Raw genomic sequence first — 57,671 nt, 5'->3', positions numbered from 1 at the left:
CGGAATAAGATCAGCAACAGCACAAATGAAGGCAACGGCAGCGAACGACAAACGAATGCGGCCTCTTTGCGGTCAAGAAAAAATCGTTGGCGACTGAATGAGTTTGTCGCGTGCCGCCGAAGGTCTCTTGTGGGCTTTCCTTTTGCGTGGCGCGCAGTGCTCCACTGGTGTTAACGAGCCAAGGGGCTCGGAGGACGTTAGTCGTCAGTGGGCGTGGAAGGTGATTCAAGGCTCTGTCAAGCTGAGTGCCACTGATGTTCTACGAAGTGGCCACACGAGTCAGTGCTTCGGGCCAGAAAAGCTGCTTCTTTGGTTACTTTCTTTGCATGGGACCAGAGTAAGGCGCTAAAGCGCCAACTCTGGTCGACAGCCAAGAAAGTGACCCCCGCCCCGGGGAGGGGCGCACTAATAGACCGACACGAATGCAAGCAAAGCGATGCTAGGGGCAATAGAGCAAAAGCATCGCCAAAACGTCGAGCGAGTCGCCCCGCCCGGCGCGGAGGGCGAGCAAACAAACCACCGCGGATAGAAGCCGAACAAAAACGAACCCCTACCGCAAGCAAAACACTCATGCAGCCTGCTTAGCAGAAGGCAACCGCGAGACCAACCGCAAAGAAACCGTCAACCCTTCCAACTGATAATGCGGCCGCAAGAAGAATTGCGAAGTGTAGTACCCGGGCGCCCCGGGCACTTCCTGCACCTTGACTTCCGCCGCAGCGAGCGGCTTCTGCGCCTTGGTGTGCTCCGACGAGTTCGCCGGATCGCCGTCCACGTACTGCGTGATCCACTTGTTGAGCCAGCTCTCCATGTCGGAGCGTTCCTTGAACGTCCCGATCTTGTCCCGCACGATGCACTTCAGGTAATGCGCAAAGCGATTGCACGCAAAAAGATACGGCAGCCGCGCGGCCAAAGCAGCATTCGCCGTAGCATCAGGATCTTCGTATTCGAACGGCTTCTGCAATGACTGCGCCCCAATGAAAGCCGCAAAGTCCGAGTTCTTGCGATGTATCAACGGCATGAAACCGTTCTTCGCGAGCTCGGCCTCGCGCCGATCGGAAATGGCGATCTCAGTGGGGCACTTCATGTCGACGCCGCCATCGTCGGTAGGAAAGCTATGCACGGGCAGACCTTCGACCGCACCGCCCGACTCCACGCCGCGAATGCGCGAGCACCAGCTATACAGCTTGAACGAGCGGTTGATATTCACGGCCATCGCGTATGCCGAATTCGCCCACGTATAGCGCGTATGATCGGCCGAACCGGTGTCCTCCTCGAAGTCGAATTCATCGACGGGCTCGGTCCGCGCCCCGTACGGCACGCGCGCCAGAAAGCGCGGCATCGCAAGGCCGATGTATCGCGAATCTTCCGACGCGCGCAGCGAACGCCAGCTCGCATATTCCGGTGTGCCAAAAATCTTCGTCAGATCGCGTGGATTGGCAAGTTCCTGCCACGAATCCATTTGTAAAAGACTCGGATCGGCAGCGGCGATGAACGGTGCATGCGCCGACGCCGCAATCTTCGATATCTCGCCGAGCAATTCAACATCGGGCGGCGTCTGGTTGAAATAGTAATCGCCGATCATCACGCCAAACGGCTCGCCGCCGAGCTGGCCGTACTCGTGCTCGTAAATCTGCTTGAAGAGCGGGCTCTGGTCCCACGCAATACCCTTGAAACGTTTGAGCGTCTTGCCGAGATCCTTCTTCGAGATGTTCATCACGCGAATCTTGAGCATCTCGTCGGTTTCGGTGTTGTTGATCAGATAATGCAGCCCGCGCCAGGAACCTTCGAGTTTCTGAAAGTCCGGGTGATGAATCACTTCGTTTACCTGATCGGTCAGTTTCGCGTCGATCTCGGCGATCATCGCCTGAATGGAGCGGATGGCGTCGCCGGAAATGATCTGCGTCTGCGCGAGCGCCTGCTGCGCAAGCGTCTGCACGGCCGTCTGCACGGCGGTTTTCGCCTCGTCGCTCTTCGGACGAAACTCGCGGTTCAGGAGCGCGGCGAGGTCGTCGCCTTCGAGCGTCGCGCCCTGCAATGCGGACGGCGCTTCCCCTGACGACGCAGCGGTTTGCGGAATATCGGACATGGTCGTTTCCTTTCAGGGCTCATTCAGCGGCTGCGGCGGCCGGCGGCGTGACGGCTGCATCGACGGGCGGCGTGGCCTTGGCGAGGGTGCTGAGCAATGCGGGATCGTCGAGCACGCGTGCGATCAATTCTTCCGCGCCATTCTTGCCATCCATGAAGATGACGAGATTGGCGAGCTGCGTGCGCGCTTCGAGCAGTTTGGCGAGCGCATCGACCTTGCGGGCGACAGCGGCGGGCGAGAAGTCGTCCATGTTTTCGAACGTGATGTCGACGCTCAGATTGCCCTCGCCCGTCAGCCTGTTCGGCACCTGGAACGAGACGCGCGGATGCATCGCCTTCATGCGGCTGTCGAAATTGTCTACGTCGATTTCCTGAAACTTGCGCTGTTCGACGGGCGGAAGGGCCTCGGCCGGCTTGCCCGACAAATCGGCCAGCACGCCCATGACGAACGGAAGCTGGATTTTCTTCTCGCTGCCGTAGGTCTCGACGTCGTATTCGATCTGCACGCGCGGTGCGCGATTGCGGCCGATGAACTTCTGACTGCTGGTTGCCATGACGACTCCTTCGCGTGAGCATGAGATCACGCTTTCAAGACGATCCAGCGGTGCGCAGATTTAAAGCATCGCGAGACTGCGTTGCTGGCGCCACGCGGGCGCGGCGCAGTTGAAGAGCGCCGTGCCCGGATCGAGCAGACAGAGATGGCGCGCGGCGGCCATGCGCTGACGTTGATAGCCGTCCTTCAGCACGCCGATGCAATGCGCCTTCGATGGCGGCGCGCCGCACAGATAGCGCCGGCCGCTCGCGAAGCGCGCTGCGTTCGTGCGCCACCATTGCGCGACCTTGTCCGCGTCGGGCCACGGGGCGCCGTCGTCTTCGTCCATCGAGACATCGGTGTCGTTCGGGTCGTCGGTCTGCCCCGGCGGAAGATGCGCGGGCGGCTTGCGATCGAGATCGAGCCACGCGAGATCCGCGCCGGTAATGAAGCTGAAGCTCTCGCCGGCGATGCGGGCGTACGAGTCGTCCGCCATCAGTTCGATCAGCCACGGAATGAAGCGCGGGTCGCCCGCGTGCGCGATCGTGCGGAGCAAGAGGCGTTTGCTGTTTCGCTGCGCCGCAATGCGTTGCAGCAGCGTGTGGACGTCGCCGGGGGACAGCGTGCTTGCGGCGAGCGCGGCGGCGTCTGCATGGGCGAGCGCGAGTTCCGCCAGCACGGCGAGCGGCGCGTTGCGGTCGCCGAGCAGCAGCGCGGATTGCGCGGCGTGCAGGCGGCATGGCGCGTCTTCGTCGTCGAGATGCGCGATGCAGCACGGGAGCAAATCCATGCGCCCCGTTTCTCCGGCGCATTGCAATGCACGGGCGCGCACGGCGGCGTCCGGCGAGGCGATGGCCGCATCCAGCGCGCGCTTCGCGTCCACGCGATGTTGCGCGCAGGCCGCGACGCCCGCGAGCTGCGCAGCGGGGTCACCGCTTTCGAGCAACACACCGACGATCTCCTGCAGACGGCTTGCAGAGACCCAGCCGAAGGCCGAATGCAGGCCGGATCGCGAAGCGGGCACGGCCTCGCTCAACGCAATGAGCTGCAGCAGCGTTTTGCCGGCGTGCGCCTCGATGCAACCAACCGCAGCGGTGAAAAGCTCCCCCTTCCCCGGACGATCGAGCGCCTGCATGCTCAGTTGCGCACCGGCGCGGTCCGCGACGGCGATGCCATCGAGGTGCGCGGCGATGCGCTCGTCGAGACGGGCAAGGTGCTTCAGCTTGACATTCGGCGCGCGCACGACAACCGAGCGCGTGTTGCGCAGACAGGCGGCGTCTTCGACGTGTTGCTGCACGATCGGCAAAATGATGGAGCGATCGAAGCGCATGATGACTCGCGTCAGTAATCCACTTCGTAATACGGCGCGGAAAAGCCCGGCTGACCCGTGAAGGTATCGGCCAGGACGAGCGGCGCTTGCTCATCGGCGAGGCGCACCGGCTCGCCGGGCGCGGGCAGACGGAACGTCCCCTTGACGACGACGACGAGCGATTCGCGTCCGCTCGGCTCCGTGCCCATCGTGTAGCCCGCGGCCATGCGGGTAGCGTTGATCAATTCCATCTTCATCGGCCGGTCAATTAAGCTGCACCGATCCGCCCTTGATGCGGTTCACGCCCGAGGACCGGCTCGACACATACGTGCCGCGTATCAGCACCTTGCCGGCCTTCGTCAGCGTGATGCTCGCCTGCCCGCATCGCAGCACGATCTCCTCCTTCGCGGTCACGACGAGCCGCTCGCCGTCGGCATCCGCTTCGACCTGTGCGGGCGCTTCATCGAGCGGCCACGCGTGGTCTTCACGCAGGCAGCCGATGATGACCGGCCGCGCCGGATCGCCGCCATCGAACATCAGGAGCACCTCGCCGCCGATATGCGCGCCGCGCACATCGGGAATCGTGCGCGCGGGCGACGCCGCGCCGCCCGGGTGGCCGGGATAGACGACGAGCGGGCGCGCGCCGTCGCCGCTGAAGCCGATCAGCGTCCCGATGCGCACGCCATCGATGACCTGCATCGGCGCAGGCTGGAGGAAATCTCGTCCGCTCATCGCGTTCTCCTTCTCTCTGATCTTGAAAAGACGAACGGCGCGCGTGCCGTTTCAACGCGTCACTGCGGCTTCGTTCCGGCGATGAGATGAATCTGCGGGAGGCCATCGGGCGCAAGGTCCTGCATCACCGCGAGAAAGTCCTTGCCGATGAGCCCGCGTGCGCGGCGAATCAGCAGCGGCGCGGGACTCGTCGGCTCGGTGCGTTCGAGGAACGCGCACACGGCGTCGAGCGCCGCGATGGCCTGCTCGCGCGTGGCGATCTCGCCGGGGCTCGCGACACCGCGATGCATCGCCGGCGCGGGCGAAGACTGCGCAATCGTCACGGCGGGTTCGTCATGGGCATCCACCGGTGCGATCGCGCGAAACTGCGCGGCGATCTGGCGCGCGGCCGTCGTCAGCGCGGTCATCGACGGGGCGCGCTCGGCGCCGAGCTTCTGCGCGATGCAGTCGGCGAGCGCCTGCACGGCCTGGGCTAAATCGAGCGCATCGGCGAGCATCGCGGGATCGTGCGCGATTGCGTCCGCCAGCATGCCTTCGACGCGCGGCAGGCTCGCCGCAACCGCGCCCTCCTGCGGCGCGAGCCTGCCCTGCGCGACGAGCATGTCGCGCACGGTCAGCCGCTCGCCATGCACGCGGCCGACTTCGCATTCGCGCAGATCGTGCAGCAGCGTCTCGGCTTCCGCAAACGGCGTGTAGGCGTCCGCGAGCGGAGCAAGCGCGTTGATGCGCAGCGCGGCGTCGTTGTCATCGTCGGGATCGAGCTGCGGGTACAGGCCGTCCCAGTAGCGTTCCAGCAAGCCGGTCAGCAGGCGCATGCCCGCGAGAAAGCCGCCAAGACCCTGCACATGCGACGCGGCCCGCGTCCACGCCACGGCCACCCGTACGTCCTTGGAACGCGCGAGCAGCGCCTGCGCCTGTTCGAGCACGTCGGTCCACGGCGGCGGCTCGGCGGGCGCGTCGAACTGGCGCGTGGGGCCTTCGCGCGCAAGGGCTTCGAAGGCGAGAAAAGCCGCGTCGTATTCCAGATCGATGCCCGCGGGCGGCATCGATTCGGTCGGCGCGAGCAGCGGTTCGATGTCGATCATCGCGGCCCCGCTCAGAATTCGCCGCAACCGTGCTGCCCGTTCACGGCGAGGCAGTTGTTGAGATTCGGCCGCGAGCGCACGCGTTTCCATTCCGCCGCGAGCGTGTCGGCTTCGCTCTCGGCTTGCTGCATCGCGAGGATCGGCTCGTTGGTGCCGACGCAAATATTGATGCCGCCCAGATTGCTCTCGTAGACGAAGGTCTGCTCCTGCGCCGTGAAAAGCGGCTGCAGGCCGCTGCGATTGAACACGGCGCCCTGAAGCTGCATCGGCGTGACGGTGAGCGTGCCCGGCTGCACGACGACCTCGTAGCCCACTGGCGACGAAAACGCGCCGTCGATCGGATATTTGCCTGCCGGAGAATTGGGCGTCGCGGGCGAGCCGTGCACGCCGCCGGCAAGGCTCGAGCCGCGCGAATCGCCACCGAGCAGACCGGTCACATCGAACGTGAAGGAGCCGTTCGGCGTGCCTTCGACGCGCGCCTGATTGCCGATCGTGACGGTCACTGTTGGCCGATCGGCATACACGAAGTGATTGCCGGTCGCCGGGACGACGTTTTGCGACAACTGGCCGTTCCAGCTGCAGATGCCGCCGTAGACGCAGCCGTAGAAGTTCGGCAGCGCGCCGCCCGGGTCGATGCCGTTGCGGTTCTCGTTATTGCGCGTCGCGGCCCATATGCGCCACGCGTCGCCGGCGGCCAGCGTGCCGCCCGCATCGTTCTGGAATACGCCCTGTTGCATCACGAGGTCGATGTCGCCGCCCGCGCTCAGTTGCGAAGGCGCGCCGGGCGTGCCGAGCGCGATCGCGCCGGTATCGGCGATGGCGGTCAGGTTGCGCGTCACGTTGGGCGGCTGTGCGCCGATCGCGGCGACGCTGCCCGCCGCGCCATCGAAGCCGTTGGCGCTCGCCGTGCCGATCACGAATCCGTGCGAGTTGGAGACCCGGACATCGTGCGCCCCGGCGAGCGCGAGCACGCCGACGTCGTTGCCCGCATCGACGAGCTGAAAGTCGCCGCTGCCGCCGCCGAGCAGCAACGTCTGCGCTTGAATGCCGCCCGGATCGGTGACCGGACCGGAAGACAGGAGCGCGAGCGTCTTCCCGGGCAATGCAATGCCGGACGGAAGGTCGATGCCCTGGCTTCCCGCGCCCGTGTTCTGCAGCGTGAGATTCGTCGCGACGGCGGGACGCGGCACGCAGCCCGTGCCGCCCGCGCACGCGCCTTGTACCGTGATGCGCCCGCTCTGCGTCGACGATCCGAGCACGAGTGTCGAAATTGCGGGCGAGAACGCCTGATAGCTCGTGGCGTCGATCGAGAGGCCCGGTGTCGCGCTCGTGCCGAACAGCGTGATCGGGATGCTGACCTGCGCGATCACGGCGAAGCTCGACGGATCGACCGAGCCCGGCGCGATGGCGAGCGTGCCGCCCGGCGCGGCGATGGACGCCGGTCCGCTGCGCACGGCGAGACTGCTGTCCGTGCCGTTGTTCGCGGGCCGAAGGATCACGGCGCCGCCCGTGCCTGCGTTGATCGCAAACCCCGGCGCGGCGAGTTGCGCGTTCGGCGGCAGGCTCACCCCGCCGATGCCGATGCCCGGCGTGTCCGTACTCGTCGAGCCGGCGACGCGCACGTTCGCCGCCGCGATCGATCCGGACCACAGCAGCGCGCCATAGCCATCGGCGGTGGCGCCGGTCGTTGCGCCGCGCACATCGACGGTCCCGTTCGGCGCTTCGATCGACGCGCCGTCGAGCACCGCGACGCCGTGGTTGCCCGCGCCGCTGCCCGTGCCGTAGAGGCGTATCGCGCCGCCGCTCGCGGAGTCGGCCGCCAGCGAGACGAGCCGCGTCGGGCCGGGCGTCACGCTGGCGGGGTTGCCCGCATTGCGAAGGATCACGCCGCCGCCCGCGTTCGCTGCGGGATTCAGGCTCTGGCCTTGCACCTCGATGCTTCCCGTGCCCGATGAAACCGTCGCGTCGTTCAGGTCGACGCCGTAGGGCGTGCCGAAGGCCGGGAACGATCCGCCGCCGTCGCCGAGCGAAATCTGTTGCGGCGCGACGCCATGCAGCGTGACATTGCCGCCGCCCGCGCCGCCGCGCGTGTCGATGTCCGTGGACCGGACCTGCAGCGTTGCGCCGTCGAAACCGGTGGCGCCGCCGTCGAGCGTGCCCATCGTGACGTTGCCGCCATTGGTCGCGAAGCGGATGCGATACTCCGCGCCCTCGCCCGCATTGCCGAGCGCGATGATCGCGTTGCGCGCATCGGCGACGATGTCGAGCGGCCCGCCCGTCGACGTGATGTCGTTTTGCAGGTTCAGCACATCGCTCGAATGAAAAGCGAGCGTGGAAGCGCCGCTTGCGGTTTCGACGATCGGCACCGGCACGAAGATGTCGCCCGGGCCGCTTTCGCCGCCATCGGTCGTGCGCAGATCGACACTGCCCGCCAGCGTCGCGCCGGCGCCGCCCGGCGGCACGACGCGCGCCGTTACGCCATCGAACGTGTAACCGCCCGGATCGGCGATGCTGATGTCCCCCGCGCTCGTGAGCCTGACATCGCGCGTGCCGGAGAAGCTGACCGAGCCGACGCTGTTGGGCGCGCTCGCCAGTTCGAAGACGCCCGGCCCGACCAGGTTGAGCGTCGATGCCTGGATGCCCGCGCCGTTTTCCGTCACCGTGCCGGCTGAATGCAAGGTCAGCGTATCGCCCGAGAAGCCGACTGGCAGCGCGATCCCCTGACTGCCGTTGCCGCCGTTCGCGAGCGTCAGCGCCTGCGCACCCGTCGTCGGCGCGTTGACGTTGAGCGTGATCGGCCCGGTATGCGTCGACGATCCGACGATCACGTTCGAGACATTCGGCGAAATCTGGCCGAGCACGGGCTGCGTGACCGTGAAGCCGTTGCCCGCGCCGCCGACGCTGATCGGCGTGTCGTTCCGGGCGACGAGGTCGAACGTGTCCGGCGCGAGTCCACCCGGCACGAACACGAGGTTGCCGCCCGGCGCGAATAGCGACGATGCCGCAGCGGTCGACACCGTCGTGATCGTGATGGGCACAGCCGCGCCGCTCGTCGCGCGCAACACGAGCGTGCCGCCGGTATCGGACGTTTCATAGGCGTCCGGGTCGCGTCCCGCCGACACAACCGCGTCGTTGAGCGCGATGGCCGGCGAGACGCTGGGCGTCTGCCCGGTGATCGACAGCAGACGGCCGTTGCCCTGCGCGGTCACGGACGCATTGTTCATCTGCACGCCGGGAAAGAACACGCCGTCGTCGGGCTGATTCGTCGTGTAGCCGCGAATGTCGATATCGCCGTTGGCCGCGCGGATATCGACCTGCCGCACGTTGCCGCCGCCGGGGCCGCCTTGCAACGACACGCCCGGCAGCGCGTTGCCGCCGCCGTAGATGCGTATGTCCGCGTTGGCCGAGGTGATCGTCGTCGATGCACTCGCAACGCCGGTGACCGAAACGCCCGTTCCCGGCACGCCGGCAGACACGCCTGGCGCGGGCTGCACCGTGCCTTGCACGAGCATGCGCCCGCCCGCCGCGAGATTCGCGCTGACCACTTCGACGCCGTCGACGAGACTCGTCCCGGCATTCACGTTCGCCGGATACGCGGGCGCGCGGCCCGTGACCGATACAGCGCCGCTCGCGGTGCTGATCGTCGCGCGTTCGAGACGCACGCCCGCGCCATTGACCGATGTCGATGCCTGCACGTTGGGCGCAGTGCCGTCGATGACGATATTGCCCGACTGCGACACCAGGCTCGGCGCCAGGACGGTGCTGCCCGTCGTCGGAATAAGCGCGACGCCCACAGCCGATACGCCCGTCGACAAGCTCGGCGACGAACCCGGCACGGTCTGCGCGACGCCCCGAATGCTGACATTGCCGCTGCCGGAACTGATGGCGGTGTTACCGATGATCCGCACGCCGCCCAGCGCGAGGGGCGGCGCGTTGCCGCTCTCGCCGTTGATCGCGATCGCGCCGACGGAAGTCGCGAGCGTCGAATCGATCATGTTGACGGCGGCGAGCGGCGTGTTGGTCGGGAATTGCGTCGGCGTCTGGCCCGAGCCGTCAGGCGGAGTCGGGATCGTCAGCGCGCCGCGCCCGTTGATCGTGATGGAGCCGGTCTGCGTTCCCGGCGATGCAGTCTGCACGGTCGTATCGATGATCGCGCCGGACAAGCCGACGGCCGCGCCATCGAAAGCGGTCGCGGCGGCGGGCGTGCTCGCTAGCGCGGCTGGCACGCCGATCGTCACGAAACCGCCGTTGGTGCTGATCGACGCGCCGGACAGCACGACCCGGTTCGCGCCGTCCGCCGCCCTGCTCTGATTCGCGTCGAGTACGACGTTCAGGCGTCCCGCGGGCGACGCCTGCCCCGCATCGCCGCCGATCTGCCCTGACACGATGATCGACCCGGCCGCGCTCAGCGTGAGCGTCGCATCGGGAACGGGCGTCGGTCCCGCCTTCGTGATGACGACGCCACGGTTCATCGTGATATCGCCGTTGCCGGGCGTCGGGTCGGTGGCCGTGGTCGAGACCGTCACCGAGACGCCCTCGCTCAACTGATTGCTGACGGTGTTCGCGAGCACGAAGCTGTTGCCGGCGCCTGGCGTGAAGGTAACGGTGTTCGTCCCGGCATCCACGCTGGACTGCGGCGCACTGAGCGTCGACGGCGCGGTGGTCACGATCTCGATGTTCGCGGGATCGAGCAGCCATTGCCCGCCGTGGCCCATCGGTGCCCCGAGATGAATTTGCGCGCCGGCCGTGTCGAGATACTTTCCGGACGTTTCCACAAGCCCGCCGTTCCCGCCTTGCGCACCGCCTCGCGCCGACAACGTTCCGTAGACGCGCGCCGCCTCGGTCCCGTACATGACGATGTTGCCGCCGTCGCCGGCGACGAGCGCATCGGCCAGCACGTGCGCATTCGGGCTCATCCACAGCGCATCGGCGTTGCGGATATCCGTCTCCTTGCCGGCCGCGCCGCCGCCCACGCGCACGCGCCCGCCGCCCGCCGCGCCGCTCGCGTCGATGCGCGCGCCATCGTTCACCGCGACGTAGTGCCCGGTCACGTCGATACGCCCGCCCGCTCCGCTATCCGGCGCGCTGGCGTCGATAGTGCCGGCGATGCCGGTCACGCCCGACGTCCCGCCATCGAGCACGATGCGTCCGTTGCGCGCCTCGATGCTTCTCGCGCGCACCGTGCCCGTCTGGTTCAGCACGCTCGCGGCGGCTTCGTCGGCGGCGCGCACCGACATCACGATCTGCCCGCCGTCCGTCTCGAGCACGCCCGAGTTTTGAACGAGCGCGTTCGCCACCTTGTCGTTCACCTTCAGCATCGTGAGGCCGTCGCCCGCGAAGTCGAGCGTGATGTCGCTGCCCGCGCCGAGCGCGATCTTGCCGAGCGTCGCGCTGACGCGGCCGCTGTTGTCGACCTGCGCGCCGAGCAGCGCCACCGCGCCGCCCGGCGCTGCGTTGATCGTCGCTTCGTTCGTCACCGTGCCTGCACTCGAGCCTTGCTGCGCGAAGTGGTATTTGCCGGCGAGGAACGCGTCGTTCGAAATGCCGAGCGTCGACGCAACGAGCGATCCCACGTTGATCGACGCGCCGCGTGCGAACACCACGCCCGCAGGATTGACGAGGAACACCTGCCCGTTCGCATTGAGCTGTCCGGCGATGCGGCTCGGGTCGTTGCCGACGACGCGATTGAGCAGCACCGCCTGCGCCGACGGCTGCGAAATATCGACGCGCTCGTTGCCCTGAATCGAGAATCCGTTCCAGTTGACGATGCCTTTTTGCGAGCCTTGCGTGATCGTCATTGCGTGCGGGTTCGGCCGGTTCACCGCGACACTGCCGGCGACGACGTTTTCGCCAACGGGCAGCGCGAACGCGCCGGGCGCGGCGACGAGCACGAGCAGCGGCAGCAGCGCCGACGCCCGCACGTCGAGTCCGGCGCAGCGCGCGGCGCGCTTCGCCAGCCGCCTGACCGCGCGCTCCCATTCCCGGCGATGCCTGCGGGCCCGGAGACAAGTGATGTCGTTCATTGCGCGCTCCTAGGGTCTGTTCACGGATGAAACGGCCATGCGTTGCCGCATGAAGTTCCGCTCGTCGCGACAACGTCCACGTCGAATTCAAAGTTGGCGGACGCGCGAAATCGTCGGCATCTTCGTGTCGCGCGTTGTTTGTTCCGGATAGCTAAACGGCGCGATGCGAGCTTTGCAGTGCCGCCGGTTTCGAAGATTCGCATCGCGGTTTCCATGCGGAGCGGCCTAAAACGACTTGGAAACCTGCACGTACACGCGCGGCAGCTTGTCGTCGCCGGTCGTGTCGGGGCCGGTCGTCCGCCATGCGATGCTGCCGTCCACCGTGATGCCGTACGGCCCGGTCCAGAACGCGCCGATGCCCGCGCCGCTGCGCGTCACCGTGTTCGCGCCCTGCCCCGGAATCGAGCGCGCGTTGTATCGTCCGACGCCGATATCGAAGAATGCGGACAGCGTCAGCGACGGAATCACCGCATAGCGAAGCTGGGCCGTGCCGATCAGGCCTTCGTCGACGACCGCCTCGGACGGCGAATACGCCCGCACCGCGCGTGGCCCGCCGAGCGTGATGCGCGACGAACTGTCGAGGTTCTGGTTGGCCCATTGCCCCGACACGCCGAGAAAAAAGCTCGTCTTCTGGGTGATCGCGTTGAGGCGGTTCGCCTGCATCGTCAGGCGCACGCTATTGCCCTGAGTGTGGCGTCCGAACGGCCCTTGATCGATCTGTTCGGCAAGCGCCGAATCGATGTTCAGGTGCGCGAACGAAAGCTGCACGTCCGCGCTGTTGAAGCCGCCGCCGAGAAAGCTGTCGCGGCTTTCGTACGACAGCCCGACGCTCGCGACATACAGCTTTTGCGGATTCTCAAAGCTCACGCTGCCGATCTTGTCCGTCAGCGATCGATACTCCAGCGCGCCGCGCAGCAACAGGTTCTGGCTGCGCGAGCGGATCAGCGGATGCGAGATCGACGCGGTCACGACATCGGCATCGCCGTGGGCGTCGAGCGCCGAGAAGTTCTTGCCGAGGTAGTAGTAGAGATGCGAATACGCGATGCCCGCACGCGTGCCGAACGCGTTGACGGGCGCGTCGTAGCCGATGCGCCCGTACACGGTATCGGCGCGCTCCGCCGCGAGCAGATTGATGTCGAGGTTGTCGCCGATGCCGAACGGCGACGCGAGCCGCCCGACTGCGCCGAGCCGCCAGCGGCCGGCGGGCGCGGCGCCGTAGTCATCGACGGCGACCGCGAAGTTCCATCGGCGCACGGGCTCGACGGTCACGTTCAGATCGACTGTCCCCGGCGCGCTGCCCGTCTCCAGCGCCGAACTCACGCGGATGCCGGGCAGGTCCGACAGCAGCAGCATCGTGCGTTCGAGTTCCGCCTGCCTGAGCGGCTTGCCGGGCTGGATCGCGGCGAGCCGCGCGCGCACCATCGATTCCCTGATCGGCGCACCCGGCGCGACCGTCAGCCTCACGCGGCCAATCTTGCCTTCGAGCACGGTGAAGGTCAGCTCGCCGCTCGTCACGTCCTGCGGCGGAATCACGACTTGCGCGAGCGGATAGCCGCGCTCGCGATACGCCTGCGCGATACGTGCGGCGATCGCGTTGAGATCGTTCATCGACACTTGCTGACCGATGCTGCCGGCGGCCAGCGTGAGCAGCACGTCGGACGGCACGGCCTCGTTGCCCGCGAAGCGGATGCTTTTCAACGTGAACTTCGTGCCTTCCGGCACGGCGGGCGCCGCCGCGGGCGGCGCAGGCAGCACGTTGGCGCCACCGGGCGGCGGCGCGGCTGTCGACGGACGCGGCTGCTCGTTGAGCAGCGTCCCCGCGCTCGGCGTCTGCTGCGTGCCGGGAAGCGGGACTTGCTGCGCCCGTGCGTCCGGCACGCCGAGCGCACCCAGCGCGCCCGCGCACGCGAGGCTCGCGCCGGCTGCGCGCACGATTCCGCGCGGGCGCTGATTGATACGGATAGCGAATGATTTCATGGCATCGTTCACTGCTGCGTCGTTATCGAAACGAACCGGGCCTTGCGCAACTTCACCGCGCGACCGTCAGCCGCCAGTTGCCCATCAGGTCGAAGGGCGCCCAGTAGAACGGATGGGCGAACTTGCTGTTGGCGAGCACGGCGAGCTGCGCGTCACGCATCGCGTCGATGGCCTCCGCGCCTTTCGTGAGCGAGCCGTAGAACGTTCGCATGGTGAGCGCGGTCGATTCATCGGCGACGGGCCACATCGACACGAGCAGCGCCGATGCGCCCGCATAGAAGAACGCGCGCGTGAAACCCATGATTTCGTCGCCGCGCTCGATGCGCCCGAGCGCCGTCTCGCACGCGGACAAGGTGACGAGCGCCACCGAATCGAACTTCAGGTTGTAGATGTCCTGCGCGAGCATCGGGTCGGGGCCGTCGGCGGGCTGCGTCGCGGGCGCGAGCAGCACGCGCGAATGCAGCGGATCGATGGTGTCGGCTTGCGCGTGTGTCGCCACATGCACGATGCGGCCCGCCGGCGCGTTGTCGCTGAAGGTCTTGCGGGTGACATCGCCCTGCAGGAAGGCTTCGCGCTTGGCGAACAGCGGACTGATCGCGCGGACTTCGGCTTCCGCGCCCGGCAGATCGAACTCCGGCGCGATGCGTGGATTGCCGAACGCGACGAGATCGCTCGCGATGCGCTGCGGCCGCCGCACGAGCTGCACCGCGATGCTCGCCGATGGCGCGAGCGCGAGCGCGTGGCGCTGAATCAGGAATCCGTTCGCATTGCGCAGCGCCTGGAACGGCATGTAGTGCAGCGCCCCGTTCGGCACGATGACGAGCCGCTCGCCGGGACGCAGACTGAGCGGCGCGATCAGAAGTGCATCCAGCTTCGCGCCATACGTCAGCGCCTGCGGACGCCCGCGCACGATCGCGCTGCGAAAGTCGTTGACGGCGAGCGCCATGTCCTTGCGTGCGATCGGCAGCGTGAACCCCTGGATGCCGTCGGCGCGCACGACCCACGCGATCATCCGGTCGGGGAGGCCGTGAAATTCGACGATCGCCTCGCCGGGTTTCAGCGCAGCGCGCACGTCGTCGAGCGAAAGCGCGCGGCCGTTGAGCTGCGTCTCGTCGACGTTCGCGGCGAGCCGGTTGCGCACGACATCGAGCAGCGCGCGGCTGCGGCTTTTTTCCGACAGCGTCCATGCTTGCGCGTAGTCGCCGTCTTCCACGACGAGCGCGATTGTTTCCTCGAAGACCGTCTGCGTATCGGAGAAGAGACCGGTCTTGAACTCGTCGCTGCGAAAACGCGCCCGGATCGATTCCGATTCGTCGAGCGCGGCGAGCCACGCGTCCCGCGCCTTGCGGCGGTCGCCGAGCGCGAGATACGCGCGGCCCATGCCTTCCTGCGCCCAGAGCTTGTCGTAGCTCGCGTCGGAGCCGCCTTTCGCGGCGCTCGCGGCGAAGGCGTCGAGCGCGGCCTGCGGCTTGTTTTCGGCGAGCAGCAGATTGCCTTCGATGCGCTTTCTCAACGGCGCGAGCAGGCTGTCGTCGACGCCCGCCGTCTGCTCGAAGGTCGCGCGCGCGCCAGCGGCGTCGCCGGTTGCGATCTGCGCGTTCGTGATCGACAGCAGCACCATCGGGCGGTAACGCGGCGACGCCGCCGCGAGCGCCGCCTGGTACTCGCCGAGCGCGCCCGCCGGATCGCCACGCCGCGCCGCGATATCGCCGAGGACCTTGTGCGACGGCGCGAGCACTTGCTGCGGATTGCCCGCGCCCGCCGCGATGGCTTCCTTCGCGTAGCGTTCGGCATCGGGAAGATCGCCGGCATAGCTATAGGCGATGGCCAGATCGCGGCGCGAGAGCGCGGCGAGATTGGCGTTGTCCGTCTGTGCCGCGACGACGAGCGCGCGCGAGGCCGCCTCGATGCTCTCGCGAAAATCGCCGCGCTCCGCCGCCGCCACCGACATGCTGCAGTACGCGTAGCCGTCGAGCTTGACCTGATCGCGTGAGAGCAGCAGCCGTCCTTCCTGCGACAGCGTCGCGATGGTCTCGGCGTCGCGCACGCGGGCTTCGGCCTGACGTGCGGCGGGCGTGGGAGCTTCGTCGCGCGCCGCCTGCGCATCGGCGGGCGGTGCGATGCCGAGCGCGCCCAGCAGCGCCATCGCGGCGAGGACTCGCCTTGCCGCGTCGCCGGCGGCCACGCACATACCGTCCCCGGCAAGGGCCGGCGCCATCCGTTGAGTCGGTTTCACGAATGCGCTCCTCGATGACCGTCGCTCCGCACTCACCGCCGGCGCGCTGCCGGCGCGGTGCCACGATTAGACGAAACACTGCAGCCGATTTAAAAAACGCGGCGGCGTGGTTCGTCTGCTGCTGTGTCGCAAGTCACCTACCGGGTCACACATGAACCGCGTGCGTTTCCTCGCCGTGCCGCTGTGCGCGCTGGCGCTCGCCGCGTGCAAGTCCGCGCCGCCTCCGCCACCCGCACCAACCATCGTGCGGATCACCGTGAACGCGCTCTATACCGCGAATCCCGATCGCACCGGGCGGCCATCGCCCGTCGTCGTGCGCGTGTACGAACTCAAGACGACCGCCGCATTCGACAGCGCCGACTTCTTCACGCTCTACGGCAAGGATCAGGCGACGCTCGGCGGCGATCTCAACGCGAAGAACGAATTCCTGCTGCGTCCCGGCGACAGCCGCAGCGTCGAGCAAACCGTGCAGCCGGGCACGAAGTTCGTGGCGGTCGTGGCGGCGTATCGGGATATCGAACGATCGCGCTGGCGCGTGACCGAGCCCGTGCCGCCGAACCAGACGACGGTGATGAACGTGCGCGTCGATGCCGCCGACGTGACCATCGCCGCGCAGCCCGCGCCGCCGCCGCCATCGGGCAAGAAGAAGCCCGCGAAGTGACACGCCGGAGCGCCGGGCGCGCTGGCGGCGGCTTCCAAAATCGTTCCGCTCAATCGTTCTTTGACCGGAGCGTCCGGGGCAGTTAAAGCGCCGGACGCAAGGCAACACGTGAGACTTCGAGCCACCATGACCTGGCACCAACGCATGATCTGGTCCGAGGGCCTGTTCCTCGAACCGCAGCATTTTCAGCAACACGACCGCTTCATCGAGCATCTCGTGCGTTCCCATGCACGGGCGACGGAAGCCTGGTCGTGGGGCTGGGCTGACGTGAAGATCGACGACATCGCGCTCGGGCTCGGCAAGATCGCGCTGTCGTCGGCGTTCGGCGTGCTGCCCGACGGCGCGGCGTTCTCGTTTCCCGACGATGCGCCCGCGCCGCCGCCGCTCGACATTCCGCCCGGCACGCGCGATGAGCTCGTGCTGCTCGCACTGCCCCTCGTGCGCGCCGGAGCCAAGGAGTTCGACTCCGACGGCATCGCCGATGGCCGCGCCGATGCGCTGCGCTATCGCACGAGCGACACGTCCGTCGCCGACATCACGACGAGCACGGATCGCGTCGCGCAGATTCGCGTCGGCGCGCCGAACCTGCGGCTGATGCTCGGGCGCGACGCCACCGACGCCTTCGCGACCATCGGCCTGGCGCGCGTGCTGGAACGGCGCGCGGACAATCGCGTGCTGCTCGACCCAGCCTATGTCCCGCCGATGCTCCACGCACTCGCCGACCCGCGTCTGCTCGGCTATGCGCAAGAGCTTGCCGGGCTCGCGCATCAGCATGCGGACCGGCTCGCGAGCCGGCTGGCGAATCCGGGGCGCGGAGGCGTCGCGGAGATCGCGGATTTCTTGCTGCTGCAAACGCTCAACCGCTTCGAGCCGCAGTACGCGCATCTGCTGCACTCGCCGCTACTGCATCCCGAGCGCCTTTATCAGACGACGCTCGCCTTCGCCGGCGATCTCGCCGCCTTCGACGAACGGCGTCGCGTGCCGGCGTATCCGCCGTATCGGCATGACGATATCGCCACGTCGTTCGAGCCGGTCATGCGCGACGTGCGGCAACTGCTCGCGCAAGTGCGGGAGCCGGATGCGGTCGCGATCGAATTGCAAAGCCGCAAGCCCGGCGTGCGCGTCGCGATGATCAACGACCTCGAACTCGTGCGAACGGCGGGCTTCGTGCTGGCCGCGAACGCGCAGATGCCCGGCGAGGCGCTGCGCACGCGCTTCCCGACTCAGGTGAAAGTCGCGCCTGCCGAGAAGCTGCGCGATCTCGTCAATCTCGCGCTGCCGGGCATCGGGCTGCGCGCGATGCCGGTCGCGCCGCGCCAGATTCCGTTTCACGCGGGCTTTTCGTACTTCGAACTGGATCGCGGCGGCGAGCTGTGGAAGGAGCTGGAGCAGACCGGCAACCTGGCGATGTACATCGCGGGCGAGTTTCCAGCGCTGGAGCTTGAGTTCTGGGCCATCCGACACTGAGCATCGATGACATGACGAACCACGACGATCCGTTCGCCGGATTCGAATCCGACCAGACGATGATCAAGCCGAACCCCGGCGCGCGGCGGCGCGTTCCGGGCGCGAGCGAATCGCGCGCGAGCGGCGGGACCGACGGCCCCTTCGCATCCGACGCCGATCCGCGCGCCTTCGATGCCGCGTTCGTTCGCGGCGGCGCGGTCAATCCGCTGGTCGCCGCGTGTTCGCCGCTGCTGCAACTGGCGCCGCGCATCCGGGCGATGAGCGCGTGCGCCGACCCCGCCGCGCTTCGCGATTCGCTTGCCGCCGGCGTGCGCCGCTTCGAGGCGGAGGCGCGTGCGGCCGGCGTCCCCGCCGAACAGGTGACGGCGGCGCGCTACATGATCTGCACGATGCTCGACGAAGCCGCATCGGGCACGCCGTGGGGCGCGGGCGTGTGGGCGCGGCAAAGCCTGCTGGTGACGTTTCATAACGAAGCGTGGGGCGGCGAGAAAGTCTTCCAGTTGCTCGCGGGCCTCGCCCAAAAGCCCGCGGTGCATCTTCATTTACTGGAGTTGTCGAACATCGTGCTCGCGCTCGGCTTCGAGGGGCGCTATCGCGTGGCGGCGCAAGGCAGGCAAACGCTCGACGCGATCCGCGTGCGCGTGCATCAACTGATCCGCAAGGAGCGCGGCGAGCCGGAGCGCGCGCTGTCGCCGCACTGGGAAGGCGTGCCCGCCGCGCGGCGGCGCGCGACGGACGTGCTGCCCGTGTGGGTCGCCGGCGCGCTCGCGCTGCTGCTGCTCGCCGCCGCCTATCTCGCGATGAGCTTCCAGCTTGGCCGCCTCTCCGATCCGGCGTTCGCCACGCTCGCGTCGATCCGGGCGGGCGCGCAGCGGCCGCTCGTCGTCACGCAGGCCGCGAAGCCGCGTCTCGCCGAATTCCTCGCGCAGGACATCCGCGACGGCCTCGTCAATGTCGATGACCGCGTCGATCGCTCCGTCATCACGCTGCATGGCGACAACGTCTTCAGTCCGGGCAGCGCGCAGGTATCGGCGCAGACGAAGCCGCTGATCCAGCGCATCGCGGCGGCGCTCGGCGCGGTGCCGGGCAACGTGCTCGTCACCGGCCACACCGACGACCGGCCCATTCGCTCGGCGCGCTATCCGTCGAACTGGGAGTTGTCGCAGGAGCGTGCTGCGAACGTGCGCGACCTGCTCGCGGCTAAGGTGCCCGCCGCGCGCCTAAAGGCCGAAGGCCAGGGCGACGCCGATCCCGTCGCGCCCAACGACTCGCCCGCCGGCCGCGCGCGTAACCGGCGTGTCGAGGTGACGCTGTTCGCCAGGCCGGGTTCGTGACCATGAAGAAGATTCTGTCGATCCTGTTCCATCCGGTGCTGCTGACGATCATCGGATTTTTGCTGACTGCCGGCGCCATCTGGATCGCGGGGCCGCTGCTGTCGTTCGCGGGCAACTATCCGCTCGAACCGGAGATGGCGCGCTTCGTCGCCATTGGCTGCGTCGCGCTGTTGCTGCTGTTGCGGCGGCTGTACGTGGCGTGGCGGGCGCGGCGCACGCAGGCCGCGTTGGCGGCGGGCCTCGCGCGTCACGACGCGCCGCCTCCCGCCCGCGCCGCCGCGCCGAGCGCCGGCGAAGCGGAAGTCGCGACGCTCGCGCAACGCTTCGACGAGGCGCTCGCCGTGCTGCGCGAAGCGCGCCTCACCGCGTCGGGCGGCAAGCCCGGCTGGCGCGACTGGATCACGTTCTCAGGACGGCAATACCTGTATCAGTTGCCGTGGTACATGTTCATCGGCGCGCCGGGCGCGGGCAAGACGACGGCGCTGGTCCACTCGGGGCTGCGCTTTCCGCTCGCCGAGCGTTTCGGCACCGACAAGATTCGCGGCGTCGGCGGAACGCGCAACTGCGACTGGTGGTTCACCGACGAAGCGGTGCTGATCGACACGGCGGGCCGCTACACCACGCAGGAAAGCGACCGCGACACCGATCACACCGCGTGGCAGGGCTTCCTGGCGCTGCTCAGAAAGACACGCCCGCGCCAGCCGATCAACGGCGTGCTGCTCACCCTCGCCGTCCCCGACCTGCTCGCCGCGACGCACGCGAGCGCCGGCGACATGGCCTCGACCTTGCGCGCCCGCATGCGCGAGCTGATCCAGGCGTTCGGCACGCGCTTTCCCGTCTATGTGCTCGTCACCAAGGCGGACCTGCTCGCGGGTTTCACCGAGTTCTTCGCGGATATGTCGAAGGAGGAGCGCGCGCAGGTCTTCGGCTTCACGTTTCCGTACGAGCCGGGCCGCCCCACGACCGATACCGAGTTCGCCGCACGCGTCGACGCCGAACTCGATGCGCTCGAAGCGCGGCTCGTCGCGCGCCTGCCCGATCGTCTGCACGCGGAAAGCGGGCTTGCTGAGCGCGCGGCGATCATCGGCTTTCCGCAGCAGTTCGCGGCGCTCAAGCCGCTGCTGGCCGAAGCGCTCAGCGCGACCTTCCTGCAGTCGAAGCACGACGAGTTGCCGTTCTTGCGCGGCGTCTATTTCACTAGCGGCACGCAGGAAGGCACGCCGATCGACCGCGTGATGGGTTCGCTCGCGCGCGCCTTCCGGATGGACCGCATCGAGCGCGGCATGCAGCCGCCGCGTCCGTCGAGCGGGCGCAGCTATTTCATCGAACGGCTGCTGAAGCAGGTCGTGTTCGCCGAGCAAGGGCTCGCCGGATCGAACCTGCAGTGGGCGCGGCGCCGGCATGTGCGGCGCTTGTCGGCGTATGCGGGCATCGCGGCGGTGAGCGCGTGCGTGCTGGCGCTGTGGGGCACGAGCTATCTGCGCAACCGCGCCTATGTCGAGAACGTGGAGCGGACCGCGCGGACGGCGAAGGAAGCGGTGGCGGGGACATCGGCGGCGAATACGAGTCTCGTCGCACTGTTGCCGTTGCTGTCGGCGGTGCAAAAGCTCGGCTCCACGCCGCAAGTCGATGCCGCGCATCCGCCGCTCGCGATGCAATGGGGCCTGTGGCAAGGCGCGAAGCTCGACGCGGCCGCGAACGGCGCTTACGAGCGGCTCCTGACCGATCTGTTCCTGCCGAAGCTGGCCGCGCGCATCGAGGAGCAGGCGCGCAGCGCGAACGCGTCGAATCCGGGCTACGCGTACGAGGCGCTCAAGGCGTATCTGATGCTCAATCAGCCGGAGCATCAGGACCCCGATGCGCTCAAGGTGTGGATCGTCACCGACTGGGACCGCTCGCTGCCGCGCGAAGTCGGCAACGCGGAGCGCGCGGCGCTTAGCCGTCATCTCGATGCGCTGCTGTCGCGTGGCGTCGTGCATCCGAACCTGCCATTCGACGAACGTCTCGTCGCGAGCGTGCGTTCGATGCTCGCCGCCAGCACGCTCGCACAGCGCGTCTACGGGCGCGTGAAGCAGCAAGGCGCGGGCGCGGAGTATCCCGAGTTCACCGTCGCGCGGGCGGGCGGGCCGAATGCGCAGCTCGTCTTCGTGCGGGCGAGCGGCGCGCCGCTCACGCGCGGCGTGCCGGGCCTCTATTCGTTCGACGGCTATCACAAGGCGTTTATCAAAGCCGTCGACGATACCGCCGCGCAACTCGCCGCCGAAGAGCCGTGGGTGCTCGGCATCCGCGATCAGAGCGGCCTGCCGCGCGGCGATCCCGCAGCGATGCAGCGCCTGACGCAGGACGTGCGGCTTCTGTATTTGCAGGACTACGCGCGCACGTGGAGCGAGTTCCTGAACGACATCCGCATCGTGCGGGCGGCTAGCCTGTCGCAATCGGCGCAAATCGCGCGCATTCTCTCCGCGCCCGATTCGCCGCTCGCGATGCTGGTGCGGGCGGCATCGCGGGAAACGACGCTGGCCGCGAAGCCGCAGGACGAGACGAGCGTCGTCGACAAGGCGAACGACAAGATCACCGCGGCGCGCGAGCGGCTGGAGAAGATCATCCGCGGACCGGACCCGACGAAGATCGCGCCGGTCGCGCCCGGCACGCGGCTGGAGAGCATCGTCGATGACCGCTTTGCGGCGCTGCACGCGCTCGCGACGAGCCCCGGCGCGGGGCAGCCCGCGCCGATCGTGCAGACGCTCGCGCTCATCAACGATGTCTACGCGTATTTGAGCGCCACCGACGAAGCCTTGCAGCAGAAGACCGCGCCGCCCGCCTCCGACGCGCCCGCGAAGCTGCGTTCGCAGGCCGCGCGGATGCCCGAACCGATCCGCACGGCGCTGCTCGATCTCGGCAGCCAGGGCGCGGCGGAAACGCTGCAGGCGCGGCGCGTGAATCTGTCGGCGGATCTGAAGGAATCGATCTCGGCGTTCTGCGATCGCGCGGTGGGCGGCCGTTATCCGTTCGTGCCGGCGTCGGGACGCGACGTGCTGCCCGAGGATTTCGGCGCGCTCTTCGCGCCGGGCGGCAAGTTCGACGATTTCTTCCAGAAACACCTCGCGCAGGACGTCGATGTATCCGCGAAGCCGTGGGCCTTCAAGAAGTCGGATTCGGGCGCGACGCAGATCAGCCCCGCCGGGCTCGCGCAGTTCGAGCGCGCGGCGACGATTCGCGGCGTGTTTTTCCGCAGCGGCGGCAAGACGCCCGCGCTCGCGCTGCAGTTCAAGCCGCTCGACATGGACCCGACGATCCTTTCCTTCACGCTCGACATCGACGGGCAGATTCTCACCTACGCGCACGGCCCGCAGGTTCCGGCGGCGATCCAGTGGCCCGGCTCGCGCAACTCGGGCCGCGTGAGCCTGCAACTGACGCCGCCGCCGTCGAACGGGGCGAGTAATCTGGTATTCGAAGGACCGTGGGCGCTGTTTCGCATGTTCGACCGGCTCGACGTGCAGGCGACCGGGCAGCCGGAGCGCTTCATCGTGACCTTCGACGTGGAGGGGCGCAAGGCGCGCTTCGAAGTGACGGCGAACAGCGTCGAGAATCCGTTCCGGCTCGCCGATTTGCGCGCGTTCTCGTGTCCCGAACGCCTTTGAACGCCATGAACGCCGATGAACGCCCTTGAACGCCGATGAGCGACGATCCCGCCCACGCCCTCGCCGATGAAAGCCCGGCCATTCCCGGCTGGTACGGCAAGCTGCCTTCGCTCGGCGACTTCGCGGCGCGGCGCTTGTCGGATGCGTTCGTCGCGCCGTGGGATGCGTGGCTTGCGCAGCGCGTCGCCGAGACGCAACTGGCGCTCGGCGCGGACTGGCTCGCGTCTTATCTGACGTGTCCGGTATGGCGCTTCTTCGCGATGCCCGGTGCGATTGCTCCGGCGCTCACGCAGTGCTGGACGGGCGTCGTGATGGCGTCGGTGGATCGCGTGGGCCGGCATTTTCCGCTGACGATCGCGGCGTCGCTGCCGTGTCCGCCCGCGCGGGACGGCGAGATCGTCGCGCTGTGGGAATGGCTGTCGGCGATCGAAGGCGTGGCGCTCGCCGCGCTGGACTTCGACCACAGTATCGAGCGGCTCGATGCGCAACTCGCCGCGCTTCCCGCGCCGGCGCCCGCGCCACCGTGCGACAACGCGCGGGCAGCGGTGTTCAGCGAGCCGTGGATCGTGCAGTCGGCGGCCACGCTGCCCGATGCGCTCGCGCGCACCTTCGCGCCGATCTGGCAGACGGAGCTTTACGGCATGAGCATGTGGACATCGGCGCAGTCCGCGCCGGACGAAGCGGAGCAAACCGAGGCCGCCGCAGAGCCGCAGGAAGCCGCGCCGCCCGCGACGCCCAGGCCGTTCACGATCTGGCCGGTGTACGGCCTGCCCGATACGGCGCTTTTCACGACGCTGTTGCGGGAGCGTCCATCATGAACGCGACCGGCAGGCGTCCGGGCGAGCCGGCTCCGGACGGCGGCGACGAAGGCAAGACCGAAGTCAACATCGAAGCAAGCGCCGCGGACGACAAGACCGTGATCGTGAGCGGCGCGCGTGCGCCGTCGCTGGGGATGACCGCCACCAATGGCGTATTGCCGCCCGGCACGCGGCTGGGCGAGTTCGAGATTCTCGGGCTGATTGGCGAAGGCGGCTTCGGCATTGTGTATCGCGCGCTCGATACGTCGCTGGATCGCGAGGTCGCGCTGAAGGAATACATGCCGTCGGCGCTGGCGGCGCGCGTCGGTGCGACGCAGGTGCAGGTGAAGTCGTCGCGATACGAGAGCATGTTTCGCGCGGGGCTGAAGAGTTTCATCAACGACGAGGCGCGGCTGCTGGCGCGCTTCGACCATCAGTCGCTCGTCAAGGTGTACCGCTTCTGGGAAGCGAACGGCACCGCGTACATGGTGATGCCGTACTACCGGGGCGTGACGCTGAAGGAAGCGCTGAAGTCGATGCAGCGGCCGCCCGACGAAGCCTGGCTGCGCGCGCTGCTGACGCCGCTCGTCGATGCGCTCGCGGTGCTGCATGCATCGAACTGTTTTCACCGCGATATCGCGCCGGACAACATCATTCTGCTGGAGGACAGTCATCGGCCGGTACTGCTGGATTTTGGCGCGGCGCGTCGCGTGATCGGCGACATGACGCAGGCGTTGACGGTCATTTTGAAGCCGGGCTATGCGCCGATCGAACAGTATGCGGAGGTGTCGTCGCTGAGGCAGGGGCCGTGGACGGATCACTACGCGCTTGCTGCGCTGGTCTATTTTGCGATTACGGGCAGAACGCCGCCGCCGTCGGTGGGACGCATGGTGAGCGACAGTTATCAGCCGGTCGCGAAGCTGGCGGCGGGACGCTATTCGGATCGCTTTCTGAGGGCGATCGATCATGCGCTGGCCGTGGTGCCCGCTGATCGTCCGCAGACGGACCGGCAATTCGCTGACGAACTGGGGATCAAGCTCGACGCGGCATCGGCGGAGCGGGCGGCGGGCGTCGCCGATGTAGCGGATGCGCGGCGCGCCGGTGCGACGGCACGGCGTCGTGTGCGCTGGGTCGTGGGTGCGGGATGCGTGCTGGCGGCGGCGGCCGGGATCGGATGGTTCGTGCCGAAGATGATGTCGCATCAGCCGGCGGCGCTGCATGTTCAGCGCGCGGCGAACGGGCCAGATGTGGCGGGGTCGGCGGGGTCGGCGGCGATTGCGGCATCGGCGGCGGCGACGGCGAGCGGGGCGGCGTCGGTGGCGGCGAGTCCGCCTGCGGTGGTTGTGCCGCCGCCGGCGTTGCCGCCGTTCACGCCTGCAGGAGAGTTTGCGCGTATTGCGTCGTTGGCGGATCCATCGGTTGTGGTGAAGGTGGAGGTGCCGCTTGAGCGTGCGGTGGTGGATCGGGACAGGTTGCGTTTCATTGTGACGAGCAATCGCGCGGGTTACTTGTATGTGTTTGCGGTTGATCCGGCGAACCAGTACTTGCAGCTTTTCCCGAACGAGCTGGATCGTGACAACCGTGTTGTGGCGGGCAAGCGCGTAGTGTTGCCGCGAGCGGCGTGGCCGATGCAGGCGGGCGAGCCGATTGGCGAGAATCATTTCATGGCGATTGTGTCGCTGGCCCCGCGCGATTTTTCGTCGCTGGACATGGCGCATGACTCGGTGTTCGGGAGTCTTTCTTCTGCGGCGCAGGCTGCGGCGGCGGCGCAACGGACGCTGAGTGCATCGCCGTTTGCGGGGGTGCCGTCGTGCGGCAGTGAGGCGCCGTCGTGTCCGGTGGCGTATGGCGCGGCGACGTTCAAAATCGATGTGGTTGGATCGTCAAAGTAAGGAGAAGGCGTAGGCGCACGAAGGGGCGCAGAGCTACGACGAGCGTGGATAAGGCGTTGACGAGCCAAGGGGCCGCGGAGGACGTGGCGTGCAACGGGCGCCGAAGGTGATTGAGAGCTGTTTACAAGCTGAGTGCCACCGATGTTCTACGAAGTGGCTACACGCAAGCTGCTTCGGCCCAAGAAAGCTGCATCCTCTAATGCGTTCTTCGCATGGGACCAGATAAGGCGCTAGAGCGCCGAGTTTCGGCGACAGCCAAGAAAGCGCCCCCGCCGGGGAGGGCGAGTCATGTGGCTGGATGGTCAAAGGAAGGAAAGAAGAGATCGGTGTTAACGAGCCAAGGGGCTCGGAGGACGTGGCGCTCAGCGGGCGTGGAAGGTGATTCAAGGCTGTCTACAAGCTGAGTGCCACTGATGTTCTACGAAGTGGCCACATGAGTCAGTGCTTCGGGCCAAGAAGGCTGCTTTCTTTGGTTACTTTCTTTGCAGCGGCAAAGAAAGTGACCCCCGCCCCGGGAAGGGGCACACTAATAGACCGACACGAAAAATAAGCATCCCAAATTAAAATAGACGCACCGCCAACTCGAGAAAGATCATGTCAGAACGAGCACCGACCGTCCGATCCGCATCGATAGCTGCAGCAGCGGCACTGCTACTAGCGACCGGCTGCACGACCGCGCCCCCGCCGCCGGTACAAACCGCAGCGCAACAAATCCAGACCGATCAAGACCAACCCAAAGAACAAGAACAATCCCAAATGATCCCCGCAACGCCGACAGGCCCGGAACCTGGCATAACGAATCCCTTGCCCGCTAGCCCATCGGCATCGATAACCGGCACCGCGACCCCTTTCGCGACAAAGAACGCGCTCTACACGCCGGTATCGTTCGCAACCCTCCCCGGCTGGACCAGCGACGACGTATCCGAATCCTGGGAAGCATTCAAAAGAAGCTGCTCCGTGCTAGGAGCCAAACCCGCCTGGGCGTCCCCGTGCGCCGCTTCACGCGGCATCCGCGCAACCGACCGCGCTGCCGTCAGGCGCTTCTTCGAGGACAACTTCACCGTCTACCAGATACGCAACGTAGACCGCACGTCGCGCGGCGTGCTGACCGGCTACTACGAACCGGTGATGCGCGGCAGCCGCCGCTACGATCCGCCCTACGTGTACCCGGTCTACGGCGTCCCCCGCGACATTCTCTTCCTCGATTCGCGCAAGCTCCCGGCGGGCGCCCGCTCCGAACCGATGATGGCGCGCATCGAAGGGCGCACGGTGGTGCCGCTGACCGCGCTGTCGATGAGCCGCGCCAAGGGCGTGTACGCGCTCGACCTCGGCAACAGCGTTCCGGACATTCGCGACAAGAAGCTGCGCTTGCGGCTCGTGGGCGGCCGCATCGTGCCGTATCTGTCGCGCGCGCAGATCGAACGCGGCCGCATCGACGCGCCCGTGCTGGCCTATGTCGCGGACCCCGCGATGCTCTACTCGATGCAACTGCAAGGCGCAGGCAAGATCGTCCTGCCCGACGGCGTGAGCGTCATACGGCTCGCGTACGCGGAACAGAACGGCTACGCGTTCAATCCGCCGGTCGCGAGCGCGCAGAGCAAGGGCCGCAAGATTCTCGTGCGCGGTGTCGAAATCGCGCTCGAAGAAGGCGCGGTTACCATCGAGAACAAGCCGGATACGGCCACCTCCGACGACACGCCGCAATCCCCGCTGCTGCGCGGCGCGCAGGACGAAGCCGTTGCCGACGAAGACGCCTCGCCAGACTCCGCGCTGCTGCGCGGCTTCAACCTGGCCAAAGGCGCGACGCCCGCGGTGCGCCCGTCCCGTGTGAGCACGCCATCGCCGGCGGGGAAGACAGGAAACGCAGGCGCCGCCCCGATCGATTCGCCCCGCGCAACGAACCCGCCTGTCGCGCCGCTGGCGACCGCCGCGCCCATCGCCTATACGTTCGCGGCATCCGATCCGAGCTACGTCTTCTTCCGCCCCATCCCGGATTCGGCGGCGGGCCCCATCGGCGCGCTCGGCGTGCCGTTATCGCCGGAGCGCTCCGCCGCGATCGATCCACGCACGACGCCGCTCGGCGCACCCGTATTCGTCGATGCCAGCGAGGGCGGATCGGGCGCGTCCATCACGCGGCTTTTGATGGCGCAGGACGCGGGCGGCGCGATTCGCGGCGCGGTTCGCGCGGACTATTTCTTCGGCACCGGCGCACAGGCGCAGCAGAAGGCGAGCAGAATGAAGCAGCCGGCGCAGATGTGGGTCCTGCTGCCGAAAGGACTGCGCATTTCCGCGAAGGAATCGGGCGTGCGCGTGCGTGGCGGGCCGGCGATGCCGAGCGCCGATTGCGTCGTGAGCGATCCGGACTTGTGCGTCGACGATACACAGTGAATGATGCGGTGACGCGCACGCAATTCACCGCGCGTCACGCCATCCGAGCCGGGAGACAGCATGAGGTTCCTCGTCGCCGACGACCACGAACTGATCCGTCAGGCTGTCAAGTCGCTGCTGCGCGGAATCGATCCCGACGCGCAATTCGACGATGCCGATAGCTGGGACACGCTCGCCGCCGCCGCACGGCCGGAAGCGAATCACGATCTCGCGATCGTCGATCTGCACATGTCGGGCATGGCGGGCGCGTCGTCGCTGACGGCTCTGCTGAAGGCGAATCCCGCGCTGCCACTCGTGGTGCTGTCGGCGGAAGAATCCGTCGACGAGATGCGCGCCGTGCTCGCCGCGGGCGCGCTCGGCTTCGTGCCCAAGCGCGAGCCGGCCAACGTGATGCTCAAGGCGATCGAACTCGTGCTTTCCGGCGGCGCGTACGTGCCGATCGAGGCGCTGAGCCTCATCGGCGGATCGCGTGTTGCGCCACCGCGCACGGCTGCCCCTTCGCCGAACACGTCCTGCAGCGGTCCCGCCGTCACGCTTGCGCCGCATCATCTGCATCTGATGGAAAACCTGTCGCCACGCCAGCGCGAAATCATGCGGCTCGTCCACCAGGGTTGCACGAACAAGATGATCGCCCGCGAACTGCAAGTGGCCGAAGGCACGGTGAAAGTCCATCTGTCGGTCATTTTTCGGGCGCTCGGCGTGCATAACCGCTCCTCCGCGATCGCGGTCATCAACGGCTGGCTGCAGGCCGGGCGCGAACTCTGAGCGCGGCGTGCATCGACGCCACGCGCCGTCACGCCGCCTCGTCCTGGCCGCTTTCCTGCAGCAGCAGATCGAGCGTGCGGCGCAGGCGCGTCGGCGTCACCGGCTTGCGCAGGACGGGCACGCCATCGGCGGCGAGCGCGGACAGCTCGGGCGACGCCATGTCGCCGGTAATCATCACGCACGCAAGCTGATTGTGACCGCGCCGCCGCAGCGTTTCGCGCACCGCGCTGATCGCGTCGACGCCCGTCTGATGGCGGCCGATCTGGTAGTCGCACAAGAACGCGTCCGGCACGAAGCCCTCGGCGATTGCGCGCACCGCCGAGAGTTCGTCGCGGCAGCCGCGCACGATGCAGCCCCAGCGCGTGAGCAGCGTGCTGAGGGCATCGAGATTGGCGGGGTCGTCGTCGACGCACAGGATATGGCGGCCTTCGATCAGCGCGCCCACGGAAGGCGGCGCAGTCAGGCTCGCGGTGATCAGGCTTGCTTCGCCCAGTTTCACGGGAACGCGCACGGTGGTGCCGCGCCCGAGGTCCGAGCGCAGCGCGAGTTCGTCGCCGAGCAGGCGAATCAGGCGGCGCACCGTCGACAGGCCGAGTCCGTGGCCCTGCCGCATCGCATGCTGCGGCAGCGGCACCTGATAGAACTCTTCGAATACCAGCTCGTGTTCGTGCGGCGCGATGCCGATGCCCGAGTCGCGCACTTCGATATGGCAACGCTCGGGATCGGTGCCATGCCGCACGCCGATCCAGATCGCGCCGCGCTCCGTGTAACGCACTGCGTTGGATACGAGATTGATCAGGATGCGTTCGAGCAGGACAGGATCGGTCTTCGCGATACACGCGGTGGGCGCGATGCGGAACGCCAGCCCTTTCGCGGCGGCGGCAGGACGGAACTGCTTGTCGATGCGCGCGAGCAGTTCGGACAAGTGAAAGTGCTGCGGAATGACCTGCGTGACGCCGCTCTCGATGCGCGCCAGATCGAGCACCTGATTGAATAGATGATTCAACGCCTCGACATTTGCGATGATGTTGCGGGCGGTTTCATCGCGCTCCTCGGGCTTCGCGCCGCGCTCGCATAACGCTTGTGCGAGCAGGCCGATTGCATGAAGCGGCTGCCTGAGGTCGTGACTTGCGGCGGCGAAGAAGCGTGTCTTCGCGCGGCTCGCGTCTTCGATCAGGCACTTCTGGCGCGTGATGGTTTCGGCGAGCCTTTGCTGGTCGACGAGCGCCGCAACGATGCACCGGTGACGCCGCCGACACTGCGCCGCCACGAGGCACAGCGCGACGCCGAACACCGCGAGCAGCAGGCCCGTCGTGACAAGGCCATGCGCGGGCTCCACGAGATGCATGGCGATGGCCGGCGTCATCAGCGCCGCGACAGCCGCGCACAGGTTCATCGAGCACAGGAAGTTCGACGCATAGGCAAGCCCGGCCAACGCCACGATGAGGACGATATGAACGGCGACGGCATCGCTGGAATCAATCTGCGATGCCAACCATATCGACAGACCGGCTCCACCATAAAGGACGGCGTTTACGAGCGCATGCAGGCGGACCCAGTCACGCGCATCGAGCGCGAACGGACGACGACGACGCCATGCCCACAGGCACAGCGCCGCGACGTTCGCGATGCCATAGACAGACATGCAGACAAGGGCCATTCGCCCGTCCACATCGCCGGTCAAATAGATGGCGCTCAGAAGGACGAGTGCGCAGCCGTGTGCGACGAAGGCAACGGGATCCGCGGCGTACAGCGTATTCGCGAGATCGGTATCGATCTCATTCTGCTCACGATCGCCATGCATGCTGTCATCCCCTTGTCGCGGCGCAACGCTCGGTAGCGGCGGCAAGCGGCGGAAGTCTCCGTGCTCGACCGGTTTACCCGAGGGTTTAGGCGACGGCTATCACTTAATCCATATTGGACGATCGGTACGAAAAAACCATACTCCTCGCGTAGCCACCGATATGGGGGGACATGATGGATACCTTGACGATGAACGCCGCGGCGGACGCCGGTCCTGTATCGACGTTGGCCGCGCTCTGGCGGCGCAGAACGCATCTGTCGCACGACGAAATGGTTTCCATCTATACGCTCGTGAAAAGCGCGTTGCGCAGCTACCATCCGCCCGAATTGCAGTCGCTGAGAGAAGACAAGGAAGAGCTGATCGCGCAGTTCATCTATTCGAAGGTGTTGAGGCTCGAACCGGGGCACACGGAATCGCATTCGGGCGAACAGAGCGCGCCATCCACCCGCTATGCCGTATGCGCCTATTTCAGGCGCTTCCTGATCGATTGCCTGCGCAGCGCGAGTTATCAGCGCGACGTGTCGATCGAACTGGACGGCATCGGCCAGCAAGTCGACGAGCACGCGCATGCGGTCGCCGATCCGGTCGAATCGGTGCTCGTGCAATACGGGCTGAGCGAGGCGCGCGTGCGGCTGCTTGCGCGCGATTTCGTCGATGGCCTCGACAAGTACGAGCGGCTCGTGCTGGCCGGCACGCTCGGATGGTCGTCGGGCGGCAAGGGCGGACTGTCGGGCGTCGCGGCGCGGCATCATATTCCGTCGTATCACTATCGCGCGGTGAAGCTCGGCGTGACGGTCAAGAAGTCAGCGCAAAGCGACGACTTCGCGGCCACGAAGATCGGCCGATGGATCAGCGCGACGCTGGGCATCGCGATCAGCGCCGACAATCAGCCGGCGATCTTCATCGTGCTGAACCTGCTCGCTGTCGAGTCCGGTCCCGGAATGGAGTAACGGAGAGACGTCGGGAGAAATTACAACGCGCTGTCAAACGCATTTCACATTCATTTCCTACAGTGTTGCGTCATCCGGCAACCGCGAGTCGCACAGGCTCGCGGACACCAACCCGATTCGCCGGGGACAACCCACAACAAGGATTGAATCCGCACATGGCGCAGCCCCACGACCTCTCCCGTCGCAAAGCCCTGAAGATTCTTGCTGGCGCACCGATGCTGCCGCTCGGCCTCGCATCCACGTCGCTGCTCGCCGCGTGTGGCGGCAGCGACGTCACCACGCCGGCGCCGGCAGCAGCAGCCGCGTTCACGATGGCTTCGTTCGGCAGCATGGCCGCGCCGTCGCTTGCGAATCCCAATGCGATGGCGACGACCACGGTCGCATCGACGATGACGGCCAGCTTCGCCGATGGCAGCACGCGCAGCTACAAGCTCGCGTATCAGCCGTTCTTCGTCACGGGCGACGTGGTGCCCAACACCGCGGGCGGCAGCATCGTCGCGGGCGGATATTTCGACATCGGCAATCAGCCGATCATCGACCGTTCGGTGGCGGGCAGCGAGCGCCAGTTCTTCTCGGATTGCCCGGACGGGACGTCGCTCATCCGGCTCGACAACCCGACGGTCAAGGGCGTCAAGGGCAACGCGGTGTTCGCGGTCGTGCAGTTCGAATACACCACGCGCGACCGTGCGAGCGAGGACATGTACGGCAGGCTGCCATCGCCAATCGCCGTGCTGACGCTCGATCAGGACCCGTCGACGGGCAAGCTCTCGCTCGCGAGCTACGCGAACGTCGATACATCGAAGGCCAACGGTCTCTGGATCACGTGCGGGGCGAGCCTGTCGCCCTGGAACACGCACTTGTCGAGCGAAGAGTACGAGCCGGATGCGGCCACGCTCGCGACCAACACGCAGTTCAAGGCCTACAGCCAGAATCTTTACGGCGATGCGGCGAAAGCCCGCGCGTATCACTATGGGCATCTTCCCGAAGTGACGGTGCATCCGGACGGCACGGGCACCATCAAAAAGCACTACTGTCTTGGACGCATCTCGCACGAACTGATTCAGGTGATGCCCGACAAGCGCACCGTGCTGATGGGCGACGACGCCACGAACGGCGGCCTCTTCATGTTCGTCGCGGACAAGCAAGCGGACCTCTCGGCCGGCACGCTGTACGTGGCGAAGTGGACGCAGACTTCATCGGCGGGCGCGGGCTCGGCGACGCTGACGTGGCTCAATCTCGGCCACGCCACGAGCGATGAGATCGAGGCGCTCGCCAACACGCTGACGATCGCGGACATCATGGACATCGTCACCGACGAGAAGAATCCGCCGAGCGACGCGAGCTACACGCGCATCCACTACAGCGGCAAGTACAACTGGATTCGCATCAAGCCGGGCATGGAGAAGGCGGCGGCGTTTCTGGAAACGCATCGGTATGCGGCGCTGCGCGGTGCGAGTCTCGGCTTCACGAAGCTGGAAGGCACGACGGTCAACGCGAAGGACAAGGTGCTGTACACGGCGATGTCGCAGATCGTATCGTCGATGGTCAAGGGCAATGCGCATAACGTGGATATCGCCGTCGACCGCGCGATCAACTCGGGCGCCGTGTATGCGCTGAACATGAAGAGCGGCCAGCGCGATCTGACGGGCGCGGCGATCGACAGCGAATGGGTGCCGGTGGACATGAGCGCGCCGGCTGCGCTCGTCGGCGAGGACATGGCCGCCGATGCGCTCGGCAATACGGCCAATCCGGAGAAGATCGCCAATCCCGACAACATCAAGTTTTCGGAGAAGCTGCGCACGCTGTTTATCGGCGAGGACAGCAGCATGCACGTCAACAACTTCCTGTGGGCGTATAACGTCGATACCAAGACGCTGTCGCGCATTCTTTCGGCGCCGGCGGGCGCGGAATCGACGGGGCTGCATGCCGTCGACGAGATCAATGGCTGGACCTACATCATGAGCAACTTCCAGCACGCGGGCGATTGGGGCAGCGTCCACGCCAAGGTGCAGGCGACGCTCGATCCGCTGGTGCGCGCAAACTATAAGGACCGGTATGGCGCGGCGGTGGGGTATTTGACGGCGGATGCGAGTTCGATTCGGTTGGGGCAGGTTCTGCAGTGTCAGATGGGCTTGGCGGGCGTCCGAAGTCCGGCGCCCGGCCATGTTCATCCTTGCGTTTTTTCAAGCCATGCAGCGCCTTGCCTGCACGTTTCGCCATGCGTGCTTCACGCCGAACTGCGCGTGCGCAAATTGAAGTGTCCAGATAGCTGAAACAGACTCCTTAGCAAACCACAGGCCGCAACAAGACGCCAGCTTGTTCGACGCAGAGTCCAGTTGGCGTCTGCCTCATTGCTGCAAGTGTCCGACAAATGCGTCCATCGACAACGCGTTCATCAGCAGACCATCGTGCTTGCGTAATCTGCGCAACTTCCATCCCACTCCGCTCGACTCACCATTCGCGCTTCCCTCCTCTTACTCCTCATTGAATTTATCCGTTCAGGTTATATTCTCGATACTTCACCGATTCGGTGTGCCACGCAACGGGAGGCGTCATGCGCAATGGGTCGTCTGTTCACGGCTGGCTGGTAAAACCAGCCGCGATCGTTTTCATCATGGGCGTCTCACTGCCAGTCGCCTTCGCCGCCGGGCCGCTGCCGCAAAACGGCCAGTTCGTCGCGGGCTCAGGCAGCATCACCTCCACCGCCAACCAGGTGAACATCACCCAGGGCACGACGCGCGGAGTTATCGACTGGAACAGCTTCTCCATCGGCGCGGGCAACAGCGTCAAGGTCAACAACGGGTCCGGCGCCACGCTCTCGCGCGTCACCGGCCCGACCGCCTCCGCCATCGACGGCGCGCTCAACGCCACCGGCAGCTTTTATCTCATCAATCCGCAAGGCGTCGTGATCGGACGAGGCGGCACCGTCACGACCGGCGGCCGCTTCGTCGCCGCCACGCTCGATACGCCCAACGACGCATTCATGGCGGGCGGACCGCTGACCTTCTCCGGCACGAGCAACGCTTCGGTCGTCAATCTCGGCAAGATCAGTTCGACAGGCGGCGACGTGTTGCTCATCTCGCTCGCTCACACCGAGAACGCAGGTTATATCGGCGCGCCCAACGGGACGGCCGAACTCGTCACCGGCAACCAGATATTGCTCAAGGATTCCGCGAGCGGCACGCAAGTCTTCGTGCAGCCGGGCACGCACGGCGATGTCGTGAACAAAGGCTTTATCCGCGCCGCACAAATTCATCTCGAAGCCGCCGACGGAAACGTCTATGCGCTCGCAGGCCGCCACGCGGGACTGCGCGCAACCGGCACCGCCACCCGCGATGGCCACGTATGGCTCGTCGCGCGTGAGGGCGACGTGCAGCAGCACGAAAGGATCAGCGCAAAGAACAGCGACGGCACGGGCGGCATCGTCGATACCCTCGCGAAAACCACGGAACTCGAAAACACCACGGTGACCGCCGCGAAGTGGAACATCGGCGTGAGCGAGCTGAACGCCGGGCCTCACAACGCGGCGGCGCTGTCGCAAAGCCTGTCGAACGGCACGTCGGTGAGGGTGAATGCCGACAACGACATCAACATGCTGTCGACACTGCGATGGACCGGCAATGCATCGCTCGTGCTCGCCGCCGGGCATTCGATTCTGCTCGGACCGCTCACGACCATCTCCAACAGCGGCGCGGGCAATCTGTACCTGCGCGCCGATGCAAAAAGCGTCGACAACAACGGCAGCGTGACCAACGCGGGAACCATCGACTGGTCGCAAAGCACGGGTGTCGTTGCAGCGTTCTACGATTACAACGGCGCGTTCACGCCCGGCACCTTGCGCAGCAACGCGTCATGGAGCGCCGCGCCCTTCAGTGGCCTGAAGACGCAAGTGACGGCGTATCAGCTCGTCAATTCGGTCGCCGAACTCGAGAACATCTCGCAGAACCTGAGTGGGAACTACGCGCTCGGCAAGGACTTGTCCGCGACCGGCTCGTTCACGCCGATCGCGCTCAACGCCAAGACCGGCTTCACCGGCCAGTTCGACGGCTTCGGACACACCATCGACGGCATCTCGTTCAGCACGACGCCCGACTCGGGCTCGCCTCCGCTCGGCATGTTCGCCACGATCGGGGCATCGGGCATCGTGCGCAATGTCACTCTGACGAATGCGTATGCGTCGCCGTGGGCCACGCTCGCGGGACTGCTCGCGGGCAGCAACGCCGGGTTGATCGCCAACGTGCACGTTTCGGGCGAGATGAGCACCGAGGAGATCGGCGCGGGCGCGATCGGCGGCGTCGTCGGCGAGAACTCGGGAACGATTTCGCGCGCCACGAGCAACGTGTCGATGTATGCGCAAGGCTCGATGGGCGGCATCGCGCTGTCGAACTCAGGGCTGATCGTGCAATCGTGGTCGGCCGGAGACTACGGCGGCGGCACGCACGCGCACGTGGGCGGCATCGCCGCGGGGAACGGCACGACCGGCATCATCAGGCAGTCGTATTCGACCGCGAGCGCGGGCGGCGTCACCGACGGCGGGCTGACTGACTACAACTCGGGCAGGATCGAGGAATCGTTCGCGGCGGTGCCCTCGCCCGGCTTGCCGCCCGGCTACGTCGGCGGCATTACGTCGACCAACGTGGGCAACATCGCCAAGGACGTGTACTGGGATCGCGAAGTGTCGGGCCAAAGCGTCGGCGCGGCCACCGGCACGCCGATCCCCGTCGCGAACGGGCTGACGACTGCGCAAATGGGCATGGCGTCGAGCTTCGCGCCCACGTGGAACTTCGCGCCGGGCGGAACGTGGACGTTCATCGAAGGCGTGTCGCATCCGGTCTTGCAGTGGCAAGTAACCAAGTAGCGGGATGTGACACGCACCGTCACGAGCCGAGCACGATGTACAGCATCCCGACCGGGGCTTTGGAACCGGCGGGCACGGCGGCGTGCAGCGGAAAGCCGAAAGTTCCGCGCACGTTGACGAAGCGGCTGACCTGAAAGCGGAAGCCGCCGCCGATGCCGACGAGCGATCCATTGTTCGGCTCCGTCGGCTGATCGATGCGATTCCACACGCGGCCCGCATCGACGAACACGAAAGGCTGGATCGCGACGCCGCTCGTGCCGATGCTCCACGGCGGCGTGCGTACCTCCGTCTGCACGTTCCAGCCGCGATCGCCCTGCACGACATAGGGCAAGTAACCGCGCACGCTGCTGTCGCCGCCCAGTCCCATCTCTTCGCTCGGCAACAGGGTGTCGGGCGTCCATTGCAGCATCGCCCGTCCCGATGCGATGAATCCGCCGCCCAGCGCAAGATCGCGCTGCGCCGATAGCTGCGCGTACATGTAGCGCGGCGTCGCACCATGCCGCGCGCTTTCGAACGCGGCGTCGCGATTGTCGGCATCGAGCCGGCCGGGACTGAGCACGACCGTCGCGTTGGCGCGCGTCTGACCTGATGTATCGCTGCGGCTCAGTTCGTACGCGAGCAGGAACTGATGAATGTGCGTGTTCGAGTTGAACACCTGAAACCCGCCGAACTCCAGATTGTTGTTCGACCGCTTGTAGTCGTAGCCGAACTGCGCCTGCTGCTGCCAGCCCGAGAACGGCGTGAGCCGCCAGTCATAGCGGATGCTGGCCTGAGCCGAAATGCCGGTCTGTCCGTAGCTGTCGGGCAGGCGCGGCGTGCTCTGGGCATAGACGCCGAACAGTTCGATGCGATCGTGCCACGGCAGCGGCGCCGAATAATTCAACGCGTGCGCGACGAAGCGCGGACGGTTCGGGCGCCCTTCGATATCCGGATTGCCGCTCAATGCATCGTTGCTGGCGGTGACCTGATAGGCGATCTGCTGATCCAGCCCGAAGAGGTTGCCGTAGTCGATGCCCGCGAAGAACCGGTCGCGGCCGAGCTGCGGCACGCCCGCGTTGTCGTAGCCGGCCGAGACGCGCATCGGGAAGCGGTCGGCGGTCTGCAGGATCACGTCGGTGGTGCCGTCGGCATCGCCAGGGGCGTAGATCACATCGACGGCGCGGTAGGGATTCGCGTTGAGCAGCGCAAGCCCGGTGGCGACGTCCGATTCGCGGATCGCATCGCCGGCGGTGAGCGGCATGTCGCCGGTGAGGAGCGTATCCGAGAAGTAGCGATTGCCTCGCGGGATCACGCGGCCCAGCCGATAACTCGCCACCGCGATACGCACGACGCCGTCCGTGACGTCCTGCTCGGGCACGTAGACATCGACGAGCGGCAGCCCGGCTTCGCGATATTGCGCGACCACTGCCCGGCGTATCTCGGCGAGCCGCGCGAACGTGAGCGGTCGATCGAGGTCGGCGGCGAAGCCTTGCAGGAACGCGTCGTCGAGCGGCGCGAGGCCACGCGCGACGATGCGTCCGTCGGCTGCGCGCGCGACGGCGGTCGTCGGCGGCGAAGCCCCTGACGCCGACGCTTCGATCATCAGTCCGCGGAGCGTGGCCACCGCGACTTCCGGCGATCCGCTTTGCGGCTCGGGCGGCGGGGGCGGCGCGGAAGGACGAGGGGCGGCGGGCAGCGGCGTGGGACTGACATCGCGATAAGCCTGCGCGTGAGCCAGTGCACTGGAGAGCAGCAGCGTCGCGAGGCCGAGGCGTGCCAGCAGGCGCGGCGGTGCAGGATGACGAACGCCCGCGAAAATGCGAGCGCGATAAAGCGTGAACGGATTGCGCATCTGGCTCCAATGAGGTCGGGCACGCTCGACGATCGAATCGGCGTGCTTTGGGTCGAAGCAGCGGCGCGGGTGCGCAGTCAGCGATGTTAAGGGGGAAACGGGATGGGCGCTAGAAGCGGGATTGAGCGGGCTGGCCGCACCCCGCCGCCTCATCACGAGGGAAAACCCTCCTTTCCCGGCCGGCCCCCGCCCCGCCTGGCCGCCAGGCCGCAGCGAAAACAATCATTACCCTCCGGATAACGATCGCATACCCAAGGTGATTGAACCGGCATTTCCCGCTCTCTAGACTCGTCTCATGTCCTCAGCGAGAGCATCCATGTCCGACCAAACTCAAACCCCGTCCCGCTGGGCCACGCGCCGGGCGGACAAGCATCGCCGGCTCGCGCGCGTCGCATCGATCGCGGACGGTATGGTGCTGCCCACCGACCGCATCGTCGACGTATTGCAGGCGCTCGTCGCTCCCGGCGATCGCGTCGTCGTCGAAGGCAACAACCAGAAGCAGGCGGATTTCCTCTCGCGCTCGCTCGCGAAAGTCGATTCCGGCATCGTCCACGACCTGCATCTCATCATTCCCAGCGTAAGCCGCGCCGAGCACCTCGATCTCTTCGAGCGCGGCATCGCCCGAAAGCTCGACTTCGCCTACGCCGGCGCGCAAAGCCTGCGCATCTCGCAGTTCCTGCAGGACGGCATTCTCGAAGTCGGCGCGATTCACACCTACATCGAACTGTACGCGCGGCTCTACGTCGATCTGACGCCCAACGTCGTGCTGTGCGCCGGCTACAAGGCCGATCGCCAGGGCAATCTCTACACCGGTCCCAGCACCGAAGACACGCCCTCGCTCGTCGAAGCAGCCGCGTTTCGCGACGGCATCGTGATCGCGCAGGTCAACGAAATCGTCGACGATCCGAAAGACCTGCCGCGCGTCGATATCCCCGGCTCGTGGATCGACTTCGTCGTGCAGTCGGACAAGCCGTTCTTCATCGAGCCGCTCTTCACGCGCGATCCGCGCCTCATCACGCCGATGCAGGTCCTGATGGCGATGATGGCCATTCGCGGCATCTACGAAAAGCATCAGGTGCAGTCGCTCAATCACGGCATCGGCTTCAACACCGCCGCGATCGAACTGATCCTGCCGACCTACGGCGAAAAGCTCGGCCTCAAGGGCAAGATCTGCCGCCACTGGACGCTCAACCCGCATCCGACGCTCATCCCCGCCATCGAGACCGGCTGGGTCGACAGCGTCCACTGCTTCGGCGGCGAACTCGGCATGGAAGCCTATGTCGCCGCGCGGCCCGACATCTTCTTCACCGGCCGCGACGGCTCCATGCGTTCGAACCGCACGATGTGCCAGCTCGCCGGGCAATACGCGGTGGACATGTTCATCGGCTCGACGCTGCAAATGGACGGCGAAGGCAATTCGTCGACGGTCACGCACGGGCGGCTCACCGGCTTCGGCGGCGCGCCGAACATGGGCCACGATCCGCACGGCCGCCGTCATGCGACGCCCGCGTGGCTCGATCTGCTGCAAACGGACAGCCCGCTCGAACGCGGCCGCAAGCTCGTCGTGCAGATGGTCGAAACTTTCCAGGCGGGCGGGCAGCCAACCATCGTCGAATCGATCGATGCCGTCGATGTGGGCCGCGAATCGGGCATGGCGCTCGCGCCCGTGATGATCTACGGCGACGACGTCACGCACGTGCTGACCGAGGAAGGCATCGCGTATCTGTACAAGGCGCGCTCGCTGGAGCATCGCAAGGAGATGATCGCGGCGGTGTCCGGCGTCACACCGATCGGCCTCAGCAGCGACAAGAGCAAGCTTCCGGCGCTGCGCCGCGACGGCTTCGTCGCGCTGCCCGAAGACCTCGGCATCCATCGCAGCGAAGCGAGCCGCTCGCTGCTCGCCGCCAAAAGCATGGCCGATCTCGTCGACTGGTCCGACGGGCTGTACGACCCGCCCGCGCGCTTCCGGAGCTGGTGATGCGCGATGAACTTGCCCTCCGCGCCGCGCGGCCGCTGCGCCCTTCGCCGGAACGCGCCGATCGCCTCGCCGCTTACGTCGTCGAAGCGCTGATCGACGAGGTGACGCTCGCCCCGAAGCCCGGCCTCGTCGATATCCGCAGCCGTGGCGCGCATCACGATCTCGACTGGACGCTCATGTGCGTATCGGCGCTGGCGTTGCAGCCGGCGTTCGTCGAGATGGCGCGCGCAGGCATCGACATCGGATCGATGCTCGCGCTGCGCGAACGCATCGGCGCAATCGGGCGTGACGGCGAAGCGCGCATGCTGGATGCAACCGGCGGCGTCAACACGCATCGCGGCGCGATCTGGGCGCTCGGGCTGCTCGTCACCGCCGCCGCACGCGAGCCGTCGAACTTGGCGCCTGATGCGGTCGCCGCGCTCGCCGGATCCATCGCGCGCATTGAAGATCGTCACGCGCCAATCCGCACGGGCAACAAGGGCGAACAGGCGTGCATCGACTACGACGTCGGCGGCGCACGCGGACAGGCGCAGGCGGGATTTCCGCACGTCGTGCACGTCGCGCTGCCGGAACTCGCGCGGTCGCGTTCGCGCGGCGACAGCGAAACGTCGGCGCGTCTCAACGCACTGCTCGCGATCATGGCGAGCCTCGACGATACCTGCGTGCTCGCACGCGGCAAACGCACGGCGCTCGCCGAGATGCAGGACGGCGCGCAGCGCGTGCTCGACGAAGGCGGCGCCGCCACGCTCGCGGGACGCCGTCACCTTCGTGCGCTCGACCGGCGTCTCGTCGAACTTCACGTATCGCCTGGCGGCGCCGCCGATCTGCTCGCCGCCGCGCTCTTTCTCGACCGGCTTCAAGGCGAAGCAACCGAATCGTCGAACACTTAGGAACCCATATGGAAAACATCGTCCTCGAATTCCCGGCGGGACAGCCCGCGCAAGGCCGCGCGCTGGTGGGCGTGGTCGCCTCGGGAGACCTCGAAGTCCTGCTCGAAGCGAACACCGCGCATCGCACGGTGGTGAAGATCACGACCTCCGTCGATGGCAAGGGCCGCCTGTGGGAAGCCGTGCTCGAACGCATCTTCGGCGACGGCTCGCTTCCCGCCGCCAAGCTCGAAATCAACGATGCGGGCGCGACGCCCGGTGTGGTGCAACTGCGCATCGGGCAGGTGTTCGAACAACTGAAAACCAACGGCGGAGCATGAATCATGGACGCACAGCAATTGCTCGAACGCCAGAGCTTCACCGAACTCGATGCACGCAGCCGCGCGAAAAAGCTGCTCGATGAAGGCACGTTCACCGAACTGCTCGATCCGTTCGAGCGCGTGACGTCGCCGTGGCTCGCGCGGCAGAACATCGTCACGCAGTCGGATGACGGCGCGGTCGTCGCGAAGGGAACCATCGACGGTCAGCCCGCCGTGGTGCTCGGCATCGACGGCGGCTTTCAGGGCGGCAGCATGGGCGAGGTATCGGCGGCGAAGATCGCGGGCAGCCTCGAACTCGCCGCCGAAGACAACCGCAACGGCATCCCGACGCGGGCCGTGATTCTCTTTGAGACGGGCGGCGTGCGCCTGCAGGAAGCCAATCTCGGACTCGCGGGCATCGCGGATATTCACGCGGCCATCGTCGATTTGCGGCGCTATCAGCCGGTGATCGGCATCACGGCGGGACCCATCGGATGCTACGGCGGCATGTCGATCGCGGCGGGGCTGTGCAGCTATCTGATCGGCACGCGGGAAGCGCGGCTCGGGCTCAACGGGCCGGCCGTGATCGAGCAGGAAGCGGGCATCGCCGAATTCGATTCGCGCGACCGTCCGATGATCTGGAGCTTCACCGGTTGCGAGCAGCGTTATCGCACCGGACTGATCGACGTTTTCACCGCCGACGACGCCGATGCGATCCGCGCCGCCGTCATCGACCTGTTGCGCGCCGGACGTCCCGAAGCCTGCCGCAGCGAACGCGTGGCCGGCTTCCTCAAGCGGCTCTCCGAAATCGATACATCGGCGCAAGCCACGCCGCAACAGGCAGCCGCCATCTATGGCAAGGGATTCGAATCATGAGCACACGAGAGCTTTCGAAACGCGGCGCGGTCTGGCTCGACGCGCTGACCTACAGCGCGCCGTTGCAGCCGGGCTTTCCGCCGTCGGTGCGCGTGGCGGATGCACGCATCGGCGATGACCCCGCGCGTTTCATCGCGGTGGTGCCCGACCCGGACAACCCTTTTCCGCGCGCACGCAACGGCGAAGTGGGCCTGATCGAAGGATGGGAACTGGCGCGCGCGGTGCGTGAAGCCATCGATGCGGACGCGAAGCGCGATACCAAGCGCGCGATCGTCGCCGTCATTGATGTCGCGAGCCAGGCGTACGGGCGTCGCGAGGAAGCGTACGGCATTCATCAGGCGCTCGCCGCCGCCGCCGATGCCTACGCAAGCGCCCGCCTCGCCGGGCATCCGGTGATCGGGCTGATCGTCGGCCGCGCGATGTCCGGCGCGTTTCTCGCGCACGGCTATCAGGCGAACCGGCTGATCGCGCTCGCCGACCCGCAAGTGATGGTTCACGCGATGGGCAAGGAATCCGCCGCACGCGTGACGCTGCGCACCGTCGCCGATCTCGAAGCCTTCACCGCGCACGTGCCGCCGATGGCCTATGACATCGACAACTTCGCCTCGCTCGGCTTGCTGTGGAAGCTGCTTTCGCCCGCCAACGCCGATGCCCCCGCCGCCGCGGATCAGTCGATGGTCGAAACCGCGTTGAAAGCCGCCCTCGACGACATTCGCGCCGATTCGTCACGCGGACTGGAAAGCCGGCTCGGCAGCCCGCATCGCGCGGCTTCGGCCACGGTTCGCCGCAAGCTGCGCGAGGCATGGCGCTAACGCTTCGCCCTTGAACATCGGCTCGTCAGAAGCCAACCCGCACATCTCAGGAGACGGTAATGATCATCTATGGAACTGCATTGCTCGCGTTCTGCCATCTGGCGGGACTCTTTCTGGGCGATCTGCTCGGCACCGCAATAGGCGTTAAAACGAACGTGGGCGGCGTCGGCATCGCGATGCTGCTGCTCATCTTCCTGCGGCTCTATCTGCACAAGAAGGGCTGGTTGCCGAAGGAAACCGAAGCGGGCGTCGGCTTCTGGGGCGCGATGTACATCCCGGTCGTCGTCGCGATGGCGGCCAATCAGAACGTCGTCGCCGCGCTCAAGGGCGGGCCGGTCGCGCTGTTGTCGGCACTCGGCGCGGTAATCGCGTGCGCGGGCTGCATCGCCGTACTTTCACGCACGGGCCGCGACAGCACGTCGTTCGCCAATGCCCCGAAGCTCGAAGAAATCTGAACGCGGAGACTGCCATGTTCCAAATGATCGATAAGGTTCTGATTCACAACGGCCTCGTTACCGCGTTCGCGCTGGTCGGGCTCATCATGTGGGTGTCGTCGGTGATCTCGAAGAAGCTGACGTTCGGGCGCGTGCATGGCTCGGCGATCGCCATCGTGATCGGCCTCGTGCTCGCTTACCTGGGCGGCGCTTTCACGGCCGGTCAGAAAGGACTCGCCGATCTGCCGCTGTTCGCGGGCGTCGGCCTGATGGGCGGCGCAATGCTACGGGACTTCGCCATCGTCGCGACTGCTTTCGAAGTGCAGGCGACCGAAGCGCGCAAGGCCGGGATGATCGGCGTCGTGTCGCTGCTGCTCGGGACGGTGCTGCCGTTCATCGTGGGCGCGAGCATTGCGCACGCGTTCGGCTACACCGACGCCGTCAGCATGACGACGATCGGCGCGGGCGCGGTCACGTATATCGTCGGTCCGGTGACGGGCGCGGCGATCGGGGCGAGTTCGGACGTGATCGCGCTCAGCATCGCGACGGGCCTCATCAAGGCGATCATCGTGATGATCGGCACGCCGCTTGCCGCCGGCTTCATGGGCCTGCGCACGCCCCGCTCCGCGATGATCTTCGGCGGGCTGGCTGGCACCGTGAGCGGCGTGAGCGCGGGACTGGCTGCGACGGATCGCCGGCTCGTGCCTTATGGCGCGCTGATCGCGACGTTCCATACGGGCGTGGGCTGCCTGCTCGGGCCGTCGCTGCTGTTCTTCGCGACCAAAGCGCTGATGGGCGCGTGAGGCGCCGGGAGACTCGTTGTGTCGATCGATCGTGAAGCGCCCCGCCCGCACGACCTCGTGTGGATCGAAGACCCGGAGGACATCGTGTCCGTATCGGCGATGCCTGCATGGGCTACGCGCGAGTGGCTGTCGATCGCGCCGGCCGTCGTGCGGCGCGAGACGGTCGAGCGCGGCGTCGTGCCGATCGGTCTGCGCGGGCGCGCGCGCAACGAGCGGTGCGCGGCCTTCGTGAATGTCGAGCGCATCGTGCGATGCGTGACGCCGGAAGCGCTCGCCGAGTCGCGCGGATCGCTTGCTGCCGACGATGCGCTCGCGAACCTGCCCTGCATGCGCGCGCTTGCCTTCATCGCGCCTGAACTCGACGCGTTGCAGTTGACGTGGGGCGTAACGGGCAGCGTCGGCTTCGCGCTGGCGAGCGGCGTAAGCACCTTGAGGCAGGATAGCGACCTCGATCTGCTGCTGCGTGCCGATCGGCCCCTGCCGCGCGACGGTGCGCACGCGCTGCTGCGCTCGCTGCTGTCGCTATTGCAGGCCGCGCCTGCGCGCATCGACATGCAGGTGGACACGGGCCACGGCGGATTCGCGCTGGCGGAGTGGGCCGGGCAATCGGGGCGCGTAATGCTGAAGACGGGGCGCGGTCCGTTGCTCGTCGCGGACCCGTGGGCGGCGCACGCATCATGAGCGTGCTCTTTACGTTCCCCGGTCAGGGCTCCCAACGCGCCGGCATGCTGCACGCGTTGCCGAACCATCGCGAAGCAGCCCGCACGCTCGAAGAAGCAAACGATACGCTCGGCTGCGACGCGCGCACGCTCGACAACGCCACCGCGCTGCGCTCCACCGTGTCCGTGCAGCTTTGCCTGCTGATCGCGGGCGTCGCGCAGGCGCGGGTGATTCAGGCCCAGGGCCACGAACCCGACATGGTGTCCGGACTGTCGATCGGCGCGTATCCCGCCGCGGTGACGGCCGGTGCGCTCGCTTATGCCGACGCGCTCAGGCTCGTCGCGTTGCGCGGCCATCTGATGGAAGACGCGTATCCGCGCGGATTCGGGATGACGGCGATCGTCGGCCTGACCCAGCGCGCGCTCGAACCGCTGATCGCGCAAGTGAACAGCGACGCGGAGCCGGTCTTTCTCGCGAACATCAATACGCCGACGCAGATGGTCGTCGCCGGTAGCGATGCCGCGATGCATCGTCTCGCGGTCATCGCAACCGAACACGGCGCGCAGCGTTGCGAGCGTCTGGATGTCGCGGTGCCGTCGCATTCCGCCCTGCTGGATGCGCCCGCCGCCACGCTCGCCGATGCGTTCGAATCGGTCGATGTGCGCGCGCCGCGCATCGTGTACCTCAGCAGTAGCGCAGCACGGCCGCTGTTCGACGGCGGGCGCATCGCTGCCGATCTGGCCGGCAACATGGCGCGGCAGGTGCGCTGGCACAACACGATGAGACTCGCGTGGGAGCGCGGCGCGCGGCTGGCCGTCGAGATGCCGCCCGCGAACGTGCTGACGCGCCTCGCCAGCGATGTGTTCGCGCAGGGCATCGCGGTGAGTTGCAGCGAGACATCGCTGGAGGATGTGGGCGCGCTCATCGACAGGGAGCGCGCGCAAGACCAGCGTTGAAGCGTCAGTCGACGTTGCGCGTGCGCAAGCGGCAGACGGCCATCAGCGCGAGCAGGTTCGGGTCGCGTTCCCGCGCGCGCAGGAAGCTGACGCCGATGGTCTGCCGCATCAGATATTGCGGCTTGAGCGGGATGAATTGCACCTTGTCGCCGAACACGCCGCGCACGCGTCCGGGCAGCAGCGTGTAGCCGACGCCGCCGCTCACGAGGTTCATCAGCGAGAAGATATCGCCGGTTCGCACGGTGACGTTCGGCTCGAAGCCCGCGACGCGGAACGCCTCGACGAAGCCGTGATAGGTCGCGAAGCCTTCGCCGAGCGAGACGAAGTTCTCTTCGCGGCAGTCGCGCAAATCGACGGCTTCCTGGTTGGCATAGGGCGAATTGGCGGGCGCGGCGAAGAAGATGTCGTCTTCGAAGAGCGGGATGGATTCGACTTCGGGCTCGGCATCGGGCAGGGCCATCAAGGCGGCGTCGATTTCGCTGCGCTTGAGTTTGTCGATCAGTAATTCATTGGACCCGAGCACGAGTTCGACTTGCAGCGTCGGCCTGCGCACCTTGATATCGACGACGATGCCCGGCACCGTGCGGATGGTCAGCGAATAGAGCGAGCCGATTTTCAGCCGGTCGGAGGAATAGCCGGCGGCCTCACGCGTCGCGCGGATTCCGTCGGTCATCAGCGTGATGACTTCCTGCGCGACATCGGCGAGCATTTGGGCGGCTTCGGTGGACTTGAGATTGCGGCCCTCGTGACGAAAGAGCGCGCACCGCACGCCCTGCTCGAGCGAATGCAATGCGCGATGCACGCTGACCGTGCTCACGTTCAGCACCTCGGCCGCCTTCGCGAGATTGCCGGTCTCCATGAACGCGAGGAGGACTTCGAGCTTGCGGAAGGTGATTTCGTCGTCGATTCGGGGCATGGGGGTGGCGGCGGTGCAGGCGGAAACGGTTGATTATCGCGGGATGAGTGGCGCGACGGAATAGCGTTTATCCCGCAGGGTTTGGTCCGTGCGGGGGGGCGCACGGGGCGGTCGTCATTGGGCGAATACAAACCTGGAGCAGCGTGTCGAATTCTCTCTGGCATGTTAATCAGCAATGAATCGCGCTCAACACCGCACAGAAATCACGATCGAATGTAGTCCCAAACGATTCACAACAAAGCAGCAAAGTAATCGCAATCGTTCGGCAGAAAAGAGCGTACTTCTAGCCACCGGCATCGCCAATCTACCGCCGAACGTCACTCCCCCTCCCCAAAATGCGTCACCACGCCCCGCACCCCCGCCACGTTCTCCGCCGCGACCCTCAGCGCATTCCCCTCTTCCGCGCTCTTCACAGCCCCCCATAAATGCACGGTCCCCTGCTCGACGACCACACTCTCGCGCGCGATCGCCCACGGATGCCCTTCCATCGCCAGCAGCACCGCGTCACGCAACGCAGCGTCGTCGCATTCGCCGGCATCGGGCGGACATGGCGTTCTCGTCACCAGCGCGCGAATCAGATTGGCCCGGCTGATCACGCCGACCACGCGGCCATCGCGCATCACCGGCACTCGCTTGATATGCCGCTGCGCAAACAAATCAGCGATGTCCCCGATCGGGCACGATTCCGTGATCGTCGCCACGTCCGTCGACATCACGTCCCTGACCTTTCGCGCGTGCTCCTTCACGTACTGACTCGCCATGTCGCGCGCCGACGGCAGCATCTCCAGCCACCACGCGCGATCCTTCAGCCCCGTTCCAAGCTCCGCGCGATGCATCAAATCGCCCTCGGTGACGATGCCAAGCAGCTTGCCCTCCTCGTCGATGACAGGCATCCCGCTGATGCCCGCGAAGACCATCGTCCCCGCCGCGTCGCGCACCGACATTTCAGGACTCGCAGAAATAATTGACTTCGTCATGATGTCGGATGCTTGCATGTCTGGCTCCATCGAAACCGAAAGGACATCGAACCGGAAGGAAATCGATTCCTACGTTATACGCATTCGATGCGCAAAACACGAATCTTTTGCCTATGATTCGACTCAGGATCGTGAAAGCACTTTGCAGGCATCTTCCAGTACGTCTCACGTCCGCGACTGCGAACCGTCCGCGGCCAAGGAGTCGTTCCCATGAAAGCTCCGCAGCGTTTGACGCGGGTCGCGCTGATGGCGCCGCTCTCCGGCGTCATGGTCCCGATCGAATCCGTGCCCGATCCGGTCTTCGCCCAAAAGATGGTCGGCGACGGCGTCTCCATCGACCCGGTCTCCGACCAACTGCTCGCTCCCCTCGCCGGCAAGATCACCCAGCTGCACCGCGCCGCACACGCCGTCACCGTGACGGGCGACAGCGGCCTCGAAGTGCTGATCCACATCGGCCTCGACACGGTCATGCTGCGCGGCGAAGGCTTCACGGCACTCGTGCGCGAAGGCGACACGGTCGCGACCGGCCAGCCATTGATCCGTTTCGATCCACTCTTCGTCGGCGCCAAAGCGGTGAGCCTGCTCACGCAGATGGTCATCGCCAATGGCGAACTCGTGACGCGCTACGAACCCGCGACAGGCATCGTCACGGCGGGCAAGGACGTCGCGTTGTCGGTGGAGTTCGTCGGCGCGGCGCAGGGCGCATCGGGCGATGACACCAGCCGCGCCGTCGTCTCCGATGAAGTCGCGCTGCCGAATCCGGCCGGGCTGCACGCGCGGCCCGCGGCGGTCGTCGCGAGCGAAGCGAAGAAGTTCAAATGCGACATCCGTCTCGTGCGCGGCGGCGATAGCGCGAACGCGAAATCGGTCGTGTCGATCATGAAGCTCGTCACGCGCATGGGCGACAAAGTGCGTGTCGAAGCCACCGGTCCCGATGCGGGAGCCGCCGCCGCCGCGCTCACTGCCCTGCTCGCCGCCGGCTCGGGCGAGAAAGCCGCCGATGCGCCGGTTCCACGAGCAGCAGACGCAGGCGCGCCGCCCGCGCCCGAAGTGCTGCACGCGACGCGCACGGACGCGAACGAGCTTACGGGCGTTCCGGCGTCGCCGGGGATCGCGGTGGGCGCCATCGTGCAGTTCCGCCAGGAAGTGATCGATGTCGCCGAAACTGGCGAATCGCCGCAGCGCGAGCGCGCCCGGCTCGACGCCGCCCTGCACGACGCGCGCCAGCAGATCGAATCACTCAAGCTCAAGTTGAGCGGCCCGAAGGCGCAGATCATCGACGCGCATCTCGAACTGCTCGACGATCCCGATCTCAACGATCTCGCGATCGCCGGTGTCAGCGGCGGCAAAAGCGCGGCCTTCGCGTGGCGCGAAGCCTTCCAGCAACAAGCCGCCAGCCTCGAAGCGCTCGACGATGCGTTGCTGCGCGAACGGGCAAGCGATATCCGCGATGTCGGACGCCGCGTGCTCGCGCTCATCGCCGGCGTGAAAGAGGCGCGCATCGGCGTGCCGGCCGATTCGATCCTCGTCGCGGAGGAGTTGTCGCCGTCGGATACGGCGTCGCTCGACCGCGAGAAGGTGCGCGGCTTCTGCACGACAACCGGCGGCGCAACGAGCCACGTCGCCATCCTCGCGCGCTCGCTCGGCATTCCGGCCATCTGCGGCATCGACGAAGATGCGCTGCAACTCGCCGACGGCACGCTCGTCGTGCTCGATGGCTCACGCGGCATCTTGCGTCGCAATCCGGACGCCGCGGAACTGAAAGCCGCACGCGACGGCATCGCGCGGCAGGCGGCGCGGCGCGAACAGGAACAGCTCGCCGCGAGCAAGCCCGCCATGACGGCGGACGGTCATCGCGTGGAAGTGGCCGCGAACATCCGCAATGCACAGGAGGCGCGCGATGCCGTCGCGGCGGGCGCGGAAGGCGTGGGCCTGTTGCGCTCGGAGTTTCTTTTCGACAACCGCGACACCGCCCCGAGCGAAGACGAGCAGGCCGCCGCCTACTGCGCCGTGGCGGAAGCGTTGGGCCGCGAACGGACGCTCGTCGTGCGAACGCTCGATGTCGGCGGCGACAAGCCGCTTTCCTATCTGCCGCTGCCGCACGAGGACAACCCGTTTCTCGGCTTGCGCGGCGTGCGCGTGAGCCTCGACCGTCCCGACATGTTCCGCACGCAACTGCGCGCGATTCTGCGAGCGGCGTCAATCGGCAAGCTGCACGTGATGTTTCCGATGATCACGACGATCGAGGAAGTGCGCGCGGCGCGGCAGATGTTGCGCGAAGAAGCGGGCGATCGCGCGAGCGAGGTGAAGGTCGGCGTGATGATCGAAGTGCCGGCCGCCGCGCTGATCGCGGAGCCGCTCGCGCGCGAAGTCGACTTCTTCTCGATCGGCACGAACGATCTGACGCAATACACGCTCGCGATGGATCGCGGTCATCCGAAGCTCGCGCGGCAAGCCGACGCGCTGCATCCGGCCGTGCTGCGGCTGATGCAGATGACCGTCGAGGGCGCGCACCGGCATGGCGCGTGGGTCGGCGTGTGCGGCGGCATCGCATCGGACGCGCTGGCGGTGCCCGTGCTCGTCGGCATCGGCATCGACGAGTTGTCGGTCAGCGTGCCCGCCGTCGGCTCGATCAAGGCGCAGCTCGCGCGCGTCACCCTCGACGAAGCCCGCGCGCTCGCCGCCGATGTCCTCGCGCTCGGCACGGCCGCCGAAGTCCGCGCACGTCTCGCGCCTTACGCGGGCTGAAGCGCGCCCACACGCCATCCTCGTCCGGATCCGGAGCGATCGCCATGTTCAAGAATGCCTTCGGCGTCGTGCAGAAAGTCGGCAAGTCGTTGATGCTGCCCGTTGCCGTGCTGCCCGTCGCGGGTCTGCTGCTCGGCCTCGGCGCCACCGATTTCCACGGCCACGTGCCCGCCATCGTGCTCGCGCTGATGCGCAACGCGGGCGATGTCATCTTCGCGAACCTGCCGCTCATCTTTGCCATCGGCGTCGCGCTCGGCTTCACCGAGAACGACGGCGTGTCGGGCATCGCCGCGACCATCGGCTTTCTCGTGATGACGGCGACGCTCGGCGTGATCGCGAAAGCGCAAGGCGTCGAGACGGACACCATCATGGGCATTGCGTCGATCCAGACCGGCGTGTTCGGCGGCATTCTCGCGGGCGGGCTCGCCGCCTGGATGTTCAACCGCTATTACAGGATTTCGCTGCCGCCCTATCTCGGCTTCTTCGCGGGCAAGCGCTTCGTGCCGATCGTGACGGCCATCGGCGCTATCGTGCTGGGCGCGATCCTTTCCGTCGTATGGCCGCCGATCGGCGGGCTCATCAAGGCGTTCTCGCACTGGGCGGCGGTGTCCGATCCGCGCATGGCGGCGACCATCTACGGTTTCGTCGAGCGGCTGCTGATTCCGTTCGGGCTGCATCACATCTGGAACGTGCCGTTCTTCTTCGAAGCCGGCAGCTTCGTCGATCCGGCGACAGGGAAGATCGTTCACGGCGACATCAACCGCTTCTTCGCCGGAGACCCGACCGCCGGCATCCTGTCGGGCGCTTTCATCTTCAAGATGTTCGGCCTGCCCGCCGCGGCAATCGCCATCTGGCATTGCGCGAAGCCCGAAAAGAAAGTCGCGGTCGGCGGCATGATGGTGTCGGCGGCGCTCACGTCGTTTCTGACCGGCATCACCGAGCCGATCGAGTTCGCGTTCCTGTTCGTCGCGCCGGTGCTCTATCTGGTCCATGCGTGCCTCGCGGCGCTGGCGCAGTTCGTCGCGAACACACTCGACATGCACATGGGCTTCACGTTCTCGCAAGGGGCCATCGACTTCGTCATGTTCAACCTGATCGGCAACAAGTCGACGCACGCCTGGTACGTCTTCTTTCTCGGTCCGATCTATGCAGTGATCTACTACGGCGTGTTCCGCTTCTTCATTTCGCGCTTCGATCTGAAGACGCCCGGGCGCGAAGACGATGTTGCCGACGCCGCGTCACCCGGCGCCGCGCCAGGCCCCGGCGGGCGATCACGCGATCTCGTGCTCGCGTTCGGCGGACGCTCGAACATCGCGAGCCTCGACGCGTGCATCACGCGCTTGCGCATCACCGTCGCTAACCCCGCGCTCGTCGACGATGCCAGGCTGAAGGCGCTCGGCGCGGCGGGCGTGCTGCGCATGGGCAACGGCGTGCAGGCGATCTTCGGCCCGCTCTCGGAGAACATGAAGACGGACATGCAGGAATACATGAAGACGGCGGGCAGCGAGGCGGATCTCGCGCCAGCCGATGCCGCCGCCGCAAGCGCGCCGCCCGCCACGGCAACGGCGACGGCCGCCACGTCCCCGGCGCTCGCGATGGCGGATCTGTCAGCGCGGGCCGAACGGATTCGCGCGGCGCTCGGCGGTGCGGGCAACATCGGCTCTCTCGATGCGCTCGCGCTTACCCGCCTGCGCGTGCGGCTTTCGGACCCCGCGCGGCTCGACGCCGCCGCGCTTCGCTCGGCGGGCGTCCCGGCGACACAGCCGTTGCCAAACGGCGAGATCGATTTGATCGTCGGCCTGGGCGCGGCCGATCTCGCGGGCGCGATGCGCTGACACGCCGACATGCCGACACGCCGGCAGAGCACCGTACGGCCCGCGAACCGCATATCAAGGCCCCGGCGACTCCGCCGCCGTCACCGCCTCCCGATCCCGCCGCACCCAGCGCCAGAAAAGCTGATAGCCGACGGCCAGCATCACGGGCCCGATGAAAAGCCCGATGACGCCACTCGTCACCATGCCGCCGAGCGCTCCGATCAGCACGACGGGCATCGGCACGGAAACGCCGCGCCCGAGCAGCAGCGGCTTCAGCACGTTATCGACGAGTCCCGCGATGAACACGTACACCGAGAACACGATGGTCGCGACGTTCACGCCATGGGTGACGATCACGAACACGATGACCGGTCCGGTGATGAGCGTCGCCGGCAACTGCATGATGCCGATGAGCAGCACCGCGAGCGCCAGCAGCCCCGCGCCGGGCAGCTTCATCATCACGAACGCGACACCGATCAGCACCGTTTGAATGAATGCGATTCCGACGACGCCCTGCGCCACCGCGCGGATCGTCTTCGTGCAAAGCTCGACGATGCGTGGCCCGTTATCCGCGCCGGAGATGCGCGAGGCGATCTGCAGCGCATTGCGATGTCCCTTCTCGCCGTGCGCCATCACGATGCCCGCAACGATGAGCGCCACGAAGAAGATCACGAGCCCCGCGCCGAAGCCCGTGACGGTTCCCAGCACGGTGCGTCCCGCGACCTTCAGCTCTGGTGCGAAGCGATGCAGCACGCCGGCGAGATCGGTCGACGCCTGCGACCAGAAATCGAACACGCGCTGGCCGATGAGCGGCCAGCTCGCCACCGATGCATCCGGCGGCGGAACGTGGATGCTTTCGCTGCGGAGGACGGCAAACGCATGCTCGACCGAATCGGCGAGTGCGAGCGCGAGCATGCACGTCGGCGCGAGCACGACGGCAAACGCGACGAACACGATCAGTGTTGCAGCGAGGCCGTCACGCGCGCCGAAGCGCTGGCGCAACGTCGTCTGCAGCGGATAGAGGGTGACCGCGAGAATCAGCGCCCAGATCATCAGGTTGAGAAACGGCGCGAAGATGCGAAAGCAGAACACCGCGAGCACCGCGATCAAACCGACCCGGATCAACACATCGAGCAGCTCTCTGGACAGCTCACGTTGAAGCGGTCGCGGGTGCAGCATGGTCGTCTCCTGCCGGACGCAGCCGGCTGGCCGGCACTGCGTTCCAGTCTAGGACAGCCGCGCACGACGAGCAACGCACATGCGAGGCACGTTTGCACGCCAAGCAGAATCATTTACTTCGGACAAGAAAGCATTCACGTTGTCAGTCAGCGTTTCATAAATCGATACGAAAGAGGCGCTTGCCGGAAGCTCACGAACCCTATGGCGTTTTCATCGGTATTCGGCTATTAGTAGATTCGTCAGCGCACTGCATCGAAGCGTGACCGCCCTGGCCGATCGCGCAAGCGGCTCTCTCGCCATAACGCAAATCTTCGAAAACGGAGGCAGCGACGGCACATTCGAAGCTCGGGGCTCGCGTCCGGTGACATCGGCACGTCCATCCGTTTTCGCGCGTGATTCACCGCGTACTGCGAGCAATCGACGGCGAGCGCGCCACCCTGCGCCCGCATTCTGTTAAGGCCATCCCACGGGGGAGGCGCTCATGGCGTTGGTGTCGGAACGAATACTGAATGGCTGGTTCGCGCGGGCATCGCGGAAAACGCACCGGATGCGCGCTCATCGCTGTCTGCCGGTCGCCGCGCTGGCGCTGATCTCGCTGGCCGCTTGCAAGAAGCCGCCTGCCGAAGCGCCGCGCGCCGCCGTCGACGTGACTGTCGTGACGGTTGCCACTAAAACGACGCCGGTGGAGTTCGAATTCACCGCGCAAACTCAAAGCTCGCGTGAAGTCGAGATACGCGCGCGCGTCGACGGCTTCCTCGAAAAGCGCATGTACACGGAAGGCGCGCTCGTCGAAGCCAACCAGATCATGTTCCTGATGGACAAGCGCCCCTTCGAGGCCGCCCTGCAAACGGCCAAGGGCGCGTTGTCCCAGCAGCAGGCGCGGCTCCTCGTCACGAAGCAGAACCTCGCCCGCGTGCAGCCGCTCGCCGCGATGAACGCATTGAGCAAGAAGGATCTCGACGACGCCGTCGGCAACGAGAAGAGCGCGGAAGCCGCCGTGATCGCCGCGCAAGGCGAAGTGCAGACCGCTCAACTCAATCTCAGCTATACGACGATCCGCTCGCCGCTCAAGGGCCTGTCCAGTTTTGCACGCGTGCAGGAAGGCAGTTACGTGACGCCGACGCAATCGGGCCTGCTCACGTATGTCTATCAGCTCGACCCGATGTGGGTGAACTTCAGCATCTCGGAGAACGAGTTGCTGACGTATCGCGAGCAGATACAAAAAGGCCAGTTGCGTTTTCCGCCCGACAACAAGTTCGATGTGACCGTCATTCAGGCCGATGGCTCCGTCTATCCGCAGACCGGGCGTATCGATTTCACGAATCCGGCCTTCAGCACGCAGACGGGCACCTTTCTCGTGCGCGCATCGTTTTCGAACCCGAAGGGCACGCTGCGTCCGGGCCAGTTCGTGAAGGCGCGCGTGTCGGGGGCGCTGCGGCCGAACGCGATTCTCGTGCCGCAACGGGCTGTGCTGCAAGGCGCGAAAAGCCACTTCGTTTGGGTGCTCGACGATCAGTCGAAACCGCATCAGCGTGTGATCGATGTCGGCGAGTGGCATGGCGACGACTGGTTCATTACCAGCGGCTTGCGCGCGGGCGAGCGTGTGATCGTCGATGGCGCGATCCGCGTCGGGGCCGATTCGCAAGTGCGCGTCGTAAGCGCGCCGGCGGAAGGCGCGCCGCCTGCCGCACCCGCGTCCGCTGCGATGTCGGCATCGGGCGCGCAGGCGTCGATCGGCAGCGCAAAGGCATCAGGCGAGAGCCAGCAGTGAGCAGGCCAGACTAAGCGGCTTAATCGAATAAGCGGAGCCACGGCGAGCGGAAAAGGCCAATGAACATCTCACATTTCTGCATCGATCGCCCGATTTTTGCCTCGGTCATATCCATCATCATCACGCTCGGCGGCGCGCTGACGATGCTCGCGCTGCCGACCGCGCAATATCCCGACATCACGCCGCCGCAAATCACCATCTCCGCAACGTATCCGGGGGCGAGCGCGGACGTCGTCGCGAACAACGTGGCCGCGCCGATCGAGCAGCAGGTCAACGGCGCGGACAACATGATCTACATGAGCTCGTCGAGTTCATCGACGGGCAACCTGACGATCAACGCGTACTTCGAAATCGGCACGAACCCGGAACTCGCACAAGTGGACGTGCAGAACCGCGTGAACCTCGCGTTGCCGCAACTGCCGCAATCGGTGACGGCGCAAGGCGTGCAGGTGCAGAAGAAGTCGCAGGCCTTCATGATGGTCGTCGCGATCTATTCGCCCGACGAACGCTACGACGCCACCTACATCGCCAACTACGCGAACGTCTATGTGCTCGATGCGCTGAAGCGCATCCCGGGCGCGAATCAGTCGAGCATCTTCGGCACGCCGGACTACGCGATGCGCATCTGGCTCAAGCCCGACCGCATGGCCCAGCTCGGCATCACCGCCGCCGATATTCAACGCGCGGTCGCCAATCAGAATCAGCAGTTCGCGGTCGGCCGTCTCGGGCAATCGCCGACGGGCGCGCCGGTCGAGCAGTCGTTCGCGGTCACGACGACCGGCCGTCTCACCGAGCCTGCCGAATTCGAGAACATCATCATTCGCGCGGAATCGGGTGGCGCGGCGATCGTGCGGCTGAAGGACGTCGGGCGCGCGGAACTGGGGCAGAAGGATTACTCGATCCGCAGCCGCTTTCAGGGCAAGTCGGCGACGGTGCTCGCGGTGTATCAGCAGCCGGGCGCGAACGCGCTCGACGTATCGAAGCAGGTGCGCGCGCGTCTTGCGGAGATGAAGAAGACGTTCCCCGAAGGCATCGACTACCAGATCGCGATGGACACGACCGAGTTCACCCGCGCGTCGATCAGCGATGTCGTGCACACGTTCTTCGAAGCCGTGGTGCTGGTGGTGATCGTCGTGTTCGTGTTCCTGCAAAGCCTGCGCGCGACGCTGATTCCGGTGCTTGCAGTGCCGGTCTCCATCGTCGGCACGTTCATGGGCATGCAGGCGCTCGGCTTCTCGATCAACATGCTGACGCTGTTCGGCATGGTGCTCGCCATCGGCATCGTCGTTGACGATGCGATCGTCGTGATCGAAAACGTCGAGCGCAACATGACGGTCAACAAACTTGACCCGAAGACCGCCGCGAAGAAGGCGATGGACGAAGTGGCCGGGCCGGTCGTGGCGATCGTGCTCGTGCTGTGCGCGGTGTTCGTGCCGGTGGCGTTTCTCGGCGGCATTACAGGGCAGATGTACAAGCAGTTCGCCATCACCATTGCGATATCGGTGGTGATATCGGGCATCGTCGCGCTGACGCTGTCGCCCGCGCTGGCCGCGCTGCTGCTGAAGCCCGGCCATCACGAGAAGAAAGGCTTCTTCCGCTGGTTCGATAACCAGTTCCTGCGGATGACGCACGGTTATACGCGCGTCGTGCGGCTCATCATCCGGCGCTTCGTGATCGCGCTGCTGCTCTTCGTGGGCATGATCGCGCTCGCCGTCGTGATGATGAAGGACATTCCCACTGCGTTCCTGCCGCCCGAAGATCAGGGCTATCTGCTCGGCGCGGTCATCATGCCCGACGCCGCATCGCTCGATCGCACGGGCGCGGTGTCCGACCGCGTGACCGAATACTTCATGAAGCAGCCGGCGGTCGGCAGCATCGCGACGGTCGATGGCTTCAGCCTGCTCGACAGCCAGAACAAGAACAACGCATCGACGTTCTTCGTCGGCCTGAAGAGCTTCGACGACCGCTACAAGTCGGCGAACATCCGCACGCAAAACGCACGCGCCGTGCTCGTCGACGCATACAAGACGCTGTCGCAGATCAATCAGGGCATCGTGGTGCCGCTGAATCCGCCGTCGATCCCGGGTCTCGGCACGACGGGCGGCACCGAAGTGTGGATACAGAGCAAGGGCGATACGACCATCGCGCAGTTCGCGGGTGTCGTGCAGGATTTCGTGCTCAAGGCGAAGTCGCG

General features: G+C 66.4%; 37 protein-coding genes and 1 pseudogene (1 of these 38 only partly in view). 24 read left to right on the top strand and 14 right to left on the bottom strand.

Annotation, left to right across the window (positions count from 1 at the left end; genetic code table 11):
* Positions 1-568: 568 nt before the first annotated feature.
* The 9 genes from tssC to BG57_RS17680 all read right to left on the bottom strand — a co-directional run bounded on the left by tssC (position 569) and on the right by BG57_RS17680 (position 15,979).
* The gene (gene tssC, locus BG57_RS17725) at positions 569-2,086 is read right to left on the bottom strand and encodes a type VI secretion system contractile sheath large subunit (RefSeq protein ID WP_035966669.1); all 1,518 of its coding nucleotides are present in this window, start codon (positions 2,084-2,086) and stop codon (positions 569-571) included.
* 19 nt (positions 2,087-2,105) lie between these two features.
* The gene (gene tssB, locus BG57_RS17720) at positions 2,106-2,639 is read right to left on the bottom strand and encodes a type VI secretion system contractile sheath small subunit (RefSeq protein WP_035966667.1); all 534 of its coding nucleotides are present in this window, start codon (positions 2,637-2,639) and stop codon (positions 2,106-2,108) included.
* Positions 2,640-2,699: 60 nt separating this feature from the next.
* Positions 2,700-3,947, bottom strand: coding sequence for a TIGR02270 family protein (locus BG57_RS17715; protein ID WP_035966666.1), 1,248 nt, complete (start codon positions 3,945-3,947; stop codon positions 2,700-2,702).
* Positions 3,948-3,958: 11 nt separating this feature from the next.
* Entirely contained in the window at positions 3,959-4,183 is a 225-nt protein-coding gene (locus BG57_RS17710) for a DUF2169 domain-containing protein (RefSeq protein ID WP_035966665.1), read from the bottom strand.
* A gap of 7 nt (positions 4,184-4,190) precedes the next feature.
* Complete coding sequence (locus tag BG57_RS17705; RefSeq protein ID WP_035966664.1) at positions 4,191-4,658, bottom strand: DUF6484 domain-containing protein; 468 nt, start codon at positions 4,656-4,658, stop codon at positions 4,191-4,193.
* 59 nt (positions 4,659-4,717) lie between these two features.
* Positions 4,718-5,743, bottom strand: coding sequence for a type VI secretion system protein TssA (gene tssA, locus BG57_RS17700; protein WP_035966663.1), 1,026 nt, complete (start codon positions 5,741-5,743; stop codon positions 4,718-4,720).
* A gap of 11 nt (positions 5,744-5,754) precedes the next feature.
* Positions 5,755-11,766, bottom strand: a complete 6,012-nt coding sequence (locus BG57_RS31235; RefSeq protein WP_052005875.1) for a two-partner secretion domain-containing protein — start codon at positions 11,764-11,766, stop codon at positions 5,755-5,757.
* Positions 11,767-11,991: 225 nt separating this feature from the next.
* Positions 11,992-13,743 carry a ShlB/FhaC/HecB family hemolysin secretion/activation protein gene (locus tag BG57_RS17685; RefSeq protein ID WP_052005877.1) on the bottom strand — a complete coding sequence of 584 codons (1,752 nt, stop codon included), beginning with the start codon at positions 13,741-13,743 and terminating at the stop codon, positions 11,992-11,994.
* A gap of 52 nt (positions 13,744-13,795) precedes the next feature.
* Positions 13,796-15,979 (bottom strand): CHAT domain-containing protein, encoded by a 2,184-nt coding sequence (locus BG57_RS17680; RefSeq protein ID WP_229753918.1) that lies wholly within the window; start codon positions 15,977-15,979, stop codon positions 13,796-13,798.
* 151 nt (positions 15,980-16,130) lie between these two features.
* On the opposite strand from BG57_RS17680, the gene tssJ reads away from it, so the two are divergent.
* From tssJ to BG57_RS17640, 8 genes are all read left to right on the top strand, one after another.
* Complete coding sequence (tssJ, locus tag BG57_RS17675; protein WP_035966655.1) at positions 16,131-16,640, top strand: type VI secretion system lipoprotein TssJ; 510 nt, start codon at positions 16,131-16,133, stop codon at positions 16,638-16,640.
* Between the two features lie 126 nt (positions 16,641-16,766).
* Positions 16,767-18,107: a type VI secretion system baseplate subunit TssK gene (gene tssK, locus BG57_RS17670; RefSeq protein WP_035966652.1), complete on the top strand. Its 1,341-nt coding sequence runs from the start codon at positions 16,767-16,769 to the stop codon at positions 18,105-18,107.
* Positions 18,108-18,118: 11 nt separating this feature from the next.
* Positions 18,119-19,441: a DotU family type VI secretion system protein gene (locus BG57_RS17665; RefSeq protein ID WP_035966651.1), complete on the top strand. Its 1,323-nt coding sequence runs from the start codon at positions 18,119-18,121 to the stop codon at positions 19,439-19,441.
* A gap of 2 nt (positions 19,442-19,443) precedes the next feature.
* Positions 19,444-23,082: a type VI secretion system membrane subunit TssM gene (gene tssM, locus BG57_RS17660; RefSeq protein ID WP_035966650.1), complete on the top strand. Its 3,639-nt coding sequence runs from the start codon at positions 19,444-19,446 to the stop codon at positions 23,080-23,082.
* 35 nt (positions 23,083-23,117) lie between these two features.
* Entirely contained in the window at positions 23,118-23,900 is a 783-nt protein-coding gene (tagF, locus tag BG57_RS31230; protein ID WP_052005874.1) for a type VI secretion system-associated protein TagF, read from the top strand.
* A complete protein-coding gene (locus BG57_RS17650) occupies positions 23,897-25,771 on the top strand; it encodes a serine/threonine protein kinase (protein ID WP_035966648.1) in 1,875 nt (624 codons plus the stop codon). Before tagF ends, BG57_RS17650 begins: the two co-directional genes overlap by 4 nt.
* Before the next feature lie 957 nt (positions 25,772-26,728).
* Positions 26,729-28,159 (top strand): MltA domain-containing protein, encoded by a 1,431-nt coding sequence (locus tag BG57_RS17645; RefSeq protein WP_338151975.1) that lies wholly within the window; start codon positions 26,729-26,731, stop codon positions 28,157-28,159.
* 60 nt (positions 28,160-28,219) lie between these two features.
* On the top strand, positions 28,220-28,924 hold the full coding sequence (locus BG57_RS17640; RefSeq protein WP_035966645.1) for a LuxR C-terminal-related transcriptional regulator: 705 nt from the start codon (positions 28,220-28,222) through the stop codon (positions 28,922-28,924).
* A gap of 28 nt (positions 28,925-28,952) precedes the next feature.
* On the opposite strand, the gene BG57_RS17635 is transcribed toward BG57_RS17640, so the two are convergent.
* A complete protein-coding gene (locus BG57_RS17635; RefSeq protein WP_035966643.1) occupies positions 28,953-30,728 on the bottom strand; it encodes an ATP-binding response regulator in 1,776 nt (591 codons plus the stop codon).
* A gap of 173 nt (positions 30,729-30,901) precedes the next feature.
* Here BG57_RS17635 and BG57_RS17630 point away from each other — a divergent pair, with 173 nt between their 5' ends.
* The 3 genes and pseudogenes from BG57_RS17630 to BG57_RS17620 all read left to right on the top strand — a co-directional run bounded on the left by BG57_RS17630 (position 30,902) and on the right by BG57_RS17620 (position 36,536).
* On the top strand, positions 30,902-31,678 hold the full coding sequence (locus BG57_RS17630; RefSeq protein ID WP_052005872.1) for a hypothetical protein: 777 nt from the start codon (positions 30,902-30,904) through the stop codon (positions 31,676-31,678).
* A gap of 155 nt (positions 31,679-31,833) precedes the next feature.
* A pseudogene (locus tag BG57_RS17625) lies at positions 31,834-33,783 on the top strand (PhoX family protein); the annotation flags it as partial.
* A 449-nt stretch (positions 33,784-34,232) separates the two neighbouring features.
* Complete coding sequence (locus BG57_RS17620) at positions 34,233-36,536, top strand: two-partner secretion domain-containing protein (RefSeq protein ID WP_081850931.1); 2,304 nt, start codon at positions 34,233-34,235, stop codon at positions 36,534-36,536.
* Positions 36,537-36,555: 19 nt separating this feature from the next.
* On the opposite strand, the gene BG57_RS17615 is transcribed toward BG57_RS17620, so the two are convergent.
* Positions 36,556-38,367, bottom strand: a complete 1,812-nt coding sequence (locus BG57_RS17615) for a ShlB/FhaC/HecB family hemolysin secretion/activation protein (RefSeq protein ID WP_081850930.1) — start codon at positions 38,365-38,367, stop codon at positions 36,556-36,558.
* 316 nt (positions 38,368-38,683) lie between these two features.
* Between BG57_RS17615 and mdcA the strand changes: the two genes are divergently transcribed.
* From mdcA to mdcH, 9 genes are read left to right on the top strand one after another with little or no spacing between them, the layout of a single operon-like run.
* A complete protein-coding gene (mdcA, locus tag BG57_RS17610) occupies positions 38,684-40,345 on the top strand; it encodes a malonate decarboxylase subunit alpha (protein WP_035966640.1) in 1,662 nt (553 codons plus the stop codon).
* Entirely contained in the window at positions 40,345-41,235 is an 891-nt protein-coding gene (locus tag BG57_RS17605; protein ID WP_035966639.1) for a triphosphoribosyl-dephospho-CoA synthase, read from the top strand. The genes mdcA and BG57_RS17605 overlap by 1 nt, the downstream gene beginning before the upstream one ends.
* Before the next feature lie 8 nt (positions 41,236-41,243).
* The gene (locus BG57_RS17600) at positions 41,244-41,552 is read left to right on the top strand and encodes a malonate decarboxylase subunit delta (protein ID WP_035966638.1); all 309 of its coding nucleotides are present in this window, start codon (positions 41,244-41,246) and stop codon (positions 41,550-41,552) included.
* 3 nt (positions 41,553-41,555) lie between these two features.
* Entirely contained in the window at positions 41,556-42,407 is an 852-nt protein-coding gene (locus BG57_RS17595) for a biotin-independent malonate decarboxylase subunit beta (RefSeq protein WP_035966637.1), read from the top strand.
* A complete protein-coding gene (gene mdcE / locus BG57_RS17590) occupies positions 42,404-43,219 on the top strand; it encodes a biotin-independent malonate decarboxylase subunit gamma (protein WP_035966634.1) in 816 nt (271 codons plus the stop codon). Before BG57_RS17595 ends, mdcE begins: the two co-directional genes overlap by 4 nt.
* A gap of 59 nt (positions 43,220-43,278) precedes the next feature.
* Entirely contained in the window at positions 43,279-43,674 is a 396-nt protein-coding gene (gene madL, locus BG57_RS17585) for a malonate transporter subunit MadL (RefSeq protein ID WP_035966631.1), read from the top strand.
* 14 nt (positions 43,675-43,688) lie between these two features.
* Positions 43,689-44,456 (top strand): malonate transporter subunit MadM, encoded by a 768-nt coding sequence (gene madM, locus BG57_RS17580; protein WP_035966629.1) that lies wholly within the window; start codon positions 43,689-43,691, stop codon positions 44,454-44,456.
* Positions 44,457-44,474: 18 nt separating this feature from the next.
* Entirely contained in the window at positions 44,475-45,137 is a 663-nt protein-coding gene (locus tag BG57_RS17575; protein WP_052005871.1) for a malonate decarboxylase holo-ACP synthase, read from the top strand.
* Positions 45,134-46,072, top strand: coding sequence for a malonate decarboxylase subunit epsilon (gene mdcH, locus BG57_RS17570; RefSeq protein ID WP_035966698.1), 939 nt, complete (start codon positions 45,134-45,136; stop codon positions 46,070-46,072). The genes BG57_RS17575 and mdcH overlap by 4 nt, the downstream gene beginning before the upstream one ends.
* 4 nt (positions 46,073-46,076) lie before the next feature.
* Here the strand turns inward: mdcH and BG57_RS17565 are convergent, their stop codons facing one another.
* Positions 46,077-46,988 carry a LysR family transcriptional regulator gene (locus BG57_RS17565; protein ID WP_035966621.1) on the bottom strand — a complete coding sequence of 304 codons (912 nt, stop codon included), beginning with the start codon at positions 46,986-46,988 and terminating at the stop codon, positions 46,077-46,079.
* Between the two features lie 317 nt (positions 46,989-47,305).
* Positions 47,306-47,983, bottom strand: coding sequence for a CBS domain-containing protein (locus BG57_RS17560; RefSeq protein WP_035966620.1), 678 nt, complete (start codon positions 47,981-47,983; stop codon positions 47,306-47,308).
* Positions 47,984-48,175: 192 nt separating this feature from the next.
* On the opposite strand from BG57_RS17560, the gene ptsP reads away from it, so the two are divergent.
* Both ptsP and ptsG read left to right on the top strand, forming a co-directional pair.
* Positions 48,176-50,713 (top strand): phosphoenolpyruvate--protein phosphotransferase, encoded by a 2,538-nt coding sequence (gene ptsP, locus BG57_RS17555; RefSeq protein ID WP_035966619.1) that lies wholly within the window; start codon positions 48,176-48,178, stop codon positions 50,711-50,713.
* Between the two features lie 44 nt (positions 50,714-50,757).
* Positions 50,758-52,548 carry a PTS glucose transporter subunit IIBC gene (gene ptsG / locus BG57_RS17550; RefSeq protein WP_035966618.1) on the top strand — a complete coding sequence of 597 codons (1,791 nt, stop codon included), beginning with the start codon at positions 50,758-50,760 and terminating at the stop codon, positions 52,546-52,548.
* A gap of 54 nt (positions 52,549-52,602) precedes the next feature.
* Here ptsG and BG57_RS17545 read toward each other — a convergent pair whose 3' ends face one another.
* On the bottom strand, positions 52,603-53,706 hold the full coding sequence (locus BG57_RS17545) for an AI-2E family transporter (protein WP_035966617.1): 1,104 nt from the start codon (positions 53,704-53,706) through the stop codon (positions 52,603-52,605).
* Positions 53,707-54,253: 547 nt separating this feature from the next.
* On the opposite strand from BG57_RS17545, the gene BG57_RS17540 reads away from it, so the two are divergent.
* Both BG57_RS17540 and BG57_RS17535 read left to right on the top strand, forming a co-directional pair.
* Positions 54,254-55,477, top strand: a complete 1,224-nt coding sequence (locus BG57_RS17540; protein ID WP_229753917.1) for an efflux RND transporter periplasmic adaptor subunit — start codon at positions 54,254-54,256, stop codon at positions 55,475-55,477.
* Between the two features lie 59 nt (positions 55,478-55,536).
* Positions 55,537-57,671: the 5' portion of an efflux RND transporter permease subunit gene (locus BG57_RS17535; protein ID WP_035966615.1), read on the top strand. Its footprint extends 1,081 nt past the window's final position; only the first 2,135 of its 3,216 coding nucleotides appear in the window; the start codon lies at positions 55,537-55,539; its stop codon lies beyond the right edge, outside the window.

The sequence above is a fragment of the Caballeronia grimmiae genome, assembly GCF_000698555.1.
In the GTDB taxonomy this organism is placed as follows: domain Bacteria; phylum Pseudomonadota; class Gammaproteobacteria; order Burkholderiales; family Burkholderiaceae; genus Caballeronia; species Caballeronia grimmiae.
Note: the sequence above shows the minus strand (reverse complement) of the source record. Positions and strands in the feature narration are given on the sequence as shown.

Bases quoted from the DNA above. Each gene is read 5' to 3' on its own strand.
- tssC (WP_035966669.1), bottom strand. From the start codon at position 2,086: ATGTCCGATATTCCGCAAACCGCTGCGTCGTCAGGGGAAGCGCCGTCC.
- tssB (WP_035966667.1), bottom strand. From the start codon at position 2,639: ATGGCAACCAGCAGTCAGAAGTTCATCGGCCGCAATCGCGCACCGCGC.
- BG57_RS17715 (WP_035966666.1), bottom strand. From the start codon at position 3,947: ATGCGCTTCGATCGCTCCATCATTTTGCCGATCGTGCAGCAACACGTC.
- BG57_RS17710 (WP_035966665.1), bottom strand. From the start codon at position 4,183: ATGAAGATGGAATTGATCAACGCTACCCGCATGGCCGCGGGCTACACG.
- BG57_RS17705 (WP_035966664.1), bottom strand. From the start codon at position 4,658: ATGAGCGGACGAGATTTCCTCCAGCCTGCGCCGATGCAGGTCATCGAT.
- tssA (WP_035966663.1), bottom strand. From the start codon at position 5,743: ATGATCGACATCGAACCGCTGCTCGCGCCGACCGAATCGATGCCGCCC.
- BG57_RS31235 (WP_052005875.1), bottom strand. From the start codon at position 11,766: ATGAACGACATCACTTGTCTCCGGGCCCGCAGGCATCGCCGGGAATGG.
- BG57_RS17685 (WP_052005877.1), bottom strand. From the start codon at position 13,743: ATGAAATCATTCGCTATCCGTATCAATCAGCGCCCGCGCGGAATCGTG.
- tssJ (WP_035966655.1), top strand. From the start codon at position 16,131: ATGAACCGCGTGCGTTTCCTCGCCGTGCCGCTGTGCGCGCTGGCGCTC.
- tssK (WP_035966652.1), top strand. From the start codon at position 16,767: ATGACCTGGCACCAACGCATGATCTGGTCCGAGGGCCTGTTCCTCGAA.
- BG57_RS17665 (WP_035966651.1), top strand. From the start codon at position 18,119: ATGACGAACCACGACGATCCGTTCGCCGGATTCGAATCCGACCAGACG.
- tssM (WP_035966650.1), top strand. From the start codon at position 19,444: ATGAAGAAGATTCTGTCGATCCTGTTCCATCCGGTGCTGCTGACGATC.
- tagF (WP_052005874.1), top strand. From the start codon at position 23,118: ATGAGCGACGATCCCGCCCACGCCCTCGCCGATGAAAGCCCGGCCATT.
- BG57_RS17650 (WP_035966648.1), top strand. From the start codon at position 23,897: ATGAACGCGACCGGCAGGCGTCCGGGCGAGCCGGCTCCGGACGGCGGC.
- BG57_RS17640 (WP_035966645.1), top strand. From the start codon at position 28,220: ATGAGGTTCCTCGTCGCCGACGACCACGAACTGATCCGTCAGGCTGTC.
- BG57_RS17635 (WP_035966643.1), bottom strand. From the start codon at position 30,728: ATGCATGGCGATCGTGAGCAGAATGAGATCGATACCGATCTCGCGAAT.
- BG57_RS17630 (WP_052005872.1), top strand. From the start codon at position 30,902: ATGGATACCTTGACGATGAACGCCGCGGCGGACGCCGGTCCTGTATCG.
- BG57_RS17620 (WP_081850931.1), top strand. From the start codon at position 34,233: ATGCGCAATGGGTCGTCTGTTCACGGCTGGCTGGTAAAACCAGCCGCG.
- BG57_RS17615 (WP_081850930.1), bottom strand. From the start codon at position 38,367: ATGCGCAATCCGTTCACGCTTTATCGCGCTCGCATTTTCGCGGGCGTT.
- mdcA (WP_035966640.1), top strand. From the start codon at position 38,684: ATGTCCGACCAAACTCAAACCCCGTCCCGCTGGGCCACGCGCCGGGCG.
- BG57_RS17605 (WP_035966639.1), top strand. From the start codon at position 40,345: ATGCGCGATGAACTTGCCCTCCGCGCCGCGCGGCCGCTGCGCCCTTCG.
- BG57_RS17600 (WP_035966638.1), top strand. From the start codon at position 41,244: ATGGAAAACATCGTCCTCGAATTCCCGGCGGGACAGCCCGCGCAAGGC.
- BG57_RS17595 (WP_035966637.1), top strand. From the start codon at position 41,556: ATGGACGCACAGCAATTGCTCGAACGCCAGAGCTTCACCGAACTCGAT.
- mdcE (WP_035966634.1), top strand. From the start codon at position 42,404: ATGAGCACACGAGAGCTTTCGAAACGCGGCGCGGTCTGGCTCGACGCG.
- madL (WP_035966631.1), top strand. From the start codon at position 43,279: ATGATCATCTATGGAACTGCATTGCTCGCGTTCTGCCATCTGGCGGGA.
- madM (WP_035966629.1), top strand. From the start codon at position 43,689: ATGTTCCAAATGATCGATAAGGTTCTGATTCACAACGGCCTCGTTACC.
- mdcH (WP_035966698.1), top strand. From the start codon at position 45,134: ATGAGCGTGCTCTTTACGTTCCCCGGTCAGGGCTCCCAACGCGCCGGC.
- BG57_RS17565 (WP_035966621.1), bottom strand. From the start codon at position 46,988: ATGCCCCGAATCGACGACGAAATCACCTTCCGCAAGCTCGAAGTCCTC.
- BG57_RS17560 (WP_035966620.1), bottom strand. From the start codon at position 47,983: ATGCAAGCATCCGACATCATGACGAAGTCAATTATTTCTGCGAGTCCT.
- ptsP (WP_035966619.1), top strand. From the start codon at position 48,176: ATGAAAGCTCCGCAGCGTTTGACGCGGGTCGCGCTGATGGCGCCGCTC.
- ptsG (WP_035966618.1), top strand. From the start codon at position 50,758: ATGTTCAAGAATGCCTTCGGCGTCGTGCAGAAAGTCGGCAAGTCGTTG.
- BG57_RS17545 (WP_035966617.1), bottom strand. From the start codon at position 53,706: ATGCTGCACCCGCGACCGCTTCAACGTGAGCTGTCCAGAGAGCTGCTC.
- BG57_RS17540 (WP_229753917.1), top strand. From the start codon at position 54,254: ATGCGCGCTCATCGCTGTCTGCCGGTCGCCGCGCTGGCGCTGATCTCG.